Here is a 55127-nt window from a genome sequence, read left to right on the forward strand (position 1 = left end):
CGAGATAGAGATGGCCTACGATGTGGTGGACAAGGCGCTGCCTGAGCGCACGCTCGTCGTCATCGACAGCATAGACGCGCTCGCGGAGAAGTACGGCGTGACCGCATCGAGGATGATCAACACGCTTCAGAGAGACCTGGTGGAGGGCTGCGGGACGAACATAGCATATGTCCTGGAGACCCCGGACCCACTGTTGGACTACCTTGGCGACGGAGTCTTATATCTAAGCCTGAACAGTACAACTGGCAGAAGGATCAGGGAGATGGACATACTCAAGCTCAGGGGCTGCGAGATCAGGCAGCCAAAATACGTCTACACCCTGCTCGGCGGAAGGGTCAGGACCTTCGAATACTCGAGGTACACCAAGCCCGACAAGCCGAAGAAGTTCGCCCCCATCGGCGACCACGACTCGAAGCACGTGTCTACCGGCATCACCGACCTGGATATCTTGCTGGAGGGCGGACTCAGGAAGGGCACTATAACGCTCATAGAGCTCAGCCCAGGGGTGCCAGTGGTAGCCTCCGGGGCGATCGAGAACGCCATCATATGCAACTTCGCTACCCAGAACCGGGGCGTTGCCTGGATACCCACCAAGAAGACAGGGGCAGAGCCTGCCAGGGAGGAGCTGCTAGGGTTCCTTGATGCCGACACCTTCGACAGGAATGTCAGGATACTCGAGCCTCACGCGCCCTCAGGAGCCATGAAGAAGTTCGCGATGACTCTCGAAGGCGAGGATGTCAGGGTGGACATGAAATGGCAGGACGTCCAGTATGCTCTCAAGGACACTGGCACGCCTGTCCTCTCGATCATAGGGTTCGACTCGCTCGAGTCCATCTATGGCCCGGGCGTCCTCGACGGCATGATGGAGTTCCTGACCTCTCTGCTGAACAACGATGGCGTGTTCGTAGCGACGGTCACGCCGTCTGTGAAGTCGACCAGCAGGTTGTCCGACCTGGCACATACCCACTTGAGGATCGACAAGATGTCCGGCGTCACGCTCATCAGAGGCGAAGAGCCGTTCACGTCCCCGTGCGCCATGACCGACCCGGACTCAGGAGACTTCAGGCCGAAGCTCGTCCCGATCCTGTGAGGCGCGCGCGCTCGCGCAGGGTGTTCAACGGAGGCTCATGTTCCCAGAGAACTACGCGGTTCTTGTCGTAGGGGACCCGAGTGCGGGTATGTTCGAGTTCTGCTGCTACCTCGGTGCGACCTATCTCAAGTCGGGCGAGAGCCTGGCCTTCCTCGAAGCCAATACCTCCCCCGACCAGGTCCGCAAGCAGATGCGGGAGTTCGGAGTGGATGTCGACTTCTATCTGCGCGACGGCAGGCTGACCATCATCGATGCGTACACACCGGCCAATGCGGCGTTCCACGACCCAGGGATCGTGCGAGTAGAGGGCCTGGACGATCTGAGCGACATCTTCGAGGCTCTCACGAAGAGCATCGAGAACCTTGGAGAGCCTCCCGTCAAGGTGCTCGTAGACTCTCTGACGCCCTTCTTCATGCACCATGACGCCAACGCTGTTGGCAGGTTCTACAAGGATGTGTGCACGATGGCGAAGTTCAGCGGGACCATGACCTCGGTCGTCCACCAGGGGATCCTGGACGAGGATCAGATAGCTCTTCTGGCATCGATATCTGACAGCCTGCTCGAGATGAAGGTGGACGAGAACTTCAGAAGATTCGTCCGCATAAAGCATATGAGAGGAGTCCTCGTCAAGCCGAAGTGGGTGCCCTTCGATTTCGAGCGAGAGGCGGCTGAGGGAGAGGGGGCTTCACTCGTGTGGAGCAGGGACGACTAGCATCGCTGATTCTGAAGCTTGACAGAAGAAGACTCAAGGGGTTTTCGGGTTGTTCTAGATATCAGTGCTTGAAGAGCCTGAGCCCGCTGAAGACCATCGAGATGCCCTGCTCGTCAGCCGCCTGGATGGCCTCAGCGTCGTTAACGGATCCTCCGGGCTGGATGATGGCCGACACGCCTACTTTGGCCGCCGCGTCGACGCCGTCCCTGAACGGGAAGAACGCGTCGGAGACGAGCACTGAGCCTTTTGCCTCGTCCCCGGCCTTCATGCCGGCGATCTTGGCCGAGTCCACCCTGCTCATCTGGCCAGCGCCTACCCCGACCGTCCTCTCGCCCTTGACCAGGAGGATGGTGTTGGACTTGATGTGCCTGCATATCTTGACGCCGAAGATCATCGCGTCGATCTCCTCATCGGTCGGCTTCTTCTTCGTCACGATTTTCAGCTTGGACCTGTCGACCTCGGCGTAGGCGTCCGTCTGGACGAGCAGCCCGCCCTTGACCTTCGTCATGAACATCCTGCCCTCGTCCCTCTTGATGGGCACATTCATCCTCAGGAGCCGGATGTTCTTCTTCGCCTCCAGATGGGCTTCCGCGTCCGGCTCATAGCTAGGCGCGATCACGGCTTCGACGAAGTGGCTCCCGATCTCCTTGGCGGTCTCCATGTCCACGGGCCTGTTGAGGCCGACGACGCACCCGAACGCGCTGAGCGAGTCCGCGTTGTATGCGGTCCTGAAGGCCTCGGCGATCGTGGCTGCGCACGCCACGCCAGACGGGTTCGTGTGTTTGATCACAGCTGCTGTCGGCTTCTCGAAGTCGGATACTATCGCCAGAGCAGCATCGAGGTCTATCACGTTGCAGTATGAGATCTCCTTCCCGTGCAGCTTGTCTGCGGCCGCGACGCTCAGAGGAGTCGGGTCGAACAGATCCTTGTAGAATGCCGCCTTCTGGTGCGGGTTCTCCCCGTACCTCAGATCGCCCAGCTTCTCGAAGGACAGTGTCATGTTCTTCGGGAACAGCTCGCCACCGCCGAACTTCTTGCCGAGGTACTGCGATATTGCGGAATCGTACCTAGCCGTTGTCCGGAAGGCCTCGAGCGCGAGCTTTCGCCTCGTCTCCTCCGACAGATGGGCATCGTTGTCCTTCAGCTCCTCGAGGATCTGCGGGTACATCGCCGGGTTCGTGACGACTGCCACGGCAGAGTTGTTCTTCGCGGCCGATCTTATCATCGACGGTCCGCCGATGTCTATGTTCTCGATGGCGTCCTCGATCTTCACGTCGGGCTTGGCAATCGTTGCCTCGAACGGGTACAGGTTCACGACCACGAGGTCGATGGGTTCTATCCCGTGCTGCCTGATCGCCTCCATGTGCTGCGGCTTCTCCCTCATGGCCAACAGGCCGCCGTGGATCGCCGGGTGTAGGGTCTTGACCCTTCCGTCCAACATCTCCGGGAACTTAGTGACCTCGGAGACGCCGATCACGGGCACTCCCGCCTTCTCCAGGGCGGACATCGTGCCACCTGTCGATAGAATCTCGATACCGAGCTCTGACAATCCCTTGGCGAATTCGACCAAGCCGGTCTTGTCAGATACGCTGATCAATGCCCTCTTCACTTTGCTCATTCGTCATTCGCTCCGCTGTCAGCTGAAGCATCCCTCCCCTCATATCAATGGGTATGCCACCATGTTATTGCCTGGTTGTTTATAACGGTTTTCGTGGGGACGCAGCGTGGCCTGGAGAACGGACGACCTTTCCGATTGGAGTGGTCTACTGGAAGGTCGGTCTCGGCAACAGCCCGGCCATCTCGACTATCCTCGGGACCATCTCCTCCCATGCGACCGCCATTATGTGCACGCCGTGGACGCCTTTCACGCTCTTGAGGTGCTCTATCTGCTCGACGCAGAGTTTGATCCCCTCCTCCTTCGGGTCCTTGGCGGCCTTCATCCGATCGACGATGTGGTCGGGGACGATCATCCCGGGCACCTTGTTCTTCATGTATCTTGCAGCGCCCGCGGATTTCATGGGGATAACGCCTGCTAGGATGTGCATCTTCTTGTCCAACCCTCTCGCCCTGACCTCGTCCATCCACTTCTCGAACATGTCCATGTCGAATATCGCCTGTGTTTGGCAGAAGTCTGCTCCCGCGGTGACCTTCTTGGCCAGCCTCGAGACCCTGAACTCGTAAGGGGTCGCGAACGGGTTTTCAGCGCATCCGAGGTACGTCTTCGGCGGGTCCTTGACGACCTCGCCTCCCACCTGCTTGCCCTCGGTCCTGAGCTGGTTGAACACCTGCAGCTCCACGATAGAGTCGAAATCGAACACGTTCCTTGCGGCCTTCTCGTTCCCGAAGATCTGGTGGTCTCCTGTGAGGCAGAGCACATTCTTGACACCCAATGCTGCAGCTCCGAACAGGTCGCTCTGGAGCGCTATCCTGTTCCTGTCTCTGCAGGTCATCTGTATGATGGGCTCCACGCCCTCGCGCATTATGATGACCGCGCTCGCGATGCTGGACAACCTCACGACGGCCGTTTGGTTGTCCGTCAGGTTGAAGGCATCAGCGAATCCTCTGAGCATCTTCGCGTGGTGCGTCAGCGGTTCCGGGTTTGCGGACTGAGGAGGCCCGATCTCGGCTGTGACGGCGAACTTCCCGGACTCGAAGACCTTCTCGAGGTTGCTGCCCGCCTTCATTGGACCGCCTCCTTTCCTTTCTTCTGGTGAGGCGTGAGCTTCGCGTCCTCGCGCACGTACACTCTGCGCCCGCCCGCATGGCTGGTGGACCAGTCCTTCGCTGGCATGACCTTCTCGATCAGGTCCAGCCTGTTCTGGATCTTCAGTCTGTCATAGATGGCCGCCCATGCGCAGTCGATCTCTAGGTTGACCTCGCACTTCCTGTTGGCCGAGCCTCCGCAAGGTCCGTTGAGCATGCTCTTCGCGCATCTCGAGATAGGGCATATGCCGCCCGTGGTGTGTATGATGCAGTTCCCGCATCCGACACATTTCTCCGACCAGACACCCTGCTCCTCCGGTACTCCGAAGATGCCTGTGTTCAGGCCTGGGAATGTCAGGTGCGAAGGGTACATGTCCCCGATTGTCTGCGCGCCCAACGAGCAGGCCATGGAGAGCGTGATATCGGAATCGAGCACCTTGTCCTCGACCTCCTTCACCCACTCCTTCTCGCACTGTCTCTCGACTACGAGCCCGTCGAGCTCCTGCTTCCTGCCCTCCTTCCTGTTCTTCACCTTGAGGGCGGAGACCAGCATCTTGACCTCCTTCTCGCCTCCTGCGAGGCAGATTGCAACGCAGCTCCTGCAGCCGATGACTGTGACTTTCTTGTAAGGCGCGAGCATCTCGGCGATCTCGTTCAAGGGCTTCCTCTTCGCCACTATCATTGCTTCTCACCCCCGATGGGACCGAGCTTCTTTGCAACACCGACCATCTTCGTAACTATCTCCGGGAAGGCCCACGCGTTCGTGGATGCCGCATTGAACATCTCGACACGTTCCTTCTCGATGCCTACCTCGGAAAGCATCTGCTTCACGTACTCGACCCTCTTCCGGCCCTCTATCGAGCCAGTGTCGTAGTAGCAGTTCTTCTCGAGGCAGCCGAGCACGAAGACCGCATCGGCCCCGTCCTCGAGCGCCTTCAGGATATGGATTCCGTCAACTCTGCCGGTGCACGGCACCTGGACGAGCCGCACGCTCGCATCGAACTGCTTCCCGCTCCTCGCGGACAGGACGGCTGCGTCCACGCCGTGCCTCTCACAGCAGAATCCGATGACCTTCGGCTTCCTCTCGGCCATCAGAAATCACCTCCGAGGAGTGTGCGCGCCTCTTCCATCACTTGGTCGTCAGTGTAGTGGTGCAGGTCGATCGCCTTGCTAGGGCAGATGCCGACGCACATGCCGCAACCCTGGCATGCCTGCACTTTGATTTCTGCCTTGCTCGCGGCGCCTATGAACGGTGCCTCGTACGGGCATGTCCTGATGCATGTAAGGCAGGCGGAGCACTTCTCGGGCGTGACCTGCGCGACCGAACCACCGTACTCCAGCTTTCCGCGCTTGACGAACTCTCCTGCCATGGCGCCTGCAGCCTCACCTTCCGCCTTCGCGACATCTCTTGCCTTGGGAAACAGCGCTGAACCGCAAACGAACACTCCAGGCTTAGGGGTAGTGACAGGCCATCTCTGGATGCTCCCGCGTCTGATAGAACCGTCGACGGTCAACGGGATCCTCAGCGCATCGGCGATCATCTGGTTGTCCTGGTTCGCCGGGATCGACGCGAATACGAGCGTCCCGAGCTTGAGGTTCAGGACTTCTCCTTGTGAGAAGTCCTTCACAGTGAGCGCAATCGGGTTCTTGGCGTCTATCTTCGGCGCTCCAGCCTTGTCGTATCTGATGAATCTGACGCCCAGGTCCGCGGCTTCCTTGTACGCTAGCTCGGACAGTCCGAACGCCCTCATTTCTTGGAAGATGACATAGATCAGCAGCTCCGGGTGCTTCTTCTTGAGCTGGATCACAGTCTCTAGCGTGTCGTCCCACGCATAGTCTTGGACCTTCAATGTCTTGCCCGCGGGGTCCGGAGTATCGACGATCACGACCGGTCCCTTCGGGACATTACCTGACTGCATATGCTCGTAGAACATGTACAACGGGACAGCGTCTTTGACCGCCTTCGCGAGCGGGCCCTTCAAGGTAGTCCATCCGCCTCCAGTGGCGATGACGACGGCCGCCGCGCCGAGTTCCTCGACCTTCTCTCCGGCCTTGATCTTGAGCTGGAAGTTGCCGCCGTATCCGGAAGCACCGACTAGCTGTGCATGCGTCATGATTACCCCGGGGACTTTGAGCGACTTGCTCGTCTTTTCCAGCAGTATGGTGTGGGCACCTGATTTCGCAGCCTCGTGCGCAGCCGCCTGACCTGCAACTCCAGCACCGACTATGACGACGTTCTTCGTCTTCATCTCCTCGCTCTGCTTCTCGAGTGGGGCGAGCATGATCGTGCGCGTGAGCGCTGCCTTCAGCTTCGTCTCCGCCTTCGCCTGAGCTCTCTCGGGCTCGTCCGCGTGTGGCAGGACGACCTCTTCCCTCATGTTCACGAGCTCGATCAGGAATTCGTTGATGCCAGCTCTCCTGTAGGCCTTCAGCAGGTTGGGGCTGATGTCCTTCTTGTGGCAGGCGAGGACGACGGCTCTATCGACCTCTCTTTCCTTGGCCTCGCCTACGATTCGTGCGAGGTCTTTCCCGTCGCACACGGCGTCCACGGTCATGACCGAGACGACCATGCTGGAGTCCTCAGCGAGCTTCTGCAGCTTCTCCATGTTCAGGAGCTTGGGCATCTCCGTGCAGCATTTGCACAGGACGACCTGGATTCTGGCCTTCACGTGCTCACCTCTCTCTGGTGATGCATCCTTGAAACTGTAGCGGCTGCCCTGATTGCGGTCTCCTCGATGTCCATCGGTTCCGAAACGGCACCGCAGACGAACACGCCCTTGCTCTCCAGTTCGTGGTCCGCAACGGCAAAGCCCGACTTGTCTGTATGGATTCCCAAGGACTTCGCAAGCTCAGCAGAAGCGCCTGATGGGCGCATGCCAACGGACAGGATGATCAGGTCATACTCCGTCTCCGTGATATCCAGGTCGTTTTCTCCAGCGGCCCTCAGGAGCAGCTTTCCATCCTTGCCTGGCGAGACCACGGAGGGCATGCTCCTGATCAGCTTCACCGTCTTTTTGCTCTTCGCCCAGAGCTTGAACTCGTCTTGTGGTTCGTAGAGCGTCCTGAGATCCATGAAGTAGAAGTCGAGGTTGATCTCAGGGTCCGTATCGAGCAGGAGCTGGGAGATCTTGGTCGCGTACTTGCAGCAGAACTTGGAGCAGTACTCGACCCCCAGCTTGACTGTCCTGGAGCCCACGCATTGCATGACAGCTATCTTCTTCGGGGCCTTCCCATCGGACGGCCTCATAAGCCGTCCTTTTTCGTTCAGGATCCTCTCGGCGTCCACGCTCGAGATGACATCCTTCAGCGTGCCGCACCCGAGCCTGCTCATCTCGCAGGCATCAATCGGGTCGATGCCGGTTGCATAGACTACGGCACTCACGTTCCTTGTGAGGTTCTTCGCGCGATCCTCGTAATCGACCGCGTGCGTGGGACAGACAGATGCGCACTTGTCGCACTTGACCTTCTTGAAATGTAGGCACTTGGACCTATCGATCCAGTGCAGTCTCGGCTGGCCGCTTCCGGTCGGAGGGAATATCGCCTTTCCCTCGACTGGGCAGACCGCCACGCACTTGCCGCAGCCGATGCAGTCGTCCGTCACGTATCTAGGGGAGGTCTTGATCTTGACGGAGTATCCATGGTCGGCCTTTGTGGCGGAGGCTACCTCAGAAAGAAGGAGCACTTCGGCGTTGGGCTCTCTCAGTATCTCGCCTGCGCGGTCCATGGCGAAGCACACTCCGCAGTTCCTGCACTCTACCAGACCCTTGCAGGTGAGCTCTCGGGCCATCCCGCCCAGTGATTCCTTCCGCTCGACAAGGACGACTTCTGTTCCCCTGTCGACGAGGGTCTTCGCAGCGGTCAGTCCCGCTGGCCCCCCTCCTACTATCAGGACTTGGTTCATTTCAACCCCCCTTGGTGAACGGCTCATCGGTTGTCCCCCCTGTCCAGTGGGGACATGCTGTGGTAACCTGGAACGCTGATGGGGAGATAAAAGCCCTCCCCGTTGGGATTTGTATTAAGGGGTTTTGGCGCCTCCGGAACTCAATGTCCGGAGGTTCTCGGCGTGCTTAGTTCAGTCCGGTGATGTAGCCCTTGTCGTCGATGTTTATCTTCTCGGCGACTGGTTCGACCGGCAGGCCCGGCATCGTCGACATCTCGCCCGTGATCGGGACGATGAATCCTGCACCTGCAGACAGCCTGACCTCTCTCACGGTTAGCGACCAGCCCTTGGGCGCGCCCTTCTTCTTTGGGTCGTCGGTGAGCGACAGCTGGGTCTTTGCCATGCAGAGCGGGAGCTTGTCGTTCCCGTTCTTCTCGATGGTTGCGATGTTCTGAGATGCGGTCCCGACATATACGACTCCGTCCGCCCCGTAGATCTCCTTCGCAATGATCTCGATCTTCTTCTTGATCGGGAGCTTCTCGTCGTACAGGTAGTGGAAGTTGGACTTCTCCTTCTCCAGGCACTCGAGTACGGCCTTGGCGAGTTCGATGCCCCCCTTCCCTCCCTCAGCGAACACGCGGGAGTGGGCAGAGCGCACGCCCATCTTGTCGCAGTGCTTCTTGCACAGGTCAAGCTCTGCCTCTGTGTCGGTCGGGAATCTGTTCAACGCCACGACCACTGGCACGCCGAACTTGTGCATGTTCTCTATGTGCTTGTCCAGGTTGGCGAAGCCCTTCTCGAGGTACTCGAGGTGCTTCTTCTCCTCTTCCTTCGCCGGAGCGTTCTTCTTGAGAAGCGCATCTAGCTCGTCCTCGGTCATGTCGCCGTGCATCTTGAGCGCCCTAACGCTCGAGACGAGGACTGCCACATCGGGCTTGAGGTTCGCGGTCCTGCAAACTATGTCGTAGAACTTCTCTCCACCCAGGTCGGCTGCGAAGCCGCCCTCGGTGATCACGTAGTCGGCCATCTTGAGCGCGTACTTCGTGGCGATGATCGAGCTGTTGCCGTGGGCTATGTTGGCGAACGGAGCGCCGTGGACGAACGCCGGCTGGCCCTCGAGGGTCTGAACCAGGTTGGGCATCATCGCGTCCTTGAGCAATAGACACATCGAGCCGATGCCCTTCAGCTTGTCAGCAGTGACCGGCTTGTTGTCGTATGTGTATCCAACCACGATCCTCGACAGCCTCGCCCTCAGGTCGGCCATGTCTTTCGATAGAGCCATGATGGCCATGATCTCGGATGCGACTGTAATATCGAACCCGCTCTCGTGTGGGATGCCGCCGTCCTTCCTGCCGCCGAGCCCGACAACGATCTTCCTGAGCTCCCTGGCGTTCATGTCCATGACCTTTCTCAGGACGATCCTGGTCGGGTCTATCTGGAGCGTGTTCCTCTTGCCTATGTGGTTCTCGAGGAGCACCGACAGAAGGTTGTGGGCCGTGCCCACTGCATGTATGTCGCCCGTGAAGTGGAGGTCGATGTCCCACATGGGGTATATCTGGGAGTTACCGCCACCGGTGGCGCCTCCCTTGATGCCGAAGGTCGGCCCTAGCGAGGGCTGCCTCAGGGACAGCATGACCTTCTTGCCCAATACTCCGAAGGCCTGGCACATGCCTATGGATGTGACCGTCTTTCCCTCCCCCGCCTTTGTTGCCGTTATTGCAGTCACGAAGATCAGCTTGCCATCCTTGTTCTTATCGAACTTCTTCAGGACGTCCAACGGGACCTTGGCCTTGTATTTCCCATAGAATTCAAGGTCGTCGCGGGAGAGACCTACCTTCTCCGCGATCTTCTCGATGTGCTGGACCTTCGCTGCCTGCGCAATCTCAATATCTGGTTTCATGGCCATTCCAAACCCTCTCTTGGAGGGGGTAGCGTACACACCTAAAAAGCTTTTTCGAAATTTCGACGAATATCGCAGCGTTTGATGCAATAGATTCGTTTGTCGAGGAGAACGTGGACAGTTCTCGTCATGGAGCCATGCTTTCAGGCCCGTTGCCGGGAATCGGGCCCATCGAGGAATGAAAACGCTATCGATTTTCGCTCACCCATCTCTTCGAGGAAGGCAATTTGCCAAGAATCCTTAAGTACGGAATCTGCATCCCGTTTTCAGGTGGTCACATGGTCGCCCAAATCATAAGCGGCAACGAAGTCGCCAAGAGCATCAGGATCGAGATAAAGGCGGAGGTCGCCAAGATGAAGGCCAAGGGCATCGAGCCAGGCCTTGTAGTGATTATCGTCGGAGAGGATGCCGCATCCCAGGTCTATGTCAGGAAGAAGGGCGAAGCGTGCAACGAGCTGGGCATCTGTTCCGAGACGATCAGGCTCCCTGCAACCACCAAAGAGGACGAGCTTCTGAACCTCATTGACAAATACAACAAGGACCCGAAGTTCGACGGCATACTAGTGCAGCTCCCGCTCCCGAAGCACATCAGTGAGGAGAAGGTCCTGGTGAGGATCGACCCGGGCAAAGATGTCGATGGCTTCCACCCGATTAACGTCGGCAAGATGGTCGTCGGAAGCGACTGCTACCTGCCCTGCACCCCGCACGGCATCCAGGAGCTTCTCGTTAGGAGCGGGAACGACCCCGCAGGAAAGCATGTGGTCGTGCTCGGCCGAAGCAACATCGTGGGGAAGCCTGTCGCATGCATCCTGATCCAGAAGGCGAAGGGCGCGGATGCGACGGTGACGATCTGCCACTCGAGGACCAAGAACCTCGCGGATATGACAAGGCAGGCGGACATACTCATCGCTGCCATTGGCTCTCCTCAGTTCGTCAAGGCTGACATGGTCAAGGAAGGCGTCGTGGTGATCGATGTCGGCGTCAACAGAATCAACGACCCGACAGCGAAGGGGGGCGCCAGGCTAGTTGGCGATGTCGATTTTGAGGCCGTGAAGGAGAAGGCGAAGGCCATCACGCCGGTCCCGGGCGGGGTCGGTCCGATGACCATAACGATGCTGATGCAGAACACTGTCCATGCGGCCAAGGTCCATCACCACTGGAAGGACTGAAACATGTACTGTATCTAGCGGGTCGAGAACCAGGACTATGAGTCCTGGATCGATTCCCCTTGTTCTCCTTCTCGCTATGCCAATCGTCGTTCATCGAAACGCATTCGTTATTCGTCGTACTGGTACGAGAATCGTCGCCGAATGTGCCCTCAGTGGAAGTTCAACACCCGTGGCGATGTTATGAATCGGCGTGGTCGCAACGAAAAGCATTATACCACCTTCAAGGATGCGGTCGATAGAAACCGAACTGGCCCCTGCTGCGACTCCTATGGGAAGGTCGCATCCGGATTGCGGTCAGGTTTCTTGCAGACTAAGGATTCAGAGACAGCATTGGAAGTGATTGGATGGCTGAGGAGAGCACTGAATTGATACACGGAGATCTTGTCAAGAAGGATCCCGCGAAGCTGCGATTGAAACCGAATCTACAGAACTACGTTGAACTGAGGAAGACCTTCAGGTGGTCGGACGCCGACAAGATGGTCGAGTGGTTCCCTGGCGGCAAGATCAACGCAGCGCACAACGTGATCGACAGACATGCCAAGGGGACGCGAAGGGACAAGACCGCGCTCATATTCGATGAAGGAGACGGCAACTCGCGGATGTTCACCTTCCACCAGCTGTACGTGTTGACTAACAAGTTCGCAAACGTGATGAAAAAGCTCGACATCAAGAGACAGGACAGAGTCTTCTTCTTCCTGCAGAGATCGCCCGAGCTCTATGCCGGCTTTGTCGGAGCGATCAAGGCGGGCGCAATCGCCAGCCCGATGTTCCCTGCCTTCGGCCCGGACGCCATCAGGGACAGGCTCCTCGACAGCGGCGCAGTGGCCATCGTCACCGACTCCGAGCTCAAGAAGAGGGTCTACGAGGTCAAGGACCAGCTCCCGGAGCTCAAGCACATGATCGTGGTCGGCAAGGATGTCGCCGCAAACGAAATCAGCTGGGAGAAGGAGATGGAAGCCGCATCGGACGAGTTCGACCCTGTCCCGATGGACCCGGAGGAGTTCATGTACATGCTTTACACATCAGGTACGACCGGCAAGCCGAAGGGCGTGGTGCACGCTCACAAGGCCATTGTGCAGGCAACCCTATCGACCAGATGGGTTCTTGATGTCCATGATGAGGACATCTACTGGTGCACTGCAGACCTGGGCTGGGTGACAGGCGTCGTTTACGGCGTCCTCGGCCCGTGGTCGAACGGCATCACACAGGTCGGCCTCGGTGGAAGGTTCGACCCTGAGAGATGGTACAGGACCATCCAGAGCTACAAGGTCTCGATCTGGTACACCGCCCCGACCGCCGTAAGGATGCTCATGGCGAAGGGCGACGAACTACCGAAGAAGTACGACCTCTCGAGCCTGAGAGCGAACTACTCGGTTGGCGAGCCGCTCAACCCTGAGGGAGTGAGGTGGGCTCTAGACGTCTTCGACCTCAAGCCCTTCCACGACACTTGGTGGCAGACGGAGACCGGCAGCATTCTGATCACCAACTTCCCCGAAATGGACATCAAGCCTGGCTCTATGGGCAAGCCGCTGCCGGGCATCGAGGCTGCAATCGTCGACGAGAACGGCAAGGAGCTGGAGCAGGGGGAGGAGGGCAGCCTGGTTATCAGGCCAGGCTGGCCGTCCATGATGAGACAGATATGGAAGAACCCGACGAAGTACAACGAGTGTTTCAGGAACGGTTGGTACTACACAGGCGACACAGCCCAGATCGACAAGGACGGGTATTTCTGGTATGTCGGGCGCGCGGACGATGTGATCAAGACCGCCGGTGAGAGAGTCGGTCCGTTCGAGGTCGAGAGCGCACTGATCGAACACCCGGCGATTGTAGAGGCCGGGGTCATAGGCAAGCCCGATCAATTGAGGGGCAACATCATCAAGGCATTCATCGTGCTCGCGCCTGGCTACACCGAGACCCCTCAGCTGAAGGAAGACATTCAGAAGTTCGTCAAGACCAAGCTCGCCGGCCACGCATATCCGAGGGAGATTGATTTCGTCAAGAGCCTCCCGAAGACGAGGAGCGGCAAGATAATGCGGAGGCTGCTGAGGGCGAGGGAGCTGGGCCTCCCGATCGGGGATACATCGACGCTGGAGGACTGAGGTGTCGACCTCTGTTTCCCCACAGGAACTCATAGGACACGTGATGACATGACGGACGAGGATCACAACAGGCTGACAGTTCTTGAACACAAAGTCCAGGGGCTCAGGGAGATCCTATCGGTGGTGACTATTGTCGCTTTCACGGTGTTCCTGGGAATACCCATCGTCTCCTCGGTTGTAGGAGTCGGAACGTACTCCGAGTTCTTCGGGGCAGCTTGGAACACGACGCTTCTCTATGGACTGCTGGTTGCCAACACCGTAGGGTATCTGTGGAGCGAACTCTGAGAGGATGGTCACATGGACAAGAAGATTCGCAACACCATCATACTAGTCATCACCGTTTTTGTCTTCGTCGCCATCCAGCAGGGAATCCTCTACGCGGCCGACAAGGGGATAGGGATCGGGAATGTGCTGGTCATCGCCCATGATGCCGACGGGGATGAGCAGTGGAGTCTGGGATTGATACCCGAGCTCAGGACGATGGCGAAGGCTGACGCGATATCCCAGGGTATGAAGATCTGGGCCTCACCAGGTGATTACTCCGGGGACTCGATCATGGGGATAACCGCGGCCATAGCGTCGGTCATGTGGATTGTCTGGCTGGGCATATTCCTCGGGTTCCCTGGTAATATCAAGCTGAAGAAGGAGAGGGTTCTCGGGCTCGCTGGACTCACTCTGCTCGTGGTCATGCTGAACCTCGTGTTCCTCAGGGCGATCGCCGATGCGACGACGTCTGGATCCGTTGTCAGGAACACGGCGGGGCATCTCTCTCTCGCTCTGAACAACACTGGAATATTCATGGCTATCCTGTTGCACAGGCTAGGCGTGGGAGTGAAGGACCCGGCGATGCCGATGATGCCGGCCCTCGGCGCAACAAGGTGCGACAGTGCTCATGGCAATTTCTACAGGAAGTTCTACGGCGTCATGGCGATCCTCATCGCGGCGGCGCTCATCGAGATCGTCTTCCAATTCGCAGATGCGGCTATTCCCGAGGTTGCCGTGGACGCCTCCGTATGGCTGATATGGGGCGTGATCTTCATCGGTCACTTCGGGACATTCCCGAGCGACTGGCGCATGGGCAAGCGGCCCAAGGGGATCGCCTTGATGCTGGTGCTCACGGTTCTCACCATCGTTGGCTTCTACGCAATGCAGGTGGCCACGGGTGAGAGCATAGGCAGCGGGGTCTTGGAGACGAGATTGGCGAACGCGGGCTTGAGCGAGAACGCCGGACTCAGCCTGATGTTGTCGTGTTGGCTCGTCTTCTGGACGATCGCAGTCGGAGCCGCGGGATACTGCGACCCGGGCCAGTGCAGACCGGCCGAGACGAAAGCCTGAGTCCTTCGGGCAGGGAGCTCCCTGCTCGGTTCAATCATTTTCCATGAGAGCATCTCCGCCTGCGACCAGTCCATGTAGGTCACTCCGCAAAGATTACCTATCGCCAGAGCCGTTTCCACCTCGCGCAGGTGATTGTCGCGACGGGAGAGAGATTCTCTGCTGCCATTACGAAGGCCTTCGGCGAGCTTAGCGCCAGGGATATTGAGTTGGTGGCCTCGAATTCTGGCGGAGTTGTTTCAGGCACGGAACTGCGGATCGCGGTCTTGGACAGAACCGCTCTTGTGGACACCGATGTTGGGACCGTGAGGTGGGACGACGGGACCGAGCCGGAGGACACCCTCAAGGTGATACTGCTTCACTATCTCTTGGGAGCCGACGGCAGAATCGACGGCGAGTGGATGTCATTCCGGGAGTTCGAGAGCGGCAATCTCTACTACTCAGTCTTCCACGGAAGGGCGCTGGTCCAGTTGATCTCAGCGTTTGGATCGGACCCGGCCCGGCTGGTCGCCGCTTCGGTCAAGCTGGGCGGCACGAGAGTGGAGCGGGGCGATGCATCCTTCGACTTTCTGTTCTTTCCCCACCTCAAGATGAACATCACGATATGGAAGGGTGACGACGAGGTCCCCGCATCGGCAAACATATTGTTCGATGCCGCTGCCGGCAGGATCCTTGGCGCTGAAGACCTTGCGCATCTCGCAGAAGATATCGCCGAGACGCTCGAACGCATGGCTAGGTGAGAACGACTAGGCCTTGGCTACTTTTGCCGCACAGACCTTCAGTTCGGGGATGTTGGATATCGGGTCGAGCGCCGCGTTCGTCAACCTGTTCGCCGCCGCCTCGGCATAGTGGAACGGGATGAAGATCGAGCCGAGGATTATTCTGTCGGTGACTCGCGCTTTCAGCGTGATCGAGCCACGCTTGGATGACACCGCCACCCTCTCACCGTCATTGATGCCGAGCCGCTTCGCATCCGAACCGTTGATCTCGACGTACGGCTCAGGGGCCTCCCGCTCGAGCTTGGGCGATCTTCGGGTCATCGTGCCCGTGTGGTACTGGAACAGGTTCCGGCCGGTGGTCAGGATGAACGGATACTCCTCAGACGGCTCCTCCATCGGCGGTGCATGCTCCACTGGTGCAAAGACTCCGAGGCCTTTCGTGAACTTCTGAGTGTGCAGAATCCTGGTCCCCTGGTGCTCCTTCGTCGGACAGGGCCACCGGAGCACCTGCTTGTCTATCCTGCCGAAGTCGATTCCGGCGTATTGGGGAGTCAGGGAAGCCATCTCTGCCATGACCTCTGCAGGGGACGAGAAGTCAAAACCGGGAGAACCCAGCCGCTTGCCCAGGTCGCATGCGATGACCCAATCGGCCCTAGCCTCTCCTGGTGGATCCACAGCCTTCCTGAGCAGTCGTATCGCTCTGTCGGTGGATGTGAACGTGCCATCTTTCTCTGCGTAGCACCCCGCCGGGAGAACCACGTGCGCCTTCTGGGCAGTTTCAGTTGGGAATATGTCGACGACGGCAAGGAACTCGAGCTCCTCGATCGCTTCCTCGAGGTGTCCGAGGTCCGGATCGGAGATCATGACGTTCTCGCCGAAGATGATCATGGCCTTCAACTTGCCAGCCATCGCCTCCTTCATCGCACACGTAAGTGTGAGCCCCGGATTGCCAGGCAGTTGCACGCCCCAGGCCTTCTCGAACTTCGCTTTGGATTCCGGGTCATCTACCCTCTGATATCCCGGGAAGAGGTTGGGAAGACCACCAGCATCACAAGCTCCCTGGACATTGCACTGTCCTCTGAGGGGGTTGAGTCCGGTGGACTCCTTACCGATATGGCCGGTCACCATCGCGAGGTTTGCCATGGCCTTCACAAGGTTCGTACCGTTGCTGTGCTGTGTGATGCCCATCGCGTATGCGATCATGGCCTTCTCGGTCTTGGCGTACAAGCGCGCGGCCTCGACCAGCTTCTCCCTAGGTATGCCGGTCGTCGCCTCGACCTTCTCGGCTGTGTAGTCCTTCACGACCTCCTTCAGCTCATCGAAGGCCGTCGTCCTCTGCTTGACGAATTCCTCGTTGACGAGGCCCTCGTCGATGATGATCTTGATCATGCCGTTTATCCACGAGATGTCCGTGCCCGGTCTCTGATGCAGAGAAAGATGGGATATCCTTGACAATGGAGTCTCCCTTGGATCGACGACGATTATCTTCGCGCCCTTGTCCAGCGCTCTCAACATCCTAGCACCGATCATCGGGTGGGCTTCGAGCGTGTTTGAGCCAGTGATCAGAATGCATTCGGCATTGTCGAACTCCGGGATGGTGTTCGTCATCGCGCCGCTTCCGAAAGAGTAGAGCAGTCCAGAGACGGTAGATGCGTGGCAGAGCCTCGCGCAGTGATCCACATTGTTGGTGCCCAGAGCCGCACGCGCGAGTTTCTGGATCAGATAGTTCTCCTCGTTGGTGCACTTCGCAGAGGCAAGAACGGCGATCGAATCCGGGCCGAATTTCTCCCTGATTCTCGTGACCTCCTTCACGATCCTGTCCATGGCCTGCTCCCAGGTGACCTGCTTGAGCTGCCCACCCTCTCGGATCATCGGGTGCTTGAGCCTGTCAGGGTGCTGGACGAAGGCGTGTGCGTTGTATCCCTTTATGCAAAGCCTCCCGAGACTTATCTCATCAGTCTTGCATGGGACGACGCCCACTAGCCTGCCATCGGCGACCTGCAGGAAGAAGTTGCAACCGGTGCCGCAGTACGGGCAGGTGGTCAGCACGTGCTTAACACTCATCGCACTCATCCTCCAAAGTCTCTCCCTCGAGAGTCGTGTTCAGCGGGCTGACGGCCTTCGGATCTCCGGGAACATAGCCGTAGACCTCCTTCATGTCTTTGGCCAGCATCTTTCTCAGGGTCAGCAGAGGTATCTCCGCCGGGCAGGAGCGCTCGCACTCGCCGCACTCGATGCACTTATCGATCATGTGGTACGACCTGATCATGTGGAACGAAAGGCCCGGGGGTATGCTCTGCTCGGGGACGAATGTCCTCTCCTCGAGAACGCAGTCGTCGCAGAAGCAGACCGGGCAGTTATGCGTGCACGCGAAGCACTTGTTACACTTTCTGAACTGCTTGACCCAGAACTTCAGCCTCTCCTCTGGGGACAGCTTTGCCAGTCTCTCTGACAGATCGTCCTTCGGCACAGGCTCGTTCGGCTCGCCGATGTCGACCTTGCTGGGGACGGGGTCGCTGCACCTGCACTTCGCTATCTGCTCCTTGCTGCACGCCAGTCCTATCTTGATTATCCGCTTCTCGTCGATGTAGTTGCGCTTCGTGAGTTCCGCAAGTGCCTTCTCGTCGCACCTGCGCGTGATGACCGCTATTTTGCCCTTCGGCACCCATGAGTAGATAGTCTCCAGTATAGTGATCAGCTGATAGGGGATGTCGACCCTGATCTCACCGACATCCTCACCCTTGGAAATGAGCGCAGGAGCGACATTCCCGTGCTCCTCCCTCATCATCAGGAGGTGGTCTGCGCCGCGCTCGTCGAAGGCGACCTTTGCCAGTCTCCTGCCGAGTTCGCTCAGAACTTCACCTCCCTCAACGGATTGGGCCCGAGCTTCTGGATATCCTGGACAAAATCGGTTATGACCTTCTGGAACTTCTCGCCCTCGGCCGCGCTGACCCAATCCAGTTTCATCCTCTTCTCGTCGATCCCGGTCTCCTTCAGGACCTTCTGGACCAGGGGCATCCGCTTCGCCGTCCTGTGGTTGCCGGTCATGTAGTGACAGTCGCCTATGTGGCAGCCCAGTACGAGAACGCCGTCGATGCCCTGCGACAGGGCTTTTATGACGTATTCCGGCTTCACGCTCGCGCTGCACATGACCCTGATGACATGGACGTTGGGCGGCATCTGGAGCCGGCTGACGCCCGCCAGGTCGGCCCCAGCGTACGAGCACCAGTTGCAGCAGAATGCGAGTATGGTCGGCCTGAAGTCCGTCATGGCGTCTCCTCCATCGCGCTCTTGACGAGCGCGTCGATCATGGCGCCCAGCTGCCTGGTCGTGAACCCTCTCTGTTGCATCGCGTCGTTCGGGCACGCGGCCACACAGGTTCCGCAGCCCTTGCACTGGGTCTCGTTGACCTTGGCATAGCGTCTGCCCTCGGATTCCACGATCTCAATCGCCTCGTACGGGCACGCGATCACGCAGTTCCCGCACGCGGCGCATTTGTCCGGGTCGGACTGCGCCGTGATGGCCTCGATCACGACCTTGCCCCTTCTGATGGGTATGGCAGCTTTCGCGGCGGCCGCCATCCCCTGTGATATGCACTCGCTCACGCTGCCTGGCCACCGGGCCGCCCCGCAGACGAAGATGCCGTCCGTGGCGAACTCCACAGGCCTCAGCTTCACGTGAGCCTCGAGGAAGAACCCGAACTTGTCTAGCGGGACCTTCAGGAGCTTCCCCACATCGCGCGAGTCTTCGCGTGCCACCATGGGCGACGCGAGAACGACGAGGTCGGCATCGACATCGATGTCCTCGTCCAGGGTCTCGTCGAACACCTTCACGACAGTGCCATTCTGGGTGCGTGAGACCTTCGCCGGCCTGTCCAAGCCGTACCTCATGAACCTGACCCCCTTCTCGGACGCGAGCCTGTACATGTGCTCCGAGGCCGTGCCGGAGCTCATGATGTCTCTGTGCAGGATGGACACGGTAGCATCCGGTGACGCCTCGAGCACCCTAAGCGCGTTCTTGAGAGAAGTGTTGCAGCAGACGCGGGAGCAGTACTCCCTTCCGGGTTGCCGGCTCCCGACGCACTGTATGAACACCACGCGCTTCGGCTTCTCCCCCTTCGCCAGTCTCTTCTCGAGGTCCAGCTGGGTGATTACTCCGGGCACGGTGCCGTAGCTGTACTCCCCCTCCGGGGTCCACTCCTTCGCTCCCGTGGCGACTATGATTGCTCCCGCGGGGATCTTCTCCGTCTTTCCGGCCTTGTCGACCGTCACCTCGAAGTTGCCGACGAACCCCTTCACATCGGTGACCTTCGATGACATGTGGACATGGGCCTTCGGAGAGGCCTTGAGCTCCTTGGTGAGCATGTCCAAGAGCTCCTCGCTCCTCCTGAACTCCGGGCCCACGACCTCGATGTCCGCCAGGTTTCCACCCAGCCTTGACTCAGCCTCGATCAAGTGGGTGTCGATGTTCTGGGCGACGAGGGAGGCCGCGGCCGTGAGGCCTGCTATGCCTCCTCCGATGACGACCGCTGTCGGTATGACGTTCGACTCGCCCTCCTTCTGGGGCTCGAGCAACGCGGCCTTGGCCACACCCATCGCCACGAGCTTCTTGGCCTTCTCGGTGGCGGACTTCGGCTCCTTGGCGTGTATCCAAGAAACATGCTCCCTTATGTTGACGAATTCGAACTGGTACTTGTTGATCCCTGCCAGCTCCACGGTCTTCCTGAAGAGCGGCTCGTGGGTCCTCGGCGTGCACGCCGCGACGACGACCCTGTCCAGCTTGTTCTTCTCGATGCTCTTCTTGATGGAGCCAAGGCCCTCCTCCGAGCACGAGTACAGGTTGTGATCGGCCACGACGACTTCAGGGAGTGTCTTGGCGAACTCCGCGACTTCCTCGACGTTCACGGTCGATGCTATGTTGTGGCCGCAATGGCAGATGAATACTCCGATCCTGGCCATCCCTAGGCACCTCCTTCCAGGAGCTCGGCGACCCTGGCCGCGACGCCCGAGGCCTGGGCGACGGAGTCGGGGATGTCCATGGGAGCACCCGCGAATCCACAGATAAGGATGCCTTTCATGCTCGAATCGACCGGGTGCCTGAGGCTAGGTGTCCTAAGGAACCTGTCATCATCGAGCTCGATCCTCAGTAGCTTGGCCAGGTCGGGCGCGCCGCTGGACGGAACGAGTGCAGGGCAGAGCACCAGCATGTCGAACTCCTCAGTGACCTGCTCCCCAGCCAATCCCCTGGTCTCGTAGGTGACGAGCACTCCGGATCCATCGTTCGCGGGTTGGACCTTCGCGGGCCTCGACCTGATGTATCTCACGCCGTAGTTCTTCTCAGCTCTCTGGACGAATTCCTGGAAGCCCTTCCCAGTAGCGCGCATATCCATGTAGAATATCGTGCTGTTGATGTCCGGGACGTGCTCCCGGACGAGTATCGATTCCTTCGTCGCGTACATGCAGCACACGCTGCTGCAGTACTTGTACATCTTCTCGTCTCTCGAGCCGACGCACTGGACGAATCCTAGCTTCCTCGGCTCTTTGCCGTCCGAAGCTCTGACCAGATGGCCGCCTGTAGGCCCGGACGCTGACAGGATCCTCTCGAGCTGCAGCGATGTAACGACGTCCTTGCAGATGCCCAGGCCGTACTGGGAAAGAACGGTCACATCGGCCAAGTCGAAGCCGGTCGCCACAACCACCGCGGACGCATCCAGCACGACCGTCGAGTCCTTCTGGTCGTACTCTATGGCCCCAGCCTGGCACACCTTCTTGCAAATGCCGCACTTACCGCTCTTGATCATCGTACAGTGCTCGGCGTCTATGGTCACCTTGCGAGGGACCGCCTGTGGGAAAGGGAGGTATATTGCCCTCCTTTTGGACAGCTTCTCCTCGAACTCGTTCGGGACCTTGACGGGGCACTTGGCCACGCAGTCCCCGCAGCCGGTGCACTTGGAGATGTTGACGAATCTCGCTTTCTCCTTGATCGTGACCTTCAGTTTCGGGAATTCGCCGCTTATCCCCACGACCTCTGAGTATACGTGAAGCTTGACGTTCTCGTGACCAGCGCACATGATCATCTTCGGAGACAGGATGCACAACGAGCAGTCGTTTGTGGGGAATGTCTTGTCCAGCTGGGCCATCCTCCCGCCGATCGACGGCGACCTTTCTACGAGATGCACCTCGTATCCCATGTCCGCGAGGTCCAGCGATGCCTGTATGCCGGCGATCCCTCCTCCTATCACCACGACCTTCTTGGACATGATTAGACCTCTGCTGCTCTGGCCAGTATATGAATGGGACGCACCCACGCGATATATCATTTCCGCAATACCGCTGTAACGTTGTTTCCGACCAATCCTTCCGGCGGCCGGTTCTCAAAGGGGTAAGCAAGTCCTCTTGATAAGAATTGCCGTCGTGCAGGGCTCCATTCAGGACACCGGAGTCGGCCCGCCACGCTCACGCCAAAGCTTTTAACAGGTTCAGACATAACCCGTTCCCAGGAATTCATCATGCTGAAGGAGTGCACGGACCACGGGTATTTTAGGGCGGAGATATGCCCTGTCTGTGGCGACGAGGGAAAGTTCCTGATGGACACAGATGAGCTGGACAGGCTCAGCAGGACCCTGGCTGGCGTCCTGAGGCACTTCCCAGAGCGGTTCGACCTCAAGATGGACAGTCACGGGTTCGTCAGCCTGAGGGACTTCGTGAACGCCGTTCAGACGAAGCAGCGCAGGTTCCACTGGGTCAGGCCGCATCACATCATCGCTATCATCGAGACTGACAACAAGGGTAGGTACGAGCACCGGGACGGGATGATCCGGGCAACATATGCGCATTCGTTCGCGGTCGATCTCGACCTGCCATCCGGTGGAACCCCGGACAAGCTGTATTACCCGACCACCGGTGAAGAGGTGGACATCGTGCTCGAAGTCGGCTTGAAGCCTTCGGACCGAAAGATGGTCCACTTGAGCAGAGGCATCGGGGATGCGGTGAACGCGGGAAGGGTCAGGACTCCCGACCCGATAATCCTCGAGGTCGACTCGAGGGCCGCCACAGAGGACGGGATAGTCATCCAGAAGGCCGGCAAGACGGTCTACCTGACGACCGATATCCCCCCGAAATACCTGTCAAAGATAGAAGTTGACCTCTCCGAGTTCCCGCCTGAGAGGCCGAAGGACGACAAGCCCGAGGAGAAGGTGGAGATGGAAGGGAGCGAGGAAGAGGACAAACCGGTCGAGCAGGAGCTCCCTCCGGACGAGTGAGCCAGCGCACATTCGGCCGCCCCGGCTAAGCTCTTAATATCCTCATGACGACCTTCTGTGTCGATATGTTCCAGAGGGCCGACCACATCGCCGCAGAGGAGATTGAGGACAAGTTCCCGCTACACGTTGTAGATTTCCATTGGGACGATTTCACACCCCACATGGAGTGCTATGATCTGTCCTCTGGGCAGGTGTCGGAGTTCGACCTCGACGACGTCAGGTTCTCCGCCAGCAAGCGGAAAGTCTGCGTCGGCTACTGGGACGGTGAGGAGTATGTCAGATGCCCGAACCATGCACAGGTCACCCGGTTCGACCAGTGCCCTCAGTGTGCTGGTGAATTCTTCATCCCGTTCCAGGAGTGCATCTTCGAACCTGAATGCGATGGAGAGAAGTGCGATTGGGAGTTCTGCAAGAGAGAGCATGTGGTCTACATTGCCTTCTTTCATACACGTATGAAGATAGGTATGAGTTCGACTAGAAGGGTTGAGGAGAGACTGGTCGAGCAGGGCGCAGACGCGTTCTCCATCATAGGCACGTTCGGCTCCCGCAAGAAGGCGAGGAAAGCCGAGAAGGACATCTCCGGCAGATTGAAGATCCCGCAGTTCCACAGGCAGCAGGTCCTGCTGGACAACCTGGCAAGACAAGTTGATTCAGCCGGCATCGAGGGAAGGTCTGAGGCGCTGTCAATCACACTTGGTGAGGCATATCACCTTGAACCGGAACCACTCAGATGGCTGAAGGACTATCCGATCGACCTGCCCCTCAGAGAACCGCCGAAGCTGATGCAGTCCTGGGGCAGGCATGCGGGAGACCTAGTCGGCATGAAGGGCAAGTGGCTGATTTTCGAGTCAGAGGGGTTGAAGGCAATCAGCCTACCAGACCTGCCTGCGAGGTTCCTCTCCAGGGAGCTTCTGTGACCACAGCGGTCCTTCAAAACACAGAAATACGTATCCAGCCTTGATGGGTTATGGTGGCTTGATTGAAGATAACATGGCTCGGTCATTCAGCATTCTTGATAGAGGGCAGGAACAAGGTTCTCATAGATCCGTTCTTTACGGGCAACCCGAAGGCTGCAGTATCTGCGGACAAGGTCAAGTGCGACATCATATGCGTCACCCACGGTCACGGAGACCATCTCGGGGACGCAGTTGAGATTGCGAGGCGCACAGGAGCCACGATTGCGTCCATAGTCGAGATGGCGAACTACGTCGAGAGGACCGGCGTGAAGAGCGTCGGGTTCAACCTGGGCGGCACAGCGAAGGTACTGGACACCAGCATCACGATGGTCCCAGCGTTTCACTCGTCCTCGATAGGCGCGCCCGGTCTCGAGTTCTCTGCGGCGATGCCCGTGGGCATGGTCATCGATTCCGGAAAGGTCGTCTACCACGCGGGCGACACGTGCGTCTTCGGGGACATGAAGCTCATACGCGAGCTGTACAGACCTGAGGTGGCGATGCTTCCCATCGGTGGGTTCTACACGATGGATCCCAAGCAGGCCGCGATGGCCACCGAGCTGATCAACCCGAAGATAGTGATACCCATGCACTATGGCACTTGGCCTCCGATCGAGCAGGATCCGAAGGAGTTCGAGAGGCTCGTGAAGAAGTCGTCCAAGGCGAAGGTGGTCATTCTGAAGCCAGGTGAATCGCTGGAAGTCTGATCCAAGATGACCGCGAAACTCAACCCGGACGAGATCAGGCAGCGGCACGGGCCCATGTTCTCGAAGCGATTCATTACCATGGTCGACGAGCGAACGGGCAGGGCAAAGATATTCGAGGAGTGCTGCGCCCAGGGGCCGGTCGAATGGGACGCCGTCAACAGGCTCAGGGCACGAGGGGTCGTGGAACATGTTGAGGTCCTCGGTACCACATTGATCATGGACGCTAGGATAGGAGAGGGCGAGGTCCGGTTCGGTCCAGCGACCAACAGCACTGGCGGCCAGGCCTTGAAATCGCTTTTCGTCAAGGACGGAAAGGTGGAAACCACATGGATCGGCCTTGCTGGTGCAAGCGTCGGGGTCGGCGCCTGTCTTCCCCAGGCTGAAGGCGTCGAGAAGACCGAGTTCTTGAGCGACGAGCTCGTGGGCGGAAGCAGGAAGGTGGAGGTGAGGATCACCACACCGGTCCAGAGGAGACTGATCATCGGGATAGACGACACCGATACGAAGGATGAAGGCGCGACATGGGTCTTGGGGCTCAACATGGGCCGGAAGATGCCCTATGGGGTGTTCTTGTCGCACAAGATAATCCAGCTCAACCCGCACGCGCCCCAGAAGACGACGAACTGCGCGTCAACAGGCGTCGGGTTCGCGATGAAGCCGGAAGAAATCAAGAAGGCGGTCAGCTGGGCCAAGGAGTTCGTGGAGAAGAACACTCTCTCGGACCAGACTTCGATGGCAGTCTACGAGGGCCTGGAGGTCCCGAGGAAGCTCGTGAGATTTGGTGCTGATGCCAAGGAGATCATACTAGCCATACATGATGCCGATCATACCGCGAAGGAGAACGGCGTGCACATACACGAGATAACAGGCAGGAGAGGTGCCATTGGAGCTGTAGCCGCCATAGGATGCTTCGACCTGGGCCTGTACAGCGCTGGCCTGCCTGAGGATTTCCGCCACGCCTAGTTTTAAGTGCATTTTGCGCATTTGGTTGCCCTGACGGTCAATCACAATGACATCCGATCTCTCAAGGGCGATCTCCACAACCGCCTACAACACCTATGAGAAGCGGCTCATGAAGGAGGTCCTGGCCTTGCCCGTTCCGCACCATGTCGCCATCATCATGGACGGGAACAGGCGCTACGCCAAGGAGTTCGGGCTGCTCGTGTCCGAGGGACACGAGAAGGGCAGGGAGAAGCTCGAGAGCATACTCGAGTGGTGCATGGAGCTCGGCGTCAGGATACTCACCGTCTACGCCTTCTCTACGGAGAACGTCGGCCGGGACAGGGACGAGGTCGAGGAACTGATGCGCCTGTTCGTCCAGAACTTCCGCAATCTGGCAGAGGATAAGAGAGTGCACAAGTACAAGATAAGGGTCAAGGTTCTGGGCCAGAAGGACCTTCTCCCGAAAGACCTCAGGGAAGCTATCGAGTACGCCGAGGAACAGACAAAGAACTACAACGAGTACTTCTTCAACATCGCTGTTGGCTACGGCGGCCGCGAGGAAATCGTCCACGCCATCAAGAAAGTCGCTGAGGCGGTCAAGGACGGAAAGATGAAGGTAGACGATATCACCGAGAAGACTTTCACCGAGTTCCTGTATACAAAGGACATGCCCGACCCCGACCTCGTCCTCAGGACATCGGGCGAAGAGCGGATATCCAACTTCCTCCTTTGGCAGCTGGCATATTCGGAGCTCTACTTCTCGGACGTGTACTGGCCCGGCTTCAGGAAGATCGATTTCCTGAGGGCCGTGAGGTCGTACCAGCTCAGGAAGCGCCGGTTCGGCACTTGACGGCAATTCGGCGCTGTCTTAATTGCCAATCGTCAGGTTTTGGCTCTGTTCGATACGAAGTTATGCCTTCTTCACCTGTTTTTTGTGTGGATTCCGTTACCTTGAAGTATGCCTTGCCTATTGCAGGGGCGGGTATCATCAATGACATCCGCGCCTCCGGAAGAGCACCCGTGCGAGATATACGAGAGATGGAAGGGCCTAGACCTCAAGATGCTCCCCATCGACAGGACCGACATCAGGATACTCTGCGAGCTGAGGGAGAACGCCCGCATGAGTAACTCGGAGATCGCCAAGAAGCTGAGCGTAACGGAGGCGACGGTCAGGCGGAGGATCAAGAACCTGATCGAGAAGGGAATCATCCTCAGATTCTCCATACACATCGACTACAGGCTTATCGAGAACACGGTCAAGGCATACATCCATGTCAAGACCGTCACGGACAAGCTCGACAAGGTCGTGCAGCATCTCACGAACCACAACAGGGTGGTCGCAGTCTACAGGGTCACGGGCGAGTACGACCTTCTCGTTGTAGCGCTCTTCGTAGGCATGACCGAGCTGCAGGAGTTCATAGACACCTTCCTGAAGACGGACGGGATCAAGGAGACGGACACGCAGATCGTCATGAGCGCACACAAGGGTGTGCCGTGGACGGGCATCTGAGTCTTAGAGCTCCGAATGAATGCAATACGGGCATCGCCATCATCCCAGAGGGACCTTTGTGAACATCGAAACTAGAGGGCTCATCCTCCGTGGATTGGGACTTAAGGACGCTAGCTTTCTGGTAGAGCTGGTAAACGACCCAGAGACCAGGGAAGTCATGGGCGCGTACGATCTGGTCTTTCCGGTCTCTGTCGATTCTGAAGAGAAGTGGATCTCGAAGGTTTCGGAGAGGACCGATGAGGCCCACATGATCATCACCACTCGGAAGGGTGGCAGGGCGATCGGCATCCTGTCTCTCAAGGATATGAGCAACAAGAATGCATCCGCCCATCTATCCATCATCCTCGAGAGGAAGAGCTGGGACAAAGGGCTCGGCACGGAGGCCGTGACAGGAGTCCTCGATTTCCTATTCAGCAGGAAGAACACGCATCGTGTCTGGCTCAGGGTCGACCGGAGGAACGCGAGGGCTATCAGGTGCTACGAGAAGTGCAGGTTCTCGATGGACGGCGTCCTCCGAGAGGATCATTTCGCGGCCGGCGCGTGGCAAGATTCGCTCATCATGTCCATCCTTGCGGATGAGTTCAGGAGACGCTCCCGATGATAAGAGGCACGAAAATCAATCTTGTCGCCGTGAGCGAGAAGTATCTCAAGGAGTATGTCCGCTGGATCAACGACCCTGCGGCCACTGACATGCTCGGCGTTCTTCTCTTCCCCATGTCAACGGAGCAGGAGCGCAAATGGGTCGACGGTGCCATCGCCGAGAAGGACTTCGAGAAACCATTCACGATTTTGACTAAGGACGGCAAGCCGCTCGGCAATTGCGGGTTCAACAGGATCGACTATGTGAACAGATACGCGGTCCTGGGCATTCTCATCGGGGAGGTCGACTTCTGGGACAAGGGATATGGAACCGACGCCATTCGGACGCTCCTCAGGTTCGCCTTCCAGGAGCTGGGGATGCACAAGGTCTGTCTGAACGTAGACTCTGTCAACGACCGCGCGATCGCATGCTACAAGAAGTGCGGTTTCGTACAGGAGGGACGGTTCAGGGAGCACCAGTTCCACCACGGAAAGTACGTAGACAGCCTGTCGATGGCAGTCCTTGCCGAGGATTGGTTAAGAGAGAACGGCAAGCCCAGGCGGGATAAGAAGGGTCCGAAGAAGTGACCTACGCTGCCTGAAGAGCTATCTGGACGACATCCATCGTCTTGATGTCCAGACCCGCCTTTTTCGCGCCTGCATTCAGGTTCACCTGGCAGAACGGACACGATGTGGCGATGACCTCCGCCCCTGCCTTGACGAACTGCTTCACGCGCTCCGCGGCGATGTCCTCGGCCATGTCATTGAAGGCCGACTTGAACCCACCACCCGCGCCGCAGCATTGGGCGTCCTCTTTCTCTTCCCTGATCTGGATGAGCTCCAGCCCTGGAATCGCCTTTAGGATGTTCCTCGGCGCATCGTAGACCTTGGCATGTCTGCCCAGGTGGCACGGGTCGTGGTACGCCACCTTCTTCTTGAACTCTTTGGTGAATTTCAGCTTCCCGTCCTTGATCAGCTTCTCGAGATACTCTGAGATGTGGTACAGCTTGTAGGACGGCTTTCCCGTGAGGCTGGGATAGTCGTTCTTCATCGTGTTGTAGCAGCCCGCGCAGGCAGTGACCATGGCCTTCCAGCCGCGTCTGTCCATCTCCCTGACATTGTGCGGCGCGAGCTCGTCCCGGACGGGTCCTTTCTGGCCAGTCCTCAGCAGTGGGGAGCCGCAGCACCATTCGTCCTCGCCGAGGATGTTGAACTTGACGCCTGCCTTGTCGAGCAGCTTCGCGGTCGCCGCTGCCAAGGGCTGCATCCTGTATGCCTCCGTGCAGCCCGTGAAGAAGACGACATCCGGGTTGGGTGAGAGCTTGATGTCAACTGGCAGCCACGCGGCCCTCTTCTCCTTGGGCTCGTCGTACGGGTTCCGCTTCTGTACCACCCTCTCCTTGATCTTCCTGGAAGCCTCTGGCGGGCTAAATCCCTCTGAGATCAACCATTCCTTGACCTCTTCCCAGAGCTTCGGGAACTCGATCTCGACATGGCAGGTGTGCTCGCACGCGGCGCATGAAGTGCACTGGAACACCCTCTCGACGAACTTAGGCGTTATCTTGGTGCTCCGTCCGAGCAGCCTGTCCATCGGGGTCCGCGCGGCCATCTGCTTGAGGTAGAAGACCTTGCCTCTTGGAGATGAGGACTCCCAGCCAATCACTCCGTGGACCGGACAGACATCCTTGCAGTATCCGCATTGCAGACAGGCGTAGAGGTCCTTCTCAATCTCGTTGATCTTTCTCATGACAGTCACCAAATGATCGTCCAATGCTCCCGGACCTGTCCCATCAGGGTCGGGAGCCGCTTCAGTCCCTTGTCCCGAGTGATGGCTTCAATGATGATAAACCTAGCGAGCTACATCCGTAGTGGTAGTACCTGGCCTACTTGCGTCGGCTACGGGATTTCGCCTTCGGCTTCTTAGGCTCGAGACGAATCTCAACTACCTTGCCCGGCCCGTATCCCTTTAGGCTGCTGAGCATCCCCCGGACGGTGTCGTCAACGATGCTCGACACGAACCTCCCTGCCGCAATCCTTTTGCCGCCCACCAGTATCTGCACGCCAATCTCCGAGAGCTCCTTGCAGTCTTTGAGCACTCTCTTCCCTGCCACGATCGCCCTTGCGAGGCCATCGCAATCCAGACCGCACTTGCCGCAGTCGAGGCCCGGGAGCTTGTCCTTGACCCGCTCGACCGCAACCTCGTTCTCGACATACTTCACTATGTCCCCCAGCTTCGGGTTGGTCAGTACGGTGCCCTTCCTGGGGGTTACATGGCCGATCGCAACCTTCGGGAACGAGCCCTCCTTGAACCCTTCTATGATCAAGACATCGGGCTTGAACTCCGACATGATCATGCACGCGATATCGTCCGCTGGGGTCTTCGAGTGTTTGATCAATGTCGTCTCGGTCTCAGACGAGAACACGACAGGGTCGCTCCCAGCCTTCCAGTGCCTCCAAGTGTCCTTGCCCTCGCAGTCGATGGTCTTGTCGTGGGGCGTGTGCTTCATCGAGGACACTTTGTACCCTTTCTTCACCAGCGCGCGTACCAGCTCCTCCACGAGCATGGTCTTGCCGGAATCCTGGTAGCCGTAGATACCTATGATCATCCTGCCGTCCTCGTGACCGATACCTGTCACCGGGGATAAAAAGAGATTGAGGTTGCTACTTCCGCCTAAGAAGCGAGCCGACCATCCGGGGTATGCTGGAGTATATCGAGTCCTCGCTCCAGTCCAGCTCCTCCTTCTCGCATACTGTCGATTCGTTCAGGGCGGACGCGGCCTCTCTCAACGCCTCCATGTCCTTGTCCGTCGCCGTCCTCTTGCTCACGATCGAATCGATCTTCCGCAACATCTCCTGGGCAGCTACTATCCTGTTCTCCGTCCTCTCCGCGACCTCGGCCGAGATGAGCCCCATCCGCTTCTTGATGGCGTTCATGCCCAGCCCCGATGCGTAGGTGGCGTCGACTATCGCATCCCGGGTCATCCATCCGGTCTCGTAGTTCAGGACGTATTTCCAGCTGGGCATCGTCGCGAGCTTGATGTGGTCTTCGAGGCTGGATGCGAACAGCCTGTAACCAGTCTGCTCCGGATTCTCAAAAGCAATCCCGCCGGGGTCGATGAACGGCGCCAGAGGACTGATGAACGGAAAGAGCCTCTTTCCCTTGAACTTCTCATAGAGCTTCTCGGCGTATCTCACGGTCCCCTCGACGGATTCCTTGGTCTGGGTCGGCAGGCCGATCATGTAGAACATATCGAACCTCCCGCACCCCGCATTGAGGAACGCCTCAGCGGACTTCTCGAGGCCCGCGTTCGTATAGTGCTTCCCCTGAGCCGTTCTCACGCTCTCGTCATGCGTCTCCGGCGACATCTGGACGCTGAAGCTCTCGATGCTGTTCGAGACCTCGGTCGCGAACGCCCCGTCAGCTGGGGCGAAGAGTTCGATCACTACCTCGTTCCTCACCTTCCGTTTCTTGAGCTCCGCCAAGAATCTCGAGGCGTAGCCCATACCTGCCTGGCGGATGTCGCCGACGACGAAGGTGGCGCCCTTGACATAATCCTCGGCCCTCGAGACGTCGTCCGCCAGCAACTCAGGGGATCGGTATGCAGGCTTGCTTCTGCCGAAGTTGCCCTTGAACGACTCGCACGAGCCCGCGCAGTTGACGCAGTTGTGCGTGCACCCCCTGACGGACACGGCGATCGACATCGGGTTGGACTTCCAGTTCTTGTAAGGCAGATGGCCTTCGAGGTCGCGGTACTTGAGGACCTTCCTGATCATCAGACCGTAGTCAATGAGTACATCATCCAGGGTTTCCGGGACGTGCGATAGCGGATTGACCTTGACGCTCTCTCCGCTCCTCCAGGTGAGATTGGGGACTTCAGACGGGTCCTTGCCCGATGAGGTGGCATCCATGAGCATCTCTAGCGGCTTCTCCGTGGAGTCCCCTCGGACCACGAAGTCCACTTCTGGATGATTCCTCAGGAGCTCCTCGTGGTAGTATGTCGCGCTGAACCCCCCCATGATCACGGGCTTGTCGGGATGGTGTCTCTTGACCATCTTCGCGAGCTCGAGCGCCCCCTGGACATGCGGCATCCAGTGGAGGTCTATCCCGAATGCCTTCGTATCGATGGATCTCACGAACCTATCAGGGTCGAACCTCTTTGATGCGAGCATCCTCGTGGCTATGTTGACTATCCTTACCTCGTACCCCTTGGATTCGAGGTGGGATGCTATCGTGGTGAATCCGATCGGATACATCTCGAAGACTGGCGTCGATGGTATCAAGTCGCTGACTGGCCCTAGAAGAAGGGTCCTCTTCCTGAAGTCCATGACGCTCGGGGGATGAAGGAGGATGAGATCGGGCCTGGCCATTGGTCTGGAAAGCCTCGCTCGACATTTAATAACCTGTTAAATTACATCAGGAAGGGTTGCGGACATGGTGCGGGCTCGGGATTCTGCCAATAAGACTATATCCGGAACAAGGAATCTAAGGGTGATAACCATGAAGCTAGCAAGGATACTAGTCGGATGTCTTGCGCTGACAATGCTTCTGTTGGCGGTAGCTGGGAACTCTGCTGCGGGTGTTGACACCATTGGACCTGGGGCCTCGCACACCGAGAAGTTGAAGGTAGATTCGGGAGAACTGGTGGTCTACTGGTGGGCCGCTACTTCGGATCTGCACTTTGTGATGAAGGGCCCGGACGGGACCACGATTGTGGACGTCACGGACGACTCCTACACCTACGACGTCTCCTTGATCGCGACCCAGGGCGGAACTTACACCCTGAAATGGACGAATGACGGCACAACCGCGTCCGTCTTGACCTTCTCCAGCCCGTTGCAGGATCTCGGACACACCTTCGACGTGCTCTTCTGGGGAGTTGTCATTGGCGGAATCATCATAGTTGCCGTGATCGTCCTTGTCGTGGTCCTCTCGCTCACGAAGAAGAGCAGGACGCCCCAGCCGGGAATGACCCCGCAGATATCGGCCCAGTATGTGGCCCAAGTAGCGGCGACGGGCAAGTGCCCGATGTGCGGCATGCCTGTGGATCCTCAGGGGTTGTTCTGCGCGAAGTGCGGTGCCAAGCTGAGATGAGCTAGGCTTCGGTCTAGCGTCGCACATCTGCGATCGATAGATCCGTCGATGAGCCAGAGGGCTCGATTGTCTCCGTGAGATGCCCGTGCGGAAGAATCATTTATCCCATCGGACCATCCTTGAACAAAGTTCGAGCACAGTCGCCGAAACACGACACTGACGGCCTTCAATCGCGACCCATTATTCGATAAACCCTTTATGCAAATGAACACCGCATTATCGACGTTCTGAGGGGTAGATTTCGAAGAGTCGCTCATCTTGAGAGAGATTGCGAGAAGCCTATACTCAGAGACGAGGCGCAGACTCTTTCGTACATCCTTGTTCCTAAGTAGTAGAGATACGCTCCAACGACAATCACCGCAATCCCAAGAAGCATGAGCCACCACGTTGGACCGACGGACTGGTCGTATGGAAGCTCTCTGGACTCTTCGCTTATGGACATCACCGACATGCTGCCAATCAAGAGAGCGAGAATCCCCAGGACTATGAGTATGATCCCCTTGACTTTGAGCCAATTCGTCATTCGAACCCTCTGCCCGAATCGTCTTTCCTCCCCTATTGGCTTTTCTCGGAGAACAAGGCTGGGGCAGAGAGTGGCTCCACGACGTTGATTATATAGCGACCGCTCGTTCCAAGAGTCACCAACTGAGTGTGGCAGGGGGAGGAATTGCGTGAATGCTAGAGTCTTAGTTGTACTGATTGGAGTTGTGCTAGGGTGTCAGGTCCTGATGATTGGAGGGCCGGCTCAGACTACTGCGGCTGACGTGGATTCGCGTCCTGTTTGGGGATATGCGAGCCCCATCGAAACGGAGGAAGCCGGAGATGCCTTGTACCCGAGTATCGTCATGAACGAGGAAGGGTATGGCGTAGCCGTGTGGATACAGTCCGCCGAACCCGAAGGCCTGGTCCATTCCATCTGGGCGAACAGATACTCGACTTCTGAAGGATGGGCAGGTCCGGTGCAGGTCAGCTCCACGGAGGGTTTGGATTGCACAGTGGCGCGAGCGGCCGTCGACCCGCAGGGGAACATCATCGTCGTGTGGACCTCCTTTGGGAACGGGGCCTTCAACATCTGGAGTATCAGGTACTCCGTTGGAGAGGGATGGGGAGTTGCGGAGCCGATCGACCCGAGCCCAACCGTCTCGACTTTGTTGGCTGATGTCGTCTGCGACAGTAACGGAAATGCGTTCGCCTTTTGGCTCGAGTACGGCGCGGTCAAGTCAAGCAGATATGTTGATGGTGTCGGTTGGGGACCCGCGGAAAGCGTAAGCACTCATGGCGGGTACGCGCAACCTGCAAGCTTTGGAGTGGATTCGCACGGCAATGCAATCGCGGTCTGGTATGACGGGGGCGACTATAACTCAGCCATGCATCGCATCTGGTGCAACCGATATGTTGTGGGAGTAGGCTGGGGACTGGACGAGCTACTGATGTCCGCACCGGGTGTGGCCAATCCATCGGTCGTGGTGGACGACGCTGGCAACGCAGTCGCGCTCTGGTTCGAGCCGAAGTCCGATGCCGGCTTTGCCCCTAGAGACGTTTGGTCGAGCAGATTCACCGTCGGCGCGGGCTGGGGCAGCCCTGAGATGATCGAAGGGATCACAAACTACCTCTGGAGCATGAATCTAGCCGGCGATGGATCCGGGAACGCCATTGCTGTGTTTGAGGAGTTGGACACGATAACCACCTCATTTCATCTCTGGACCAAGAAATACTCTCCCTTGACTGGATGGAGTCCAAAGGTGGAGGTCGGAACTTCCGGATTCTCGCCGGCTATTGACATCAACCACGATGGACTAGCTGTATTGATTTGGCTGGAATGGAATCAGGGTACGGTGTCGTCGAGCAGATGCACGCCTCAGACGGATTGGACCCAACCTGAGCTGGTCGGTACGGAGGGGAGCCAAGACCTGTGCATTGCGGTAGATGGCAATGGTAACGCCATCGCTGCTTGGATGTTGTACGACGAGCGGTCCAACATCTATGGCAACGAGTACGGAGTCCCACTCGAGGTCATTAGCGCGACGGTCGCCATCAAACCCGAAGCGTTGAACCCGGGCAGCATGGGCAAGTGGATCACGGCGTACATAGAACTGCCGGAGGGCTTCGAGATCAGCGACGTCGTGGTGGACTCCATTAGGCTCAACGGCCAGTTCCCGGCGACAGGCCCCAGCGATTTCGTGGACTACGACAAGGACAAGGTCAAAGAGTTGATGGTCAAGTTCGACTTGCAGAGTGTATTGCACACGTGCCCTGAGATTGTAGGCAAGACGTTCACGGCCACGATCACCGGCACGTTGACTTCGGGGATTATGTTCGAGGGTTCGGACACCATCACTCTGTTGGCTCCGCGTTCGCGCTGATGCCTTTCTTGCCTTAGGGCCTTCTCCGATGCGAGGCTAGAAGGGAAGAGAGACACCCCGACGATGGAGGCTATGCTCGCACACCTAGATGCACTCTCGATGCCTAGCAGAACCCCGAAGGCGAGAGAGTCTCCCCTATTTCGGGTAGGCCTAAACCCCAAACCCTTTACACTGTTTTGCACTCACGACTATTCAGAATTGTCGGTAGTCAGCTTCATGGACTGAGTAACGACTTTATACATTGTAGCGAATCCCCGGGCAATGCTTGCAGAGGACTATATGGGAGTCGCAGTTTTTGCGATCATAGCCCTTCTGATTCCAACGCTCGTATTCCTCCTCTCGAGATACATCCGGACGGACAAGAACGACCCTCGAGGCATGACAACCTACGAGTGCGGTGAGGTCCCGGTGGGGGACGCTCGGATACAGTTCCATTTCCAGTACTACATGTATGCGATCATCTTCGTGGCATTCGACCTGGTGACTGTCTTTGTTCTCATGTGGGCACTGGTGTTCTCTGACCTGGGTCAGCTTGCGAAGCTCTACATGCTGATATTCCTGGGAATCCTTCTCGTTGGAGTGACGTACGCGCTGAAGAAGGAGGAGATAATCTGGATATGAAGACCGCTCCCAACGATCCATCCATGGGAAATGTCCTCGCGTTCCGGTCAAAGGATTTCCTCAAATGGGCTGACAATGTTCTCGAGGGCATCCTTAGGAGGTCGCCAATAGGGACCGGAGTCGACCTCATCACCAAGGACTTCTTCAACTGGGCCACCAGGAACTCCATATATCCCTTGCACTTCGGCATCATGTGCTGCGCGCTCGAGATGGCCGTCGCATCCGCCCCGAGGTTTGATGCACAGAGGTTCGGTGTCATCTACCGGTCCACGCCGAGGCAGTGCGATGTCCTCCTCGTCAACGGCCCAGTTAGCAAGAAGCTCAAGCCGGCCCTTAGGAGGCTGTACGACCAGATGCCTGGGCCGAAGTGGGTCATAGCGATGGGCGAGTGCGCCATATCTGGTGGGCCTTTCTACAACAGCTACAGCGTCGTGCCAGGCGTCGACCAGTTCATACCGGTCGACATTTACATACCGGGGTGTCCAGCCAGACCAGAGGCGCTCATTGACGGGTTCATCAAATTGCAGAAGATAATCAAAGACAACAAGAAAGGACTGCTGACAGGCAAGTGAATCTCAAGACAATCAAAGGGGAGACTGACATGGGAGAGCGGGGGAAGAGCATTCTGTCGGAGGGCCTTGAGAGAGCCCCCAGCAGAATAGACGAGGTTCCCGAGGAGAGGGTCATCAGAGCGCTCCTTGACAACTTCCCATCGACCGTTACCGACTTCAAGAAGCTCAGGAAGGGCGTCATAAGGGCAAAGATGGAGCGCAGGGAGCTCTACAAGTGCTGCAAGTTCCTCAGAGACCAGCTGGGGTTCGAACACTTGTCCATGATCTCAGCGGTCGAGTACGACAACAGGTTCGAGATCGTCTACCACATATCCTGCTACGGTTCCTGCCTGCTCCTGGAACTCATCACGAGCACGCCCAAGGACGACCCGAGCGTCGACTCCGTCTCCTCCGTCTGGGGAGGGGCCAACTGGCAGGAGCGGGAGTCCTTCGACCTAATGGGCATCAAGTTCAACAACCACCCGAGGCTGGAGCGCATACTGCTCCCCAAGGACTACCTGTACCATCCGCTGAGGAAGGATTTCAAAGGGGGTGACTGAGTGGCCGAGATGTGGATCAACATGGGCCCCCAGCACCCGATGACGCACGGTCTCTGGAACCTCAGGATCAAGGTCGACGGGGAGACGATCACAGACGCAGAGCCGGAGGTCGGGTACCTGCACAGGGGGATAGAGAAGCTCTGCGAGGGCAAGACGTACACTCAGATCATACCTCTCGCCGACAGGCTCTGCTACGGGTCGTCCATGACCTGGAGCCACCTGTACTGCCTCACGGTCGAGGACCTGATGGGCGTCGAGGTGCCCGAGCGCGCGGAGTACATTCGCGTGGCAGCGATCGAGATGCAGAGGATAGCGTCTCACCTGATGTGGCTCGCGGCGTACGCTGTGGACCTCGGGGCTATGGTCGGATTCATCTACACTATGAGGGACAGGGAGGTCTTCATCGACCTTCTCCAGGCGCTGACCGGCTCGAGGCTCACCTACAACTATCCGAGGATAGGCGGGGTGGCGCACGACGTGCCTCCGGACTTCGAAAGGGATTCCTTGCGCGCGTGCGACTACATGGAAAAGAAGCTCGTGGAGTACGAGGACCTGTTCGACGGTTCGAAAATCTTCATGATGAGGAACGTCGGAGTCGGCAAACTGCGCAAGGAGGATGCCATGAACCTCGGGGTCACGGGCCCGCCGCTCAGAGCCTCCGGCGTGAATTACGACCTCAGGAAGGATATGTCATATTCGGTCTACCCTGAACTTGATTTCCAGGCATGCACCCTTCCGGACGGCGACTGCTATGCCAGATACCGAGTCAGGATGGATGAGATGTACGAGAGCTGCAAGATCGTCCGCCAGGCGATACAGAAGATGCCCAAGGGCAAGTGGAGGATTGTGGCTCCCAGGAACGCCCCATCGGGCACCGGCCTCGGAAGGGTCGAGGACCCGAGAGGCGAGGGGATGATGTACGTCGTAGGGGACGGGACTGACAAGCCCTACCGCCTCAAGATCAGGAGCCCGATCTTCGTGACCGTATCTGCAGCCAAGAAGATGCTCGTGGGATACAAAGTGGCCGATGTCGTGGCGATCATGGGCGGGCTCGACATGTGCATCGGGGAGGCTGATAGGTGATGCCAAGATGAACCTGTTCACTTTCAGCTACGGTATCATACATTGGCTCGTCGACCTCATCAACCATCTGTGGTACTGGCTTGGCGATGTCCTGCCCTGGCAGTTCGGGGACTTCTTCGACGCCGTCGGCGAATTCGCAGCGTCCGACGGGCATATCACGGTGATGGCCATCTTGGTGGAAGTTCTCATAATCGTCATCATCGCGCTCGTGAACGTTCTCAACTTCATCTGGATCGACCGGAAGTTCATGGGACGCATGTTCGATTTCTACGGCCCGTACTACGTCGGCTACAGGATCGGCGGCTGGCTCCAGAACCTTGCGGACGGGATCAAGCTGTTCGTGAAGGAGATAATAACGCCTGCTAAGGCCGACAAGCTGGGGTTCCTCCTAGGACCAATCATATTCGTCGGCTCGTCGTTCCTCGCCTTGTCCACGATACCTCTTGGCCGTGACTTCGGGATATCGACGAACGCCTCCGGGGCCGGCGTGCCCGGCAGCGCGCTTATCGCGTTCGCGTTCTTCGCCATCGCTCCGTTCTCGATACTCATCTGTGGCTGGTCCTCGAACAACAAGTATACGCTCATCGGCGGACTGAGGTCCGCTGCCCAGATGATGAGCTACGAGATACCCATGCTGCTCACGGTCGCGAGTGTCTTCCTGATGGCCGGGAGCTTCAACTTCATGGAGATCGTGGATGCGCAACACGATGTGTGGTTCGCGATACCACTCTTCCTCGGATTCGTCATATTCCTGATATGTCTCGTCGCTGAGGTCGAGATACAGCCGTTCGACCTTCCGGAGGCCGAGGCCGAGCTCGTGGAGGGCTGGACGACGGAGTACTGCGGCATGCGGTTCGGCTTGTTCATGATGACCTCCTACCTGAGGGGATACATAGGAGGCGCGCTCGCCACCGCCCTCTTCCTGGGCGGTTGGCACGGCCCTGCACTGATCCCGGACCCGATATGGTTCCTGATCAAGGCGTACATCGTCTTCGTCATAATCGAGTGGATGCGCTGGTCCGTCCCGAGGGTCAGGGTGGACCAGTTACTGAACATCGGCTGGAAGAGGCTAATGCCTCTGGCGATGCTCAACCTGCTCATAGCTGCGTCCCTTAAGACCTTGGGGTGGTTCTGATGCCGGCCAGGAAGAGACTGAACAGCTTCGGTTTCGTGTTCAGGCCGATGAAGCGGACCGGGAAGCAGGTCTGGGAATCTCTCATAGTCGGCAAGCCCAATACCGTTCTTTACCCGTACCACAAGCTCAATCTCCCGCCGACCTACCGCGGGAAGCACACGCTCGACTTCAAGAAATGCATCGGCTGCGCCAACTGCGTCCAGATATGCCCCAACGACTGCATGTGGATGGAGAAGATCGAGGATCCCGAGCTCGGAAAAATAGAGAGGCCCGGGATCGACATGGGAAGATGCCTGTTCTGCGGTCTGTGCGTGGAAGTCTGTCCCACTGTGGCGCTCCACGAGACGGTCGAGTTCGAGCTCGCGAGCAGTGACAGGGGCAAGATCAAGTTCAGCGCGAAGGAGCTCAGGGACGACTCCTATGCTGACAAGGTCGTCGAGGAGCGGCAGAAGCGAGCTGTTCCAGTGCTCGACCTGGGCAAGTGCACTGGATGCGAGAAGTGCGCCGGCGAGTGCCCCGAGATGTGCATCGCGATGATGCCCGTCGAGAGCGTGGGGAAGTTGAAGCCGGAGATCGCGCTGCCCAAGTGCACTGCGTGCGAGAAGTGCGTGGTCGCGTGCCCTGAGAAGGCCCTGACGATGAAGGACATGTACGAGTCCTACTTCGAGATGCCAGAACCGAAGTTCATACTCAAGAACTGCACTGGCTGCAACGCGTGCGCGAAGGCCTGTCCCGCGGATGCGATATACATGATGGAAATGCCGGGCACGGAGAGGATACTCAAGGACGGCAAGAAGAGCAAGCCGAAGAAGAGAGCCGTGTTCGTGCTGGAGAAGTGCGTCGGGTGCGGCAAGTGCTTCCGGGCGTGCAAGTTCCAGTCGATCGAGATGCCGGGGGTGAAGAAGTGACCTGGGAGCTGTTCATATTCCTGTTCATGGCTGCCTCGGCCCTGATTTCCGCCATGATGGTCATCGCGTCCAAGGAGATAGTCCATAGCGTGATCGCCCTGGCTACCAGCTTCATATCCATTGCCGTCCTGTTCGTCATGCTAAGCGCAGAGTTCGTCGCCATCGTGCAGATCCTGGTCTATGTTGGCGCGGTTGTCGTCGTCATCCTGTTCGGTATCATGCTCACAAGGCGCGAGATAATGGAGAGTGAGAAGCGATGAACACCGCAGTCCCGCGCGCATTGGCGGCCGCGGCCCTCGCGCTGCTGTTCATAGGCGCCATCCTGCAGGTCGACTGGCCCTCCGGCGAAATGGACCAGACCACTAGCCGGGAGGTCGGCCAGACTCTCTTCGGCTATTCGAACCTCTCGGGATACGGCCTCATCATGATGCTGATAGGTCTGTTGCTGCTCGTCGCCATGCTCGGCGGGGTGTTCCTCGCGAAGGAGGAGAAACCATGATCCCGATCGAATACTGGCTCGTGTTCAGCTCGCTCCTGTTCGCGATCGGAGCATACGGCGTGCTGTCCAGGAAGAACGCCATCGTCGTGCTAATGTCCATCGAGATCATGCTCAATGCCGCGAACATCAATCTGGTGGCATTCAGCTCATATCACACTGCGCTGCACGGAGTCCCGGACGCCTCGGGCCAGGTGTTCGCGCTGTTCTCAATCGCAGTCGCCGCTGCAGAGGTTGCAGTCGGCCTGGCCATCATCCTGTCGGTCTACAGGGGATATCAGACGATCGATGTTGACAAGATCAACATCCTGAGGTGGTAAGATGCTGGAGTACGCGTGGCTCATACCGGTCTTCCCCTTCGTTGCCTTCATCCTCATAGGTCTCCTACCAAGGCGCACGCTCGGCTGGGAGGACGGTGCGGGCTATGCGATTGTGGGCGCCGGGGGCGCGCTCATCATCTCCATGCTCATGATATGGGAGGTTATCAACGGTCGTACTCTGACGATCGATGCGCCCAGCACGGAATGGCTCGTCATCGGCGGCTTCTCTATCAGGTTCGGGATCTGGATAGACCAACTCACGGCGGTGATGCTTGTGGTCGTCTCCATCGTGGGCACTCTCGTCGTCATCTACTCGGGCGGGTACATGCACGAGGAGGCCGAGCGGAGGAGGCGGTACTACGCGGAGATCATGCTGTTCATATCTGTCATGTACGGCCTCGTGATTGCCAACAACTACCTCGAGATGTTCATCTTCTGGGAGCTCGTAGGTCTATGCTCCTACCTGCTCATAGGCTTCTGGTACGAGAAGCCCTCGGCTGCCAGTGCGGCCAAGAGGGCCTTCATTGTGACCCGCGTGGGCGACATCATGTTCATGGCGGGCATCATCATCCTGCTCAAGTATGTGGGGGCGCTCGACTTCGCCACACTATTCGCATCGGGAGGCGTGAGCGCAGTTCCCCAAGACATGCTGACGCTCTCCACCGCTCTCATCTTCGGCGGCGCGATAGGCAAGAGCGCGCAGTTCCCGCTGCATGAATGGCTGCCGGATGCGATGGAGGGCCCGACGACCGTGTCCGCCCTCATACACGCTGCGACCATGGTGAATGCCGGTGTGTACCTGACGGCTAGGACATATCCACTCCTTGTCCAGACTCCGGATAGCCTCCTGTTCGTCGCGGTCATAGGCGGAATAACGGCGCTGCTCGCCGCAACGGTCGCGCTCGTGGCTACGGACATCAAGAGGGTCCTCGCATACAGTACCGTGAGCCAGCTCGGGTACATGATCCTCGGACTGGGCGCGGGCGGCTGGCTGCTGATCAAGTCGGGCTCCACCGCTGGCTATTCCGCGGCCTTGTTCCACCTGATGAACCACGGTTTCTTCAAGGCGCTCCTGTTCCTTTGCGCTGGCAGCGTGATCCATTCTGTCGGCACCAACAATATGCGCGTCATGGGAGGTCTTCGTAAGAAGATGCCGATCACATCGATCACGATGCTCATCGGAGCACTGGCAATCGCCGGCATACCCCCGCTCTCGGGCTTTTGGAGCAAGGACGAAGTGCTCTCGTCGGTCTATCACGCTGGCCAATTCGACAGCGTGTTCCTGCTGCTCTGGTTCATGGGCGTAGCCACAGCTTTCCTGACAGCGTTCTACATGTTCAGGATGTGGTTCATGACCTTCTCCGGCGAGCCGAGGTCCGAGTACCACGCGCATGAGTCCCCCAGAATAATGACCGTGCCTCTGATGATCCTTGCCGGGCTTGCGGCAGTCTCTGGATTCGTCCTGTTCATGGGGGAGGGCTTCAAGCTCTTTCTCGAACGCTCTCTTGAGGGCCTCCCGATGCTCGTCCCCGAGCACGAGTCCTTCGCGGACATCGCTTCGAACGTGTTCACTGATGTGTTCACCTATCTTGTCCTCGGCCTAGTGGTCGCGGGCGTATTGATTGCCTACAGGATCTATCACATGCCAGGCTTCGACAGGTCAGTGTTCGCCAGGGGCTTTTCGGGCAGAATGCAGAAGGTCCTCGAAAACAGATGGTACATCAGCAAGTTCTACGACGATTTCGCGCTGACCGTCTGGTACGGATTCTCGCTCATAGCTGATAAGTTCGACAGGTATGTCATAGATGGCATCGTGAACGGCTTCGCCTACCTGGGAGCGAACTTGGGCGGAGTCATCAGAAAGGCCCAGTCAGGGAATGTCCAGAGGTACGCGAGCCTGATAGTCCTGGGTATCGTCCTGCTGCTGATCTTCGTGGTATACATCTTGCCTTGGGGAGGTCTGTGACATGTTCGAGGGCGTTCCGATAGTTTCGATCATAATCCTGATGCCTCTCATCGGCGCCGCGTGCACCTTCCTCCTCGGGAGGTACGAGAAGTATGCCAAATGGGTGGCGCTCTCGTTCTCATTGGTCGCGCTGGTACTGTCGGTCCTAGTGGCCCTGGTCTTCATGGTCGAGCCCGATTCGACGGCAACTGGATACCATGACGGGCGCGGGTTCTACAATTTCCAGTTCTACGAGTCGGCCACCTGGATCAAGTCGCTCGGGATAACGTACATCGTGGGCCTCGACGGCATCGGCCTCCCGATGTTCGTGCTAACCACGCTCCTAAGCACGCTCTCGATATTGTTCTCGTGGGACACCAAGCTCAGGCCGAAGGAGTACTTCGGGCTCATGCTCATACTCGAGGTCGGCGTCCTGGGCGTGTTCTCGTCTCTGGACTACTTCGTGTTCTATGTGTTCTGGGAGATCGTCCTGATACCGATGTACTTCATGATCGGTGTCTGGGGCGGGCCGAACAAGGACTATGCGGCGATCAAGTTCTTCATCTACACGCACATCGCGAGTCTAGCGCTCCTCATCGCCATAATGGCCATGTACTTCCAGGCGGGCGTGAACTCCTTCGGCATGGAGGACATATGGCGCGCGGGGCAGACGGAGTTCACAAAGGTGTTTCAGGTAGCTGCCTTCGGAGCAACATTCTTCGGGTTCGGCGTGAAGCTTCCCATGGTTCCGTTCCACACTTGGTTGCCTGACGCGCATGTCGAGGCACCGACCGCTGGAAGCGTCTTGCTGGCCGGCCTGCTGCTCAAGATGGGCGGCTACGGCATCATCAGAGTGGCCATTCCCACTTTGCCCGAGGGCGCGGATGCGTTGCAGATAGTGATGGCCATTGTCGCCATCGCGAGCATCCTTTACGGTGCGATTTTGTGTCTCGCCCAGAAGGACCTCAAGAAGATGGTCGCGTACAGCTCCATCAGCCATATGGGCTTCGTGCTGCTGGGATTCGCGACGTTCACTCAGCTGGGGATCGTCGCGGGCGTGTTCCAGATGTTCGCCCATGGGCTCGTCACGGCAGTCCTGTTCATGATGTGCGGTGTTGTCCAGCACCATTGCGGTACCAGGATGATCCCGAGCCTGGGAGGGCTGTCCAAGAAGATGCCCGTGGCCTCGACCATGATGACGATCGGGTTCCTTGCCTCATTGGGTCTGCCGGGCCTGGTTAGCTTCGCTGCCGAGTTCATGGTGCTCGCGAGCATGTATCAGACTTGGGCGCTCTGGCTGTTCCTTCCGATAATCAGCGTCGCGATCACTGCTGGGTACTACATGTGGGCCCTGCAGAGATCCATGTTCGGTCCGATGACGCAAAAGATCGACACCGCGCATGTGCACGATATCAGCTGGTTCGAGGGAGCTCCTGTTGGGATACTCATCGCTCTGATCGCGCTGTTCGGCGTGTTCCCGATGCTCATATTCCAGTACATAGACCCAGCGGTGAAGATAGTGCTCGGGCTTCTGGGAGGTGGATGAGGTGTCCGTCTGGAACTACTTGGACGTGCTTACCCCACAGCTGCTTCTGATAGTGTTCGCGCTGCTGATGCCAGCCCTCGACTACATCTTCAAAGACAAGCGGGTCATCTCCATGATGGCACTCGCGCCGCTGGTCGCGGTCGCCGCTGCGCTCATATCATGGATATTCCTAGATATCTGGACCCCGCCGGAGAGCCAGATCAGCCTGATCGATTTGGACATCTTCGCCGGCCTGTTCATGCTCGTGTTCGTCTCGGTGGGGATCGTCGTCGTGCTCGGCTCACCAGAGTTCATCAAGAACGACAAGAACCAAGGTGAGTACTATGCGCTCATCCTGCTGGCCATCACGGGCATGACGATCGTTGCAGAATCCACCGACCTGATCGCCCTGTTCGTGGGCCTCGAGATCGCAGGCATATCGTCGTTCGCCCTCTCCGGCTTCAGGAAGACGGAGAAGAGGAGCGCAGAGGCAGCGACCAAGTACTTCATCGTCGGAGGCTTCTCGTCAGCGCTGACGCTGTTCGCCATATCGCTCCTCTACGGGGTCGGCGGCACGACCAACATAGCCTCCATAGGTTCCATACTGACGACATCCACCGCGCCCTGGATCATAGACTCTCACCCGGTCGTCCTGCTCGCTGCGGTCATGCTAATGGCGGGCATCGGGTTCAAGATCGCAATGGTCCCGTTCCACATGTGGGCCCCGGACGTGTACGAGGGTGCTCCGACGCCGATATCAGGCCTGCTCGCAGCCGCCTCGAAGAAGATGGGATTCGCCGCGTTCTTCAAGATATTCCTCGTTGCGATAATCGTCACGAAGACGGATTGGGAGGAAGCGGTCGCCGTCCTCGCGATCCTCACGATGATTGTCGGCAATCTGATCGCGGTCTCGCAGACCAACATAAAGAGGATGCTCGCGTACTCGTCGATCGCCCAGGCGGGCTACATACTGATCGCGCTCCCGGTGGCAACCCAGTACGCAGTCGCTGGCGGCATATTCCACATCATCACGCACGCGTTCATGAAGTCCGGGGCGTTCATGGTCGTCGCGGCAATGGGGGCCGTGGCTGTCGGCGAGAAGCTCGAGGATTTCAAAGGACTGAGCAAGCGGTCGCCCTTCCTCGCGTTCTCCATGACACTGTTCCTGCTCTCGCTGGCGGGCATCCCGCCTCTTGCTGGCTTCTCTAGCAAGTTCGTGCTCTTCTCGTCGGCGGTGGAAGCCTCCTTCATAGATGGTCAGGGATGGATGATATGGCTCGCGGTCGCTGGCGTGCTCAACAGCGCTTTGTCATTGTACTATTACGCGCGCGTGATCAAGAATATGTACATGGAGAAGGGCCCTTCGGAAAAGGTGAGGGTCCCGCCGATGCTCGGAGCCGCCATCTCCGTCGCGGTGATCATGGTAGTCGCAATCGGCATCTATCCGGATGCGGTCGTCACAGCCTGCAGGCACGCGGGCGAAACCTTCTCGGGCCTTGTTTCCGGCTGGCCCTGAAGCCCCTGTCGGAAGGCATGGCCAGACGCTCATTTTCCACCCTGTCCAGCAGGCACTACGCTTAAGTAGCAAATGGTCAATATGCGCAACACCATGACCACGAAGCCATGGGATTTCGGCATCCAGAAGGAGCTCCGGATGGTTGATGAGAAGCTCCACGAAATGGTGAAATCCCGGGAGAAGGTTCTGACTGACGCCTCCTTGCATGTCATAGACGCCGGTGGCAAGAGGATCAGGCCGACGGTCACGATCCTCGCATACAGGGCTCTTGGCGGCTCCGATGTCTCGAAGATAGTCGATATCGCAGCCGGGTTCGAACTCATACATTCAGCGACGCTCATACACGACGACATCAACGACGGCGGCTCCACTAGGAGAGGCCGGGAGACAGTTTTCAAGAAGTACGGTATGCACGATGCCATCGTAACCGGCGACTTCCTCTTCTCGCAGGCGTTCAGGATAGGAGGCGTGTTTGACAAGACGGTAGTGCAGACGACAGCGGACGCCTGTGCCGCGTTGGCCGAGGGCGAGATACTTCAAAACAGGTACAGGCACAGGAAGGATCTGACCGTTGACACTTATCTCCAGGTCGCCGAAAGGAAGACCGCGGAGCCCATCAGAGCAGGCGCGATGGTGGGCGCCTACCTGGCAGGCGGCAGCCCTGAGGCGATCCAGAGCTTGGGAGCGTACGGACAGGATCTAGGCATCGCGTTCCAGATCGTCGATGACATCCTCGATTTCACAGGCGATGAGAAGAAGACCGGCAAGATGGTCGGGAACGACCTCAAGGAGGGCAACCTCACTCTGCCTTCCCTGCTCGCAATCAAGAGCTCCAAAGATGCGAAGAAAGCAATCCTGGACGTGATAGCCCGCGAGGAACCATCGGCGGACGATGTCAGGAAATGCGCTCAGCTCGTGATCAAGTCGGGAGCCATCAAGAAGGCCAAGGACATGGGAGAGTTCTACGGGATAGAGGCCCTAGGACATCTCGGATGCCTGTCTGATAACCAGCACAGCCAAGGCCTCAGGGACCTGGTGAACAAGGTGCTCGGAAGGGAATCGTGAGGATGCACTGATGGATCCGCAAGGCATGAGTGGAAGGGAATGGCACGAAGTGATGGACGCCATGGAGGAGGTCGGGCCTTACTACGACAGGGTCAATTGGATGATAACATTCGGACTGGTGGACAAGTGGCGGAAGAAGGTCGCCTCCATTGCTGGTCCGGACGATGTGGTGCTCGAGATCGGGTCCGGTCCGGGCAACTTCACAAAGCATCTGACATCGAACCAGGTGTTCGCACTCGAGCCGTCCAGCGAACTGTCGTCATATGCGAAGCAGCTGCTCGACCACGACAGGGTGACTTTCCTGAAGGGCGTAGGCGAAAGGATCCCTCTCACTGACAAGTCCGTTGACAAGGTGTTCTGCGTATTCTCGTTCAGAGACTTCTTCGACAGGCGCGCAGGGGCGGAGGAGATGCACCGCGTGCTCAGAGACGGCGGAGAGGTCGTGATTGTCGACATGGCGAAGCCACCGCCAGGTCCGTTGGCGAAGATGCTTGAGTTTCATGTCAGGCATATGGTCCCGCCGCTCACGCGCCTTGTAGTGCCATCTGTTGCCAGGGAGAGATGGACCCGGGATCCCTACCGAATTCTCCTCGATACATACGATGCCTACGGGTCAACAAAGGTCTATGAGGACCTTTTAAAGAGGACAGGTTTCTCTGACGTATCGACCGAGTATCTGGAGCTCAAAGGAGCGACGATGACCAGGGGGATGAAACCTTGGACGTCGACGTTCTGATAGTCGGCGCTGGTCCGGCTGGGAGCACGACCGCTAGGTACTGTGCGGGAAGAGACCTAGACGTTCTGATGATAGACAGGCGGACCGAGATCGGTTACCCTGTCCAATGCGGTGAGTTCCTCCCCGATGCGAAAGAGATGTACTCGATGTTCCCCAAGAGCATGGACCTCGAGGAGCTTTTCACGCTCGACGACTCGCTGGTCACCGGAAGTTCCGACCACATCGATCTGATCTCCCCCAAGGACAGGGTCTACAGGTGTGCGTTCAGGGGTCGCACCCTAGACCGCAGGTCGTTCGACAAGTACCTGGCGGGACTGGCTGTCGAGGCGGGTGCGAGGCTGGAGACCGGCGCTTCATTGTTGTCTATCAAGGACGGGTTGGCAAAGACGACCCTCGGGGATGTCAAGGCGAGGGTGATAGTTGGAGCTGATGGACCGAATTCGAGGACCGCGAAGAGCATCGGCTTGTCTGGCCCGGCTGCGAAGTATCCTGCGATAACATGCCATGCCGATGGCGACTTCGAGCCCGTCATCAAGATGTATTTCGGACACCTGGCTCCGGGAGGCTACGCCTGGGTGATCCCCAAGCGGACCGGCGCGAATGTGGGGGCCGGATTCAACCCGAAGCTGTTGAAGGAGCGCCCAAGCGAATTGTTCAGGAGGTTCGCTTCGAGGCTCGGGCTGACCTACGAGGACGTCTCCATGAAGCTCGTTCCTATGTCAGGACCTGTGCCCCAAACCGTGAAGGACAACGTGCTCCTCGTAGGAGATGCTGCGGGCCAAGTCATGGCTACAAACGGCGGTGGCATACCGATAGCTATGATCGCTGGTAGGATCGCCGGACAGACTGTCAGGCAGCACTTGAAGGATGGCCGGGCGCTGTCGGAGTATGAACGAAGATGGAGGGACGTCCTGGGCAAACCACTTGCAGATTCCTTGTGGACGAAGACGCTCGGGGACCGCTTCTTCCCGACAGACAGGCGCACCGAGTTCGCGATGTTCGTGCTCAGGAGATGGGGCCTGGCCAGGGCGATCAGGTGCACCAAGGTATTCTATCTATTCTAGTCATGGCTCGAAATCGGGAAATGCCTTAAGTCCCCATTCCATTTCCCAGAACAGGAGCTAGATGCATATGACCAAAACCGAGGAGAATTTGAGACATGCCCTAGCCGGCGAGAGCGAGGCGAGGGCGAAGTATGTGAAGTGGGCCGGAATCGCCAACAAGGAGGGCCACCAGGCTGTCGCAAGGATATTCCTGGAGACCGCAGAGAACGAGTACGAGCACTCAGCGATGATCATGAACCTGTTGAATATCCCTGGTACTACCGAGGAGAACCTGAAGACCGCCGCCGGGGGCGAAGTCCATGAGTGGACCAAGATGTACCCACAGTTCCTGGAGGAGGCCCGGAAGGAGGGGAACGAGCGGGCCGTGAAATTCTTTGAGAACATCCAGGCGATCGAGAAACACCACGGGAAGAGGTACCAGCTGCTGCTCGACCGCCTGAAGAACAGCACTCTGTACAAGTCTGACAAGGAGGAGACCTGGTTCTGCACGAACTGCGGCTTCATGCACAAGGGAAAGGAAGCGCCGCAGACATGCCCGAACTGCCTGCACCCCAGAGGGTATTTCAAGAGGATATCGGAAGTGGACTACGGCAAGATCGAGTTGTAACAACCTTTCAAGGGTGGCCAGTAACCATTAAGCCACGGGACGGATAACCCCCTGCGGGTAGATACGAATGCGATTCAGGGCCATGCAGTTCTCCCAAGACTGGAAGAAGTTGGACGACCGGTTCTTCGCCACCATCAGGGCGCATCGCGGTGAGCTGAAGTACAGCCCGGACGAGAAGGTCGAGGTCCAGAGCCCGAAGAAGAAATTCACGGCACACGTGCTGCTCGCTCTTGACACTCCGATAAGGAAAATCCCGCTGGCGTTCCTCGAGTACGACCTCGAGGCGAAGCCCGGCGAGACGCGTGAGGACCTGATCAACAAGCTCGCGAAGCTGTACAAGTTCTCGGAGAAGCCCAGGGAAGAGGAGACGGTCACGATCTATTTCCTCGAGAGACTCTAGGGTTTTCGCTTCCTGCGGGTCCTGGTCTCAGAGCCGCAGATGTCGCATGTGCGGACGTCTGCGGAGAAGACCTTGCCGCAGCCCTTGCACCTCGCCAGCCACTCGAAGACTTCAGCTATCCCCTTCTGGTCCATGCCCCTTGCGGGCACTCCCAGGACCCTGGCCAAATTCTGTATCGAGTAGTCATCCGTTAGTAGCTCGTAGCCGAGGTCCAGGGCGAGCGCGAGCAGCTCCTTGTCCGCCTCAGACAAGCGCCTCGAATCGCCCGTCTTCTCGGATTCCTCCCTGACCTTCTTCAACGAACTTGCGCTAGGAGACGACACTCTGATCCTCGTGGCCATCAGCAGCTCCAGCCTGTCGCCCATCCCTTCCTTCTCGAGCTCCCTGACTACTCCCGGCGTGATCACGCACTCGAAACCGTCCGGCAGGTCCTTGCCGTAGTATAGGACGGACGTGTCGAGCACGAAGCCCTTCATCGCAGTTCGACCGTCCCTTGGAACTCGTCCTCTGCGAGCTTCTCGATGTCCACCTTGGTCTCCTCATCCATCGCGTCCGCGATCTTGCTGTACGTCGAGGGTTTCTTAGGCGCAATCGTGCAGCACAGTCCCGGCCTGATGGATATGTCATAAGTGCCGATCGACTTGGCGATCCTCTCGATCTCCACCTTGTCGAAGCCGATCAGCGGCCGAAGCACGGGCAGCGATGTCGATCGCTCCTCCACGTTGATGTTCGCGAGCGTCTGCGATGCGACCTGGCCGAGCGATTCGCCGGTCACGATGAATCCAGCATCATGTTTCTTGGCAAGCTTCTCCGCCACGCGCAGCATCATTCGTCTGCACAGGACGCATTCCATGTTCCTCCGGCAGCATTTCGCGAACTCCGCCTGCGCCTTCCCGTGAGGAACTAGCAGTCTCAATGATTCCTTCCCGAGCGCGTTGTCGAGCTGCTTCATGAGGCTGATGGCCTTCTCGACCTCGTTGTCGCTCGTGAACGGTCTGTTGTCGAAGTGCACGAGCACGAGGTCCAACCCCTGCTTTCCCATGAGGTACCCCGCGACTGGGGAATCGATGCCCCCGGAGAGCAGGACGATCCCGCGCAATCAATCACCGACGTATTTCGAGAAGATGGTCTTGGCCTTCGACAGGTCGGTCGTGCCCCCAATAATGGTCCTGCCGTCCCGGAAGACGGTGATGTCCACGCCCGTCGTCTTGAACTTGAGCACGCCATCGGCGACGCTGGCAGTGCCGGATCTGGAGAGTTTCTTTCTCAGGTCCGAAAGGCCGTCCTTGAGCGGCTCCGCCGGGATGATCTGGACCGCGTTTCTGCCGCATAGCGAGACTACGAGCTTCCTCTGGTGCGCCTGCAGGTAGGGGAAGTGCCTCTTCCCGCAGCAGTCGCATTCAGGGTTCTTCTTGACCTTGACCTTCTGAAGCTCACCTTGCCATATGTCCAGGACTAGGAGTTCCTTGAATGGCTCCTTGCCCTGCATGATCTTGAAAGCCTCCGTCACCTCGATGGATGCCACCATGCTCGGGAGGGTGTTGACGATGCCGACGGTGTCACATGTCGGCAACTGCCCCGGCTGCGGCAGCGTCGGGAACACGCATCTGAGACAAGGACCGTCTGATACCACGGGCATCACCATGCCCGTGACACCCACGGCTCCCGCGTAGATCCATGGTATCCCGAGCTTCACGCAGGCGTCGTTCACGAGAAAACGGGTGTCCATGTTGTCAGTGGCGTCGAGCACGACAGTGGCGTCCTTCACTATCCGTTGGACGTTGGCATAGCTGATGTCCGCTACCTCCCCGTGGATCTCGATCTCAGAGTTGATCTCCTTGAGCGCTTCCTCTGCGACCTTCGCCTTGGGCCGTCCTACATCCTTCTCCCCGAACAGGGACTGCCTCTGTAGGTTGGAGATATCGATGATGTCCCGGTCCACGACATACACCTGACCTACCCCCGCCCTTACCAAGAAGGATAATGCATAAGTCCCCAGGGCTCCGCAGCCAATGACCAGGGCTTTGCTCTTACCCAACCTCTTCTGTCCCTCGGGCCCTATCTCAGGCAGGAGCGTTTGCCTGGAGTATCTGTCCTCTTTCACGAAAGCGGAATGGGCACTGGCGGTATTAATCCATTGCAGGAGTCGACAGTCAAGCTCGGCTGAGCGCGAAAAGAGGAGTCCACTACCGTCATTGCGCAACATTCTTATCGAGACCTCCCATTCCGGCAAAGCAGTAGCAACCATCAAGTAGAAAGTGGAATCCGAGGCGGATCTTCATGAAAGTTCTTGTCGTGGGCGCATCTGGGCAGATAGGAGCATGGACAGTACATGATTTGGTGAACTATTACGATGCAGATGTCATCGCTGCCGACCTCAGCCTCGATAGGGTCAAAAAGCTCGCAGAGCAGATTGGAAAGGACAACGTGATGCCCATCAAGCTAGATGCGAGCAACACGGAGGAACTCAGGAAGGCAGCCAAAGGCGTCGATGTGATCCACAACTCCGCGTGGTACGAGCTCAACCTGAAGATTATGCCAGTTGCCATGGATCTCGGTGTCCACTACTCCGATCTAGGCGGGTTCTACGACCGTACTTTCGAACAGCTCAAGTATGACAAGAAAGCGAAGGATGCAGGAATCACCTGCGTTCTTGGCATAGGCAGTTCGCCAGGCATAACCAATGTGTGCGGGGCAGCGGGCGCAAAGAGGCTCGACTCTGTGAAGGACATAAGCATCTACTGCACCTGGGGTACTAAGATCAAGAGCGACAGTGCAGCCTTTCCGTCATATTCGATCAGGACGGTCCTTGACGAGATCACGCAGGAGCCAGGGATCGTGGAGAATGGGGTGAAGAAGAAGGTGCCAGTGCTCTCAGGTATGAAGGAGGTTCTGATGCCGGATCCAGCGGGGAAGGTCGTTGCCTACTACATAAAGCATTCAGAGCCCGCAACGATGGCGGATTTCATAGGCAAGGGGACCAAGAACGTGAGCTTCAGGATAGGATTCCCGGCGAACGACTTCTCCACGTTCAAAACTATTGCTCAATTGGGGTTTGGGAGCACCGAGAAGATGGATTCTGCCATCTCCCCCAAGGATTTCATCACAAGCATGTACCTCAAGGCTGTGGAGTCCTCGCGAAACTCGAGTACGCCAATGGACGAGTTCGATTACTTCAGGGTGGACGTCGATGGAAAGAAGAACGGCAAGGACGCCAGCGTCGTGTTCTATGTCAAGACCTGGAACGATCCCGACAAAGGCATACCTTCTGCTAGGGACACGTCTGTCCCCCCATCCATAGTTGCGGACTGGCTCGTGAGGGGCAAGATGCGCAAGAGGGGCGCGTTGCCACCTGAGGCGTGCATTGAACCCGAACCGTTCTTCAAAGAACTTGCGAAGAGGAAGATACTCGTCGAGGAGGAGCTGCAGACGACGAAGTCGTTCTACTGAGCGAGAGAGGGCGGCAGACGATACGGTGTGTTTGAATGCTGGATAGTCACTGAAGTTCGAATCTGCTCGATTTCGAAGCAAAGCTATCGAGTTCACACCACCTCGATTTGAATGCGTAAGCTAGTGTATTAATGCTAGTCGTGCGAGTCCACGAACTGTTCATCTTGAGGAAAGACCTTGGGGAAGGAACGTAGCTACCAGAAGTGCAGCTCAACTACACCCCTGGAGGAGGTCATCTTGAAGTTAAGACGAATCGACACAGTTGTCAATGGAGTGGCAGAGACTGCTAAGGATTGGCATGAGGTGACATCGAAGATGGTCTTTGAGCAGGAATACGTTGACGCCCTATTAGTGCTCGATCAGCTGAAGCGAATCTGGGTAATGTTTGGCTTTCATCGTCACCGAGGGTGGACTCCCAGAGTTCGGCCCAGACACGCGAAGGACGAATCGCTTGTTGGTGTCTTCGCCAGCAGAGGCGTACAGAGACCGAACAAGTTGGGCCTGACTCTCGTTGACTTGGTGAGCGTCAAAGGGAACATTGTTACCGTGAGGGGTCTCATTGCATTCGATGGAAGCCCCTTTTACACAGGTGAAAATGAGCCAGGCACTCAAGTATGCAGACGGCTCAACACTAGACGATGTTACGAGCAAGGAAGATCAATAGCTCATACTCGGGAACGGGCTTTTATCGTGGGTCGTTTATTGGGTCATCGGAGTGATCTAAATGGTAAAAGCTCGTGAATTGGTGGGGTTGAGCGTGATTACGTCGGATGCAACCAAACTAGGAAAGGTCGACGGTACGGAGGTTGATACTGAGTCGTGGAAGGTGACACACCTTCGCATCGACCTGACGGACGATTCTATCCGTGAACTCGGGTTGAAGAAGCCCTTCATGGGCGGAATAAGGATTTGCCTTCCGGTGTCCCACGTGAGCAAGATGGGAGATGTAGCGACTCTGAATATCTCACTAGCTGAGGTCAGGAACACCCCAGAATGCAAGGCGAAGTGAGCAATCCCACGAACTTTCTCGTCTTTGTGTCTCAGATTGGCCAGACAGACTTTGCTGCGAAAAACAATGCAGCACAGCGTGAGGTGTGGAGTGGCCCCTTGAAAACAAGGCCGCGAAAGAAGAGGCAGTCTGGCTCGATGCAAGAATCCTCTGATTGATGACATGCTAAAAGAGGCTCCCCGCCCATGTGGCAGTTGCACAACTGGCCCAAGGGCTGTCTTCATGACCGCGGAGCGCAGGAACCAGAAGCATTATCTGATCCGAACATGCTTGACAATTGACGCATCTGGGGGACTAGAATGAGAGCATCACTCAAAGAAGCATCAGTACTTTCAGTCTTGTTCTTGTTTGTCGCATCTTCTTGCGCCTTCTACGTTTCGAGTCATCCTGGTGAAAAGGATGTGGGACCTGCACACAGTCTTGTCCTCACCCCTCATGACCCAATATTGATCCTTGGCGACGGCGACTTCACACTCGCGAATGGCGTCACGAGCGGAACCGGAACGCCTGGGGACCCGTACGTCATCGAGGGATGGGAGATCAACGCCTCAGCAGAGAATGGCATAGAGATTCAGGACACTCGTGCCGATTTCACAATCCGCAACGTTTATGTGCACGGCGGGAGGGACGCAATCTTCAACGGCATCGAGCTATACAATGTCCGAAACGGATGCATACAAAACTCGACAATCTCCGATAACTATCGCGGGATATACTCCTGGTTTGCACTTGCGGATTTCAAGATCGCAGAGAACAATGTTACTGGCAATATGATGGGTGTCGATTTGAGGGACTCTACTACGGTCAATGTTAGTGGCAACAACATCTCTGGAAACTGGTATGGCATCTATTTCAGCGGAACGGGATCAACAATCTCGGGCAATGCCATCTCAGTGAGCAACGGGTCTAGCATTTATGCATACGGCTCAGACAGAATCATTATCACGAACAATACGGTATCGAATAGCCGCGGAGGAGCCTATCTCTCAGGTTGCACACGGACAAACTTTTCCGTCAATCTCCTCCTTGCTCCGTGTGATGGACTATTCATCAGCGATTCAACGGGGTTGGCACTATCGAGCAATGTTATTGTTCAGACTGGTCTCGAAATTGGAGGGGACAATA

Annotated in this window: 57 protein-coding genes; 38 read left to right on the plus strand and 19 right to left on the minus strand. The window is 57.7% G+C overall.

The window, feature by feature from the left end:
• Both KJ653_03945 and KJ653_03950 read left to right on the plus strand, forming a co-directional pair.
• Positions 1 to 1090: hypothetical protein (locus KJ653_03945; protein MBU0684983.1), on the plus strand; the 1090-nt coding region annotated here is incomplete at its 5' end.
• Positions 1091 to 1127: 37 nt separating this feature from the next.
• The gene (locus KJ653_03950; protein MBU0684984.1) at positions 1128 to 1802 is read left to right on the plus strand and encodes an RAD55 family ATPase; all 675 of its coding nucleotides are present in this window, start codon (positions 1128 to 1130) and stop codon (positions 1800 to 1802) included.
• Between the two features lie 61 nt (positions 1803 to 1863).
• Here KJ653_03950 and purH read toward each other — a convergent pair whose 3' ends face one another.
• The 7 genes from purH to KJ653_03985 all read right to left on the minus strand — a co-directional run bounded on the left by purH (position 1864) and on the right by KJ653_03985 (position 10285).
• Positions 1864 to 3420 (minus strand): bifunctional phosphoribosylaminoimidazolecarboxamide formyltransferase/IMP cyclohydrolase, encoded by a 1557-nt coding sequence (purH, locus tag KJ653_03955; protein MBU0684985.1) that lies wholly within the window; start codon positions 3418 to 3420, stop codon positions 1864 to 1866.
• Between the two features lie 145 nt (positions 3421 to 3565).
• Positions 3566 to 4486: a methylenetetrahydrofolate reductase gene (locus KJ653_03960; protein ID MBU0684986.1), complete on the minus strand. Its 921-nt coding sequence runs from the start codon at positions 4484 to 4486 to the stop codon at positions 3566 to 3568.
• Positions 4483 to 5187, minus strand: a complete 705-nt coding sequence (locus tag KJ653_03965) for a methylenetetrahydrofolate reductase C-terminal domain-containing protein (protein ID MBU0684987.1) — start codon at positions 5185 to 5187, stop codon at positions 4483 to 4485. Before KJ653_03965 ends, KJ653_03960 begins: the two co-directional genes overlap by 4 nt.
• Positions 5184 to 5597, minus strand: coding sequence for a hydrogenase iron-sulfur subunit (locus KJ653_03970; GenBank protein ID MBU0684988.1), 414 nt, complete (start codon positions 5595 to 5597; stop codon positions 5184 to 5186). The genes KJ653_03965 and KJ653_03970 overlap by 4 nt, the downstream gene beginning before the upstream one ends.
• Complete coding sequence (locus KJ653_03975) at positions 5597 to 7174, minus strand: 4Fe-4S dicluster domain-containing protein (protein ID MBU0684989.1); 1578 nt, start codon at positions 7172 to 7174, stop codon at positions 5597 to 5599. The genes KJ653_03970 and KJ653_03975 overlap by 1 nt, the downstream gene beginning before the upstream one ends.
• Positions 7171 to 8406, minus strand: a complete 1236-nt coding sequence (locus KJ653_03980) for an FAD-dependent oxidoreductase (GenBank protein MBU0684990.1) — start codon at positions 8404 to 8406, stop codon at positions 7171 to 7173. Before KJ653_03980 ends, KJ653_03975 begins: the two co-directional genes overlap by 4 nt.
• A 166-nt stretch (positions 8407 to 8572) precedes the next feature.
• Positions 8573 to 10285, minus strand: a complete 1713-nt coding sequence (locus KJ653_03985; GenBank protein MBU0684991.1) for a formate--tetrahydrofolate ligase — start codon at positions 10283 to 10285, stop codon at positions 8573 to 8575.
• Positions 10286 to 10563: 278 nt separating this feature from the next.
• Here KJ653_03985 and folD point away from each other — a divergent pair, with 278 nt between their 5' ends.
• From folD to KJ653_04010, 5 genes are all read left to right on the plus strand, one after another.
• On the plus strand, positions 10564 to 11454 hold the full coding sequence (gene folD / locus KJ653_03990; protein ID MBU0684992.1) for a bifunctional methylenetetrahydrofolate dehydrogenase/methenyltetrahydrofolate cyclohydrolase FolD: 891 nt from the start codon (positions 10564 to 10566) through the stop codon (positions 11452 to 11454).
• Between the two features lie 344 nt (positions 11455 to 11798).
• Positions 11799 to 13553 carry an acetate--CoA ligase gene (gene acsA / locus KJ653_03995; GenBank protein ID MBU0684993.1) on the plus strand — a complete coding sequence of 585 codons (1755 nt, stop codon included), beginning with the start codon at positions 11799 to 11801 and terminating at the stop codon, positions 13551 to 13553.
• A gap of 48 nt (positions 13554 to 13601) precedes the next feature.
• Positions 13602 to 13838 carry a hypothetical protein gene (locus KJ653_04000; GenBank protein ID MBU0684994.1) on the plus strand — a complete coding sequence of 79 codons (237 nt, stop codon included), beginning with the start codon at positions 13602 to 13604 and terminating at the stop codon, positions 13836 to 13838.
• 12 nt (positions 13839 to 13850) lie between these two features.
• Positions 13851 to 14888, plus strand: a complete 1038-nt coding sequence (locus KJ653_04005) for a hypothetical protein (GenBank protein MBU0684995.1) — start codon at positions 13851 to 13853, stop codon at positions 14886 to 14888.
• A 128-nt stretch (positions 14889 to 15016) separates the two neighbouring features.
• Complete coding sequence (locus KJ653_04010) at positions 15017 to 15625, plus strand: DUF3786 domain-containing protein (GenBank protein MBU0684996.1); 609 nt, start codon at positions 15017 to 15019, stop codon at positions 15623 to 15625.
• Between the two features lie 6 nt (positions 15626 to 15631).
• On the opposite strand, the gene fdhF is transcribed toward KJ653_04010, so the two are convergent.
• From fdhF to KJ653_04035, 5 genes are all read right to left on the minus strand, one after another.
• Entirely contained in the window at positions 15632 to 17668 is a 2037-nt protein-coding gene (fdhF, locus tag KJ653_04015) for a formate dehydrogenase subunit alpha (GenBank protein MBU0684997.1), read from the minus strand.
• Positions 17658 to 18392, minus strand: a complete 735-nt coding sequence (locus tag KJ653_04020) for a 4Fe-4S dicluster domain-containing protein (protein ID MBU0684998.1) — start codon at positions 18390 to 18392, stop codon at positions 17658 to 17660. Before KJ653_04020 ends, fdhF begins: the two co-directional genes overlap by 11 nt.
• Before the next feature lie 62 nt (positions 18393 to 18454).
• Positions 18455 to 18874: a hydrogenase iron-sulfur subunit gene (locus KJ653_04025; GenBank protein ID MBU0684999.1), complete on the minus strand. Its 420-nt coding sequence runs from the start codon at positions 18872 to 18874 to the stop codon at positions 18455 to 18457.
• Complete coding sequence (locus KJ653_04030) at positions 18871 to 20562, minus strand: CoB--CoM heterodisulfide reductase iron-sulfur subunit A family protein (protein MBU0685000.1); 1692 nt, start codon at positions 20560 to 20562, stop codon at positions 18871 to 18873. The genes KJ653_04025 and KJ653_04030 overlap by 4 nt, the downstream gene beginning before the upstream one ends.
• 2 nt (positions 20563 to 20564) lie before the next feature.
• A complete protein-coding gene (locus KJ653_04035) occupies positions 20565 to 21863 on the minus strand; it encodes a CoB--CoM heterodisulfide reductase iron-sulfur subunit A family protein (GenBank protein MBU0685001.1) in 1299 nt (432 codons plus the stop codon).
• A gap of 327 nt (positions 21864 to 22190) precedes the next feature.
• Between KJ653_04035 and KJ653_04040 the strand changes: the two genes are divergently transcribed.
• The 8 genes from KJ653_04040 to KJ653_04075 all read left to right on the plus strand — a co-directional run bounded on the left by KJ653_04040 (position 22191) and on the right by KJ653_04075 (position 28144).
• Positions 22191 to 22865 (plus strand): RNA 2'-phosphotransferase, encoded by a 675-nt coding sequence (locus KJ653_04040; GenBank protein ID MBU0685002.1) that lies wholly within the window; start codon positions 22191 to 22193, stop codon positions 22863 to 22865.
• Positions 22866 to 22930: 65 nt separating this feature from the next.
• Positions 22931 to 23782, plus strand: a complete 852-nt coding sequence (locus KJ653_04045) for a DUF2797 domain-containing protein (protein ID MBU0685003.1) — start codon at positions 22931 to 22933, stop codon at positions 23780 to 23782.
• Between the two features lie 62 nt (positions 23783 to 23844).
• Positions 23845 to 24525: a metal-dependent hydrolase gene (locus KJ653_04050; protein MBU0685004.1), complete on the plus strand. Its 681-nt coding sequence runs from the start codon at positions 23845 to 23847 to the stop codon at positions 24523 to 24525.
• A 6-nt stretch (positions 24526 to 24531) separates the two neighbouring features.
• Positions 24532 to 25488, plus strand: coding sequence for a DUF1743 domain-containing protein (locus KJ653_04055; protein ID MBU0685005.1), 957 nt, complete (start codon positions 24532 to 24534; stop codon positions 25486 to 25488).
• 46 nt (positions 25489 to 25534) lie between these two features.
• Positions 25535 to 26317: a di-trans,poly-cis-decaprenylcistransferase gene (uppS, locus tag KJ653_04060; protein MBU0685006.1), complete on the plus strand. Its 783-nt coding sequence runs from the start codon at positions 25535 to 25537 to the stop codon at positions 26315 to 26317.
• A gap of 141 nt (positions 26318 to 26458) precedes the next feature.
• Positions 26459 to 26977 carry an Lrp/AsnC family transcriptional regulator gene (locus KJ653_04065; GenBank protein ID MBU0685007.1) on the plus strand — a complete coding sequence of 173 codons (519 nt, stop codon included), beginning with the start codon at positions 26459 to 26461 and terminating at the stop codon, positions 26975 to 26977.
• Between the two features lie 58 nt (positions 26978 to 27035).
• A complete protein-coding gene (locus KJ653_04070; protein MBU0685008.1) occupies positions 27036 to 27578 on the plus strand; it encodes a GNAT family N-acetyltransferase in 543 nt (180 codons plus the stop codon).
• The gene (locus KJ653_04075; protein MBU0685009.1) at positions 27575 to 28144 is read left to right on the plus strand and encodes a GNAT family N-acetyltransferase; all 570 of its coding nucleotides are present in this window, start codon (positions 27575 to 27577) and stop codon (positions 28142 to 28144) included. Before KJ653_04070 ends, KJ653_04075 begins: the two co-directional genes overlap by 4 nt.
• 1 nt (position 28145) lies before the next feature.
• Here KJ653_04075 and KJ653_04080 read toward each other — a convergent pair whose 3' ends face one another.
• From KJ653_04080 to KJ653_04090, 3 genes are all read right to left on the minus strand, one after another.
• A complete protein-coding gene (locus KJ653_04080; protein ID MBU0685010.1) occupies positions 28146 to 29303 on the minus strand; it encodes a (Fe-S)-binding protein in 1158 nt (385 codons plus the stop codon).
• A gap of 136 nt (positions 29304 to 29439) precedes the next feature.
• On the minus strand, positions 29440 to 30192 hold the full coding sequence (mobB, locus tag KJ653_04085) for a molybdopterin-guanine dinucleotide biosynthesis protein B (protein MBU0685011.1): 753 nt from the start codon (positions 30190 to 30192) through the stop codon (positions 29440 to 29442).
• A 25-nt stretch (positions 30193 to 30217) separates the two neighbouring features.
• Complete coding sequence (locus KJ653_04090) at positions 30218 to 31924, minus strand: TIGR04190 family B12-binding domain/radical SAM domain protein (GenBank protein MBU0685012.1); 1707 nt, start codon at positions 31922 to 31924, stop codon at positions 30218 to 30220.
• 130 nt (positions 31925 to 32054) lie between these two features.
• Between KJ653_04090 and KJ653_04095 the strand changes: the two genes are divergently transcribed.
• Positions 32055 to 32648, plus strand: coding sequence for a zinc ribbon domain-containing protein (locus tag KJ653_04095; GenBank protein MBU0685013.1), 594 nt, complete (start codon positions 32055 to 32057; stop codon positions 32646 to 32648).
• A gap of 253 nt (positions 32649 to 32901) precedes the next feature.
• Here the strand turns inward: KJ653_04095 and KJ653_04100 are convergent, their stop codons facing one another.
• A complete protein-coding gene (locus KJ653_04100) occupies positions 32902 to 33171 on the minus strand; it encodes a DUF3185 family protein (protein MBU0685014.1) in 270 nt (89 codons plus the stop codon).
• Positions 33172 to 33475: 304 nt separating this feature from the next.
• On the opposite strand from KJ653_04100, the gene KJ653_04105 reads away from it, so the two are divergent.
• The 18 genes from KJ653_04105 to KJ653_04190 all read left to right on the plus strand — a co-directional run bounded on the left by KJ653_04105 (position 33476) and on the right by KJ653_04190 (position 49543).
• Positions 33476 to 35011, plus strand: coding sequence for a hypothetical protein (locus tag KJ653_04105; protein MBU0685015.1), 1536 nt, complete (start codon positions 33476 to 33478; stop codon positions 35009 to 35011).
• A 261-nt stretch (positions 35012 to 35272) separates the two neighbouring features.
• Entirely contained in the window at positions 35273 to 35632 is a 360-nt protein-coding gene (gene ndhC / locus KJ653_04110; protein MBU0685016.1) for an NADH-quinone oxidoreductase subunit A, read from the plus strand.
• A 23-nt stretch (positions 35633 to 35655) separates the two neighbouring features.
• A complete protein-coding gene (locus KJ653_04115) occupies positions 35656 to 36204 on the plus strand; it encodes an NADH-quinone oxidoreductase subunit B (GenBank protein ID MBU0685017.1) in 549 nt (182 codons plus the stop codon).
• 29 nt (positions 36205 to 36233) lie between these two features.
• Positions 36234 to 36743 (plus strand): NADH-quinone oxidoreductase subunit C, encoded by a 510-nt coding sequence (locus tag KJ653_04120; protein ID MBU0685018.1) that lies wholly within the window; start codon positions 36234 to 36236, stop codon positions 36741 to 36743.
• A complete protein-coding gene (locus KJ653_04125; GenBank protein MBU0685019.1) occupies positions 36744 to 37826 on the plus strand; it encodes an NADH-quinone oxidoreductase subunit D in 1083 nt (360 codons plus the stop codon). It begins immediately after the preceding gene.
• Positions 37827 to 37833: 7 nt separating this feature from the next.
• Positions 37834 to 38961: an NADH-quinone oxidoreductase subunit NuoH gene (nuoH, locus tag KJ653_04130; protein MBU0685020.1), complete on the plus strand. Its 1128-nt coding sequence runs from the start codon at positions 37834 to 37836 to the stop codon at positions 38959 to 38961.
• Complete coding sequence (locus tag KJ653_04135) at positions 38961 to 39869, plus strand: 4Fe-4S binding protein (protein ID MBU0685021.1); 909 nt, start codon at positions 38961 to 38963, stop codon at positions 39867 to 39869. The genes nuoH and KJ653_04135 overlap by 1 nt, the downstream gene beginning before the upstream one ends.
• A complete protein-coding gene (locus KJ653_04140) occupies positions 39866 to 40129 on the plus strand; it encodes an NADH-quinone oxidoreductase subunit J (protein ID MBU0685022.1) in 264 nt (87 codons plus the stop codon). The genes KJ653_04135 and KJ653_04140 overlap by 4 nt, the downstream gene beginning before the upstream one ends.
• Positions 40126 to 40368 carry a hypothetical protein gene (locus KJ653_04145; protein MBU0685023.1) on the plus strand — a complete coding sequence of 81 codons (243 nt, stop codon included), beginning with the start codon at positions 40126 to 40128 and terminating at the stop codon, positions 40366 to 40368. Before KJ653_04140 ends, KJ653_04145 begins: the two co-directional genes overlap by 4 nt.
• A complete protein-coding gene (gene nuoK / locus KJ653_04150) occupies positions 40368 to 40685 on the plus strand; it encodes an NADH-quinone oxidoreductase subunit NuoK (protein MBU0685024.1) in 318 nt (105 codons plus the stop codon). The genes KJ653_04145 and nuoK overlap by 1 nt, the downstream gene beginning before the upstream one ends.
• A 1-nt stretch (position 40686) precedes the next feature.
• A complete protein-coding gene (nuoL, locus tag KJ653_04155; GenBank protein ID MBU0685025.1) occupies positions 40687 to 42651 on the plus strand; it encodes an NADH-quinone oxidoreductase subunit L in 1965 nt (654 codons plus the stop codon).
• Position 42652: 1 nt separating this feature from the next.
• Positions 42653 to 44176 carry a NuoM family protein gene (locus tag KJ653_04160; GenBank protein MBU0685026.1) on the plus strand — a complete coding sequence of 508 codons (1524 nt, stop codon included), beginning with the start codon at positions 42653 to 42655 and terminating at the stop codon, positions 44174 to 44176.
• A gap of 1 nt (position 44177) precedes the next feature.
• On the plus strand, positions 44178 to 45671 hold the full coding sequence (locus KJ653_04165) for an NADH-quinone oxidoreductase subunit N (GenBank protein ID MBU0685027.1): 1494 nt from the start codon (positions 44178 to 44180) through the stop codon (positions 45669 to 45671).
• A gap of 93 nt (positions 45672 to 45764) precedes the next feature.
• Positions 45765 to 46736 (plus strand): polyprenyl synthetase family protein, encoded by a 972-nt coding sequence (locus tag KJ653_04170; GenBank protein ID MBU0685028.1) that lies wholly within the window; start codon positions 45765 to 45767, stop codon positions 46734 to 46736.
• A gap of 10 nt (positions 46737 to 46746) precedes the next feature.
• Positions 46747 to 47472, plus strand: a complete 726-nt coding sequence (locus KJ653_04175) for a class I SAM-dependent methyltransferase (GenBank protein MBU0685029.1) — start codon at positions 46747 to 46749, stop codon at positions 47470 to 47472.
• A complete protein-coding gene (locus KJ653_04180) occupies positions 47454 to 48536 on the plus strand; it encodes an NAD(P)/FAD-dependent oxidoreductase (protein ID MBU0685030.1) in 1083 nt (360 codons plus the stop codon). The genes KJ653_04175 and KJ653_04180 overlap by 19 nt, the downstream gene beginning before the upstream one ends.
• Before the next feature lie 61 nt (positions 48537 to 48597).
• The gene (locus tag KJ653_04185; protein ID MBU0685031.1) at positions 48598 to 49143 is read left to right on the plus strand and encodes a rubrerythrin family protein; all 546 of its coding nucleotides are present in this window, start codon (positions 48598 to 48600) and stop codon (positions 49141 to 49143) included.
• Positions 49144 to 49210: 67 nt separating this feature from the next.
• Positions 49211 to 49543 carry a hypothetical protein gene (locus KJ653_04190; GenBank protein ID MBU0685032.1) on the plus strand — a complete coding sequence of 111 codons (333 nt, stop codon included), beginning with the start codon at positions 49211 to 49213 and terminating at the stop codon, positions 49541 to 49543.
• On the opposite strand, the gene KJ653_04195 is transcribed toward KJ653_04190, so the two are convergent.
• From KJ653_04195 to KJ653_04205, 3 genes are read right to left on the minus strand one after another with little or no spacing between them, the layout of a single operon-like run.
• Positions 49540 to 50019 (minus strand): nucleic acid-binding protein, encoded by a 480-nt coding sequence (locus KJ653_04195; protein ID MBU0685033.1) that lies wholly within the window; start codon positions 50017 to 50019, stop codon positions 49540 to 49542. The two genes, KJ653_04190 and KJ653_04195, sit on opposite strands and share 4 nt — an antisense overlap.
• On the minus strand, positions 50016 to 50642 hold the full coding sequence (locus KJ653_04200) for a hypothetical protein (protein MBU0685034.1): 627 nt from the start codon (positions 50640 to 50642) through the stop codon (positions 50016 to 50018). The genes KJ653_04195 and KJ653_04200 overlap by 4 nt, the downstream gene beginning before the upstream one ends.
• On the minus strand, positions 50643 to 51647 hold the full coding sequence (locus tag KJ653_04205; GenBank protein ID MBU0685035.1) for a ThiF family adenylyltransferase: 1005 nt from the start codon (positions 51645 to 51647) through the stop codon (positions 50643 to 50645). It abuts the gene before it with no gap.
• A 176-nt stretch (positions 51648 to 51823) separates the two neighbouring features.
• Between KJ653_04205 and KJ653_04210 the strand changes: the two genes are divergently transcribed.
• The 4 genes from KJ653_04210 to KJ653_04225 form a co-directional block, all read left to right on the plus strand.
• Positions 51824 to 52993 (plus strand): saccharopine dehydrogenase NADP-binding domain-containing protein, encoded by a 1170-nt coding sequence (locus KJ653_04210; GenBank protein ID MBU0685036.1) that lies wholly within the window; start codon positions 51824 to 51826, stop codon positions 52991 to 52993.
• Between the two features lie 177 nt (positions 52994 to 53170).
• Complete coding sequence (locus KJ653_04215) at positions 53171 to 53734, plus strand: SAM-dependent methyltransferase (protein ID MBU0685037.1); 564 nt, start codon at positions 53171 to 53173, stop codon at positions 53732 to 53734.
• A 16-nt stretch (positions 53735 to 53750) separates the two neighbouring features.
• Positions 53751 to 54002 (plus strand): hypothetical protein, encoded by a 252-nt coding sequence (locus KJ653_04220; protein ID MBU0685038.1) that lies wholly within the window; start codon positions 53751 to 53753, stop codon positions 54000 to 54002.
• A 299-nt stretch (positions 54003 to 54301) separates the two neighbouring features.
• Positions 54302 to 55127: right-handed parallel beta-helix repeat-containing protein (locus KJ653_04225; GenBank protein MBU0685039.1), on the plus strand; the 826-nt coding region annotated here is incomplete at its 3' end.

Source organism: Candidatus Thermoplasmatota archaeon, assembly GCA_018814355.1.
Taxonomy (GTDB): domain Archaea; phylum Thermoplasmatota; class Thermoplasmata; order UBA10834; family UBA10834; genus COMBO-56-21.

Bases quoted from the DNA above. Each gene is read 5' to 3' on its own strand.
- uppS (MBU0685006.1), top strand. From the start codon at position 25,535: ATGACATCCGATCTCTCAAGGGCGATCTCCACAACCGCCTACAACACC.
- KJ653_04190 (MBU0685032.1), top strand. From the start codon at position 49,211: ATGCGATTCAGGGCCATGCAGTTCTCCCAAGACTGGAAGAAGTTGGAC.
- KJ653_03985 (MBU0684991.1), bottom strand. From the start codon at position 10,285: ATGAAACCAGATATTGAGATTGCGCAGGCAGCGAAGGTCCAGCACATC.
- KJ653_04055 (MBU0685005.1), top strand. From the start codon at position 24,532: ATGACCGCGAAACTCAACCCGGACGAGATCAGGCAGCGGCACGGGCCC.
- KJ653_04020 (MBU0684998.1), bottom strand. From the start codon at position 18,392: ATGATGAGGGAGGAGCACGGGAATGTCGCTCCTGCGCTCATTTCCAAG.
- acsA (MBU0684993.1), top strand. From the start codon at position 11,799: ATGGCTGAGGAGAGCACTGAATTGATACACGGAGATCTTGTCAAGAAG.
- KJ653_04040 (MBU0685002.1), top strand. From the start codon at position 22,191: ATGGACACAGATGAGCTGGACAGGCTCAGCAGGACCCTGGCTGGCGTC.
- KJ653_04075 (MBU0685009.1), top strand. From the start codon at position 27,575: ATGATAAGAGGCACGAAAATCAATCTTGTCGCCGTGAGCGAGAAGTAT.
- KJ653_04080 (MBU0685010.1), bottom strand. From the start codon at position 29,303: ATGAGAAAGATCAACGAGATTGAGAAGGACCTCTACGCCTGTCTGCAA.
- KJ653_04185 (MBU0685031.1), top strand. From the start codon at position 48,598: ATGCATATGACCAAAACCGAGGAGAATTTGAGACATGCCCTAGCCGGC.
- fdhF (MBU0684997.1), bottom strand. From the start codon at position 17,668: ATGAGTGTTAAGCACGTGCTGACCACCTGCCCGTACTGCGGCACCGGT.
- KJ653_04030 (MBU0685000.1), bottom strand. From the start codon at position 20,562: ATGGCCAGGATCGGAGTATTCATCTGCCATTGCGGCCACAACATAGCA.
- KJ653_04095 (MBU0685013.1), top strand. From the start codon at position 32,055: ATGAAGCTAGCAAGGATACTAGTCGGATGTCTTGCGCTGACAATGCTT.
- KJ653_04135 (MBU0685021.1), top strand. From the start codon at position 38,961: ATGCCGGCCAGGAAGAGACTGAACAGCTTCGGTTTCGTGTTCAGGCCG.
- KJ653_04005 (MBU0684995.1), top strand. From the start codon at position 13,851: ATGGACAAGAAGATTCGCAACACCATCATACTAGTCATCACCGTTTTT.
- KJ653_04065 (MBU0685007.1), top strand. From the start codon at position 26,459: ATGACATCCGCGCCTCCGGAAGAGCACCCGTGCGAGATATACGAGAGA.
- KJ653_04210 (MBU0685036.1), top strand. From the start codon at position 51,824: ATGAAAGTTCTTGTCGTGGGCGCATCTGGGCAGATAGGAGCATGGACA.
- nuoL (MBU0685025.1), top strand. From the start codon at position 40,687: ATGCTGGAGTACGCGTGGCTCATACCGGTCTTCCCCTTCGTTGCCTTC.
- KJ653_04170 (MBU0685028.1), top strand. From the start codon at position 45,765: ATGACCACGAAGCCATGGGATTTCGGCATCCAGAAGGAGCTCCGGATG.
- KJ653_04115 (MBU0685017.1), top strand. From the start codon at position 35,656: ATGGGAAATGTCCTCGCGTTCCGGTCAAAGGATTTCCTCAAATGGGCT.
- KJ653_04145 (MBU0685023.1), top strand. From the start codon at position 40,126: ATGAACACCGCAGTCCCGCGCGCATTGGCGGCCGCGGCCCTCGCGCTG.
- KJ653_04045 (MBU0685003.1), top strand. From the start codon at position 22,931: ATGTTCCAGAGGGCCGACCACATCGCCGCAGAGGAGATTGAGGACAAG.
- KJ653_03950 (MBU0684984.1), top strand. From the start codon at position 1,128: ATGTTCCCAGAGAACTACGCGGTTCTTGTCGTAGGGGACCCGAGTGCG.
- KJ653_04035 (MBU0685001.1), bottom strand. From the start codon at position 21,863: ATGTCCAAGAAGGTCGTGGTGATAGGAGGAGGGATCGCCGGCATACAG.
- KJ653_03965 (MBU0684987.1), bottom strand. From the start codon at position 5,187: ATGATAGTGGCGAAGAGGAAGCCCTTGAACGAGATCGCCGAGATGCTC.
- KJ653_03960 (MBU0684986.1), bottom strand. From the start codon at position 4,486: ATGAAGGCGGGCAGCAACCTCGAGAAGGTCTTCGAGTCCGGGAAGTTC.
- KJ653_04195 (MBU0685033.1), bottom strand. From the start codon at position 50,019: ATGAAGGGCTTCGTGCTCGACACGTCCGTCCTATACTACGGCAAGGAC.
- KJ653_04000 (MBU0684994.1), top strand. From the start codon at position 13,602: ATGACGGACGAGGATCACAACAGGCTGACAGTTCTTGAACACAAAGTC.
- folD (MBU0684992.1), top strand. From the start codon at position 10,564: ATGGTCGCCCAAATCATAAGCGGCAACGAAGTCGCCAAGAGCATCAGG.
- purH (MBU0684985.1), bottom strand. From the start codon at position 3,420: ATGAGCAAAGTGAAGAGGGCATTGATCAGCGTATCTGACAAGACCGGC.
- KJ653_04160 (MBU0685026.1), top strand. From the start codon at position 42,653: ATGTTCGAGGGCGTTCCGATAGTTTCGATCATAATCCTGATGCCTCTC.
- KJ653_04025 (MBU0684999.1), bottom strand. From the start codon at position 18,874: ATGACGGACTTCAGGCCGACCATACTCGCATTCTGCTGCAACTGGTGC.
- KJ653_04100 (MBU0685014.1), bottom strand. From the start codon at position 33,171: ATGACGAATTGGCTCAAAGTCAAGGGGATCATACTCATAGTCCTGGGG.
- KJ653_04090 (MBU0685012.1), bottom strand. From the start codon at position 31,924: ATGGCCAGGCCCGATCTCATCCTCCTTCATCCCCCGAGCGTCATGGAC.
- KJ653_03970 (MBU0684988.1), bottom strand. From the start codon at position 5,597: ATGGCCGAGAGGAAGCCGAAGGTCATCGGATTCTGCTGTGAGAGGCAC.
- nuoH (MBU0685020.1), top strand. From the start codon at position 37,834: ATGAACCTGTTCACTTTCAGCTACGGTATCATACATTGGCTCGTCGAC.
- KJ653_04120 (MBU0685018.1), top strand. From the start codon at position 36,234: ATGGGAGAGCGGGGGAAGAGCATTCTGTCGGAGGGCCTTGAGAGAGCC.
- ndhC (MBU0685016.1), top strand. From the start codon at position 35,273: ATGCTTGCAGAGGACTATATGGGAGTCGCAGTTTTTGCGATCATAGCC.
- KJ653_03980 (MBU0684990.1), bottom strand. From the start codon at position 8,406: ATGAACCAAGTCCTGATAGTAGGAGGGGGGCCAGCGGGACTGACCGCT.
- KJ653_04175 (MBU0685029.1), top strand. From the start codon at position 46,747: ATGGATCCGCAAGGCATGAGTGGAAGGGAATGGCACGAAGTGATGGAC.